Below are 57671 nucleotides of genomic sequence, written 5' to 3'. Positions count from 1 at the left end.
AAAAGTGGAAAGCCAGTAACTATTAATCTCATCCTGCGACTTGATCGCAGGATCTAGTCTTTTTTAAATTTTTTTCTAGATACCGTGGTCAAGCCACGGTATGACAGCGAAAAGGTACTGTATTTCCGCTTTTAGCTAGAGAAATGACATTAGGACTATGCAACGACTCTGTGACTGCTCGCAATGACGTTTAAGGCATACACTCAATAATGCTTACCTTTGTTGATGTCTTTCCTTCCTAGCTTGTAATTTAGAGAATGCGATTCCTTTTACCGTTTCTACTCTTTTTGTTTGGAGTCCTTCTTGCTTCTTCTGTTGTAGTACATTACCAATTTTTATACTTTCTGCTATAAGTTTTTCTGTATTATGAATTTTATTTAAATTCTCAGGAGAAATTTGTTTCATAAAATAATTTGAGATACTAGGTAAACCTATCTTTTCACAAAAATTTCCTACCTTGTAATATATAGTATCTTTAGAATTTAACTTGAAAGATTTAGCATTTAATAAATTGGTCGTGTTTTCGATATTATCCTGATATTTTAAATTTTTCTTTATACCCTCAATATCTTGCTCGGTAAGATATTTTTCTTTTTTTAGCGCTTTCATTATATTGTCGTAGAATTTTGCTACTGCTTTATCGGTTACGTTTTTAGTTGTTGCCTGCTTTGTAAAATCAACAATTAGTGATGCCAATTTTTCGCCTGTAGATTTGTCTTGTATACGCATTGATTTTACAGGATCAGTACTTTGTACTTCTACTTTATCTGTCTTAACCTCAACTTCGTTTTCTTGCCATTTTCCGTCCAAATCTTTGCTCCATTGTTGTTCCTTGATTATTTCTTTTTTCAAGCCTATAGAAATTTTAATTTGGTAATTATTTTCATACGCCCACGCTTTAGCATCTTTACCTTCAATTGTAATGTTATTATCTATTGCATAGAGTACCGGGTCTTTTACAGATGAATTAGCGAAAGCCTCTAACCAACCACCATTATTAAATTCAGGTAAAACATTACTGAATTTTGTTACTATCTCAGCTCCTTTGGCCACTTCTTGCATATTAACAAGATTTTCTTTTATACTGCCTTTATAGTGTTTTCTCAAATCATCAAAATTTTTAATATTAGTGGATAACGCAATATTTTTTGGATCAAACCCAGCTTTTTTTAATTCATCAATTTTTTGATCAACTATTGCTTCCATCTGTTTCTCATCAAATTGACTTATCATTTGATTTAACGATTCGCTATATTTATCGATACTAAATGAGAAATTACCTGCTTTAATAGCAGCACTGTAGCCAACACCAGGATGTGCAAACATTTTAGCTGTTGATTGAATCATACTGTCAAAATTCTTATGAAATGCTAAAAAAGAACGACCATGATCAATTTTGGTTATTGTTTTACCATCCTGTACCATTAAATTACCAGCATGATAATCTACTTCCCCCAGCATATGACAAGCAGCTATGGCTTTTTCAAATCCTTCCAACTTTTTTAAATTTTGATCATTAGCTCTGACTCTAGTTTGACCTGATAAACCGGAAAATTCTGTTAGTGTTACAGCATTATCAAAAAATTTAGAACGTACATAAAGTGAATCAGGGTATTTTTCATCCGCTGTTACCAGCCCTTCTTTTGGTGCGCGATCATGTAATAAAAGTTGATACATGGTAGAGCCTATTAATTCTTGTACTCCGTCTCTTCGGTCAGCAATAGCCTGTTTTTGTGCCTGATTATCTTGTATTTTTTGGCATGCAGCATGAGTTTTATAAAAATGTTTTAAAATAAAAGTATTATCGGCGTTATCTTTAGCAACATAACCGGCCGAGACTCCTGCTGCCTTTTTTCCTTTCCCCTCAAACTCAGCTTGCTGTGCCACCCTCTTATCACGTAGCATAGCATCAATTGCTTTTTTAGGGTCATTAGGATTTCTTATTTCTTCAAGTTTTCTGTAATCTGCGTTATATCGGCTATCATCTAATCCAACCTGTCGTTCAATTGCCTCTGCCATAACTAAATGCTGTAAAAGAGGTGCATCGATTATTTCCCTTAATTCCTTGTTTTTATCTCCTGGAAACGAGTTTTTTATTATTGTTGTAACTTTAGCTAAATCCTTAGTGTTTAAATCGGCTAGGGCCATATAGCTAATATATAGGCTTTCAGCAGTAGGAGATTGGTCATTAGAAAGGTCAATAACAGATTCGGCAATGCCTTCGCAGGCTCTAGATATTTTGGCATTCAATTCTGTATCGTTAGTTTTCAGGGCTGTAAAAAGTTGCTCTTGTAATAATAATTCCTGCTGAGTTTTCTCTTTAGACATAAAAATAACCTGATTAATATTAACTAATAGTGAAAAAGTGTTGTTGCGTGGGCAAAATCCTCATCATTGTGAGGAAACCACGCAGCAATTGACGAAGCAATCCAGTAAACATTCTGATTTACAGAATTTTTTTATTATTTTTTCTGGATTGTCGAGTTCGCTGCGACCGCTTGCAATGATAATCCGGTATCCACGCAACAATGCCACGTGGGAATGACATTGAATAAGCTTTCCAAGCCGTGCAACAAGGCCCCCGCTTTTGCGGGGATATGACATCGAGGTCTTATTCAGTACTATATCGTGATATAACAATGAAAAAACCGAAGCAATGAAATAAAATCATGAACTTTGCAAGAATGATACCAATTAATCTCTTCTATTGCCTAAAAATCTTATTAAATATAGGAAAAGATTTATAAAATCTAAATATAAAGTAAAGGCTGCCATAATAGAAAGCTTTTGTCCTACTTCATCGTTTCCTGCCATGTAATACATAGACTTAATCTTTTGAGTATCCCAAGCAATTAATCCCATAAATATTACTATTCCAATAAGAGAAGTAGCAAAAGAAAGAGCCGAGCTTTTTAGAAACAAGTTGACTAATGACGCAATGATAAGACCTATAAGACCCATTGCAAAAAATGAACCCATAGATGTTAAATCTCTACTTGTACTATAACCGTATAAACTCATTGCTCCAAAAACGGAAGAGCAAATAAAGAAAGTACGAGCTATTGATGCACCGGTATAAATAAGAGCTAAATATGCAAGCGATATACCGGTTAAACCGGCATAAACCCAAAATAATATTTGTGCCGTTTGTAGGTTCATTCGTCCGAAGCCCATAAAGAAATATAAAGCAATACCGAGCGGAGCAAACATTATAATAGTACCGAAACCTGTTTGAAACATTAAATTATAAATAGGCTCAACTGATATAGTCGTTACAGCTGCTACACCGGTTAGTAAAAGTGCTAAAGCCATATAATTATATACTTTAAGCATGTATTTTCTTAAGCCTTCATCAAAAGTTTTATTTTTTGAGGTGGCAGTTAAAGTTTTTGTATAATCGATCATAAGTAACCTTAGGATTATGTTATTTACATAATAAAATATAGCCTCTTAAAGGTATTTTTTCAAGCTATATTAATTATATTTTATAAATATCTTGCATTGAATATAAAGCAGAAGGTTTATCTTGTAGCCAAATAGCGGCTTTAATTGCACCAATAGAAAAAGAATTTTTATTCAGAGCTTCGTGTTTTAAGGTGATTATTTCATCGTCACCTAGGAAAGATATTTCATGTATACCGTGAACATTCCCACCACGAAGCGAGGAAATACCTATTTCTTTTTTGCTTCTTAGTCTATTACCACGATTAAATGTTATATTTAATCCTTTTTTGCTTGCAATTGTTTCAGCAAGCATAACAGCAGTTCCTGAGGGTGAATCTTTTTTATTACGGTGATGTGTTTCTAGAATTTCAACATCGTAATCATCTAGTATTTTTGTTACTTCTTTAGCTAGATAGCTAAGCAAATTAGCTCCTATACTCATATTTGCAGAATATAAAACAGGTAAAGTTTGAGCTGCTTTTTCTAAAAGCTTAAAATGTTGAGGTTGGAGACCTGTGGTTCCGATTACTAATTTTGTATTATGTTTTAATGCATAATTAATTAATTTTTCTAATATTTCAGGGGTAGAAAAATCGATGATCACATCAGAATTTTTACAAAAATTATCTAAATCATCTAAATTATTAGTACTATTAAATTTTGCTGCAATTTTGCAATCTTTAAATTTATCTATTCTCTCTAGAATGGTTTCTCCCATTTTACCGGTAGAACCACTAAGACCGATATTTAACATATTGGCAATGTATACTCCTAATAAATGAACAGTAAGTAGACGAAGTTTAATTTGGACAAGAGCAAGGCGTCTAAAGTTCTTGGATCGCAATGTATACTTAATATAGTTCGAACCGCAGATCTTATTAGACAATGCCAATTTTTCAAATTAAACTAGGTTCTGTGAATATTTCTAATTGATTGGCTATTTTGAGGTGTTTTTTAGCGAAAATTAATAAGGTTTTTGCTGGAATAGTTACTTATATTTCAAAAAATCTTATAATTTGCAGCAAAAAATAACCAAAATTAAATCTTTGTATACGATTTATGAAAATATAATAGAGGCTTTAAATCATTTTTAATGGCAGTATTTATTACTTCACCGATAAATATAACATGATCGCCGGCATCGTAAGAAGCATATTTATTACACTCTATATGATAAGTTGCACCGTTTATTAAAGGGCAATCAGTTTTATTGCCAAGCTCATAATCAATTTTTGTAAATTTATTAGATTGTGATTTAGCAAAATGTTTTGAGATATCAATTTGATTCTCTGCTAAAATACTAATTGCAAACTTATCACTTTTTTGAAAACTGTTTATACTAAAAGAGTTTTTATTAAGGCAAAATAATATTAACGGCGGTTTTAAAGATACGGAAGTAAGAGAACTAGCAGTAAAGCCAAAAAGTTCGTTATTGCAATTTGTTGTTATAATAGTCACTCCCTGAGGGAATCGGCTCATAGCATTTTTAAATTGACTTTCTGTTACTGTCCCAGCCATTTTTTCATAATTTTGTTAATGGTTCCGTCTTTTTTTAATGAATCGATTGCCTCATTAATTTTATTAATTAGTCCTGAGTTTTTAGACATGCCTATAGCAAAATCGGATGACAATTCTTCTAAAGTACTGCTTTCTAAATTTGAATTATTTTCTTTTAATTTTTTGCCTTGAAATTCCTCAGAAATAATAGCATCTATGACTTTGGCTTTTAATTCTTCAACCAACATTAAATGATTTGCTAAAGAATGAACTTTAATATTTATCGTCTGTGATAGATCGTGTGCTTTTTTTTCTAAAACACTACCGAGCTGTACCCCTACTATTTTATTTTCTAGATTTTTGCTATTTTGTATATTATCGCCTGTTCTATATATTATGGCAAATCTTGCAGTAGCATAATTATCGGAAAAGCTGATATATTCGGCACGCTCCGGTGTTACGGAAAGCTCCGCCACCGCAACATCAATATTTTCACTAACCAAAGCTGCAAGTAAACCGTTAAAGTCGAAGTTTTTTATAATAACTTTTTTATTTAGACGTTCGCTTATTGCTTTGATAATATCGATATCAATCCCAACAATCTCTCCGTCTTGGATAAATTCATAAGGAGGATTATCTGCGGCAGTACCGACTATTAAAGTTTTTTCCGTTTCTTTTTTTTCACAAGAGACTAGTAAGCAAGATAGTAAAAATATTTTCAGAAATTTCATAAAAACAATGTTTTAAGTTTGAGTATGTTCTGTGTCATCCTATGAGGCATTGCCCTTGTTGCACGGATATCAAATCCTCATTGCGAGGAAAATTACGTAGTAATTGACAAAGCAATCTCAGGATATTTGGCGAGATTGCCACGTAGCCTACGGCTGCTCGCAATGACGATGAAACCGAGCCATGCCAAAGTCTATGGCTGCTCGCAATGACAGGAAAATCTATCCATACGGGCGGGCAATACCTTCAAAGGAATAGCATCAAGAACTCAATTTCTCCTTTAAAAGCTGATTCACAAGCGTCGGATTAGCCTTACCGCTGGTTTTTTTCATTACCTGCCCTACAAAGAAACCGAATAATTTATCCTTACCACTTCTATAACACTCTACTGATTCAGGATTTTCAGCTATTACCTCGTCAATTACCGTGTTTAGCACGTTATTATCCGAAACTTGTACAAGTCCTTTTTCTTCTACTATTTTATCAGGTGCTTTACCAGTTTCAAACATAATTTCAAAAACGGTTTTTGCAATTTTACCGGAAATAGTATCATTTTCTATTAATTTTACCAGTTTTGCAAAGTTACTAGGGGTAATTTTGCATTCATTTATTCCTATCGATGCTTTATTTAATTGGCCGAACAATTCACTAGTTAGCCAATTAGTAAGCATTTTAGGGTTACATTCATTTGCTGCTTTCTCAAAATACCCAGCAACCGATTCATCGGCTACTATTACTTCGGCATCATATTTACTTAAGCTAAATTCCTTCATATATTTTTCAATCTTTTGATCAGGTAGCTCAGGTAAATTTGCTTTTAGCTCATTTATTAACTCATCAGAAATAACAAGCGGTAATAAATCGGGATCAGGAAAATATCTATAATCAAGTGCTTCTTCTTTTAAACGCATAGTTCTCGTTTCGCCGCTATCGGCATTAAATAGGCGTGTTTCTTGAATTATTTCTTCACCGCTTTCAAGCAAGTCTACTTGTCTTTTAGCTTCAAATTCTATTGCTTTAATGATGTTACGAATTGAATTAATATTTTTAATTTCGCATCTTGTACCGAGTGGTTCGCCGCTACGTCTTACTGAAATATTAGCATCGCAACGCATCGAGCCTTTTTCCATATCACCGTCACAGCTGCCAATATAACGTAACAAATTTCTTAGCTTTTTTACAAATTCAGCTGCTTCTTCCGGTGATGATATATCAGGTTCGGTCACAATTTCCATAAGCCCAATACCGGCACGATTCAAATCGATAAAGCTGTAATGTGGTGATTGATCATGCATAGATTTACCCGCATCTTGCTCTAAATGCAAACGGTTAATACGAATAGTTTTAAGATCGCCGGTACTAGTCAGTATTTCCATAGTGCCGTTTTGTACTATAGGACAGTAAAATTGCGAAATTTGGTAACCTTGCGGCAGATCGGCATAAAAATAATTTTTACGATCAAATACCGAATATTTATTTATTTTAGCTTTAAGCCCAAGCCCTGTTTTAATTGCTTGGTGTACACAATGCTTATTTAATACCGGTAACATCCCGGGCATTGCTGCATCAACATAGGCAACCTGCGAATTTGGACTTGCTGCAAAAATAGTACTACTTCCTGAAAAAAGCTTAGATTTTGAGGAAATTTGAGCATGGATTTCAAGCCCTATTACATATTCCCATTTTCCCGTATTACCTTCAATATATGCCATAATTAAAAACCCTTTGGCTCAAATTTAATATGTTTTACACCTGACTCAATTGTCGATGCTACTTTCAAAACATTATATTCGTCTAATTGTTTACCTATAATCTGTATCCCAAGAGGTAAACCGCGTGCCGATAATTCAGCAGGAACCGATGCACAAGGTAAACCGGCTAAACTTGCAGGAATAGTAAATAAATCGTTTAAATACATAATAGTCGAATCATTTTGTGTTTCACCAATCTTAAAAGCTGCGGTCGGGGCGGCTGGTAATAAAATGGCATCAACTTTTGCAAAAGCATTATTAAAATCGTTTGCAACTAAACGACGTACTTTTTGAGCTTTTAGATAATATGCATCCATACCACTAGATGATAGCACATATGTTCCAATCATAATACGACGTTTTACTTCCTCTCCAAATCCGGCTGATCTAGTCATTTCATACATTTCGTCAAGCGTCATATTTTCACGTTCTACTCGCAGACCGTATCTAACGCCGTCATATCTAGATAAATTTGAAGAAGCTTCAGCCGGTGCTATTACGTAATAAACAGCAACACCGTATTTAGCATGCGGCAAAGTAATATCAACTATTTCAGCACCGGTGTTTTTAAGTAGTTCTATGGTATCCTGCCACATTTTCATAATATCAGGTTCAATAATACTGCCCTCACCAAGGCTAAGAGGTACGCCTATCTTCATATTTTTCATAGAACTTCCGATAGCGGATTGTAGCTCTGGAACTTCTGCTTTAATCGAAGTAGAGTCTTTTTCGTCAAATCCCATCATCGCTTCAAGCATAATGCTACTGTCTAAAACGCTTCTAGTAAATATTCCTGCTTGATCAAGGGAGCTAGCAAACGATATCATTCCGTATCTTGAGCAACGACCATATGTCGGTTTAAAACCGACTAAACCCGTAAAGCTTGCAGGTTGACGTACCGAGCCGCCCGTATCGCTACCAAGAGCAGCGGATGCCATAAATCCGCTAACTGCCGCAGCTGAACCGCCTGAAGAACCGCCTGGAACTAAATCAGCATTATCATCATTTGTTTTCCAAGGGCTAATTACATTTCCAAAACAACTAGTGATATTTGCTGAACCCATAGCAAACTCATCCATATTGGTTTTGCCGAGCATCACACCGCCCTTATCAAAAATATTTTGTGTAACACTTGATTCATAATTAGGTATAAAATTTTTCAGTATATTAGAACATGCCGTAGTTCTAATTCCTTTCGTGCAGAAAAGATCTTTAGCGGCAAACGGGATACCCTCAAGGGTTCTTGCGTTATTTTGAGCATAATTTTGATCGGCTGCTTCAGCCTGTTTTAAAGCTAAGTCAAAAGTTTCGGTAACATAAGCATTTAGGTTTCTATGCTTCTCTATTTGTTTAATATGTGCACCTATTAATTCCGTACTTGTAAAATCTTTATTTTTTAGACCTTTTATACTATCTGCTACTGTTAGTTTGTTTAGTTCCGTCATAATTATTCAACAACCTTTGGAGTGATAAAATATTTTACTTCTTTAGCCAGCTGAGCACTATTTCCACTTACATTATCAAATAACTCACTTGATAAATCAGAACTTGTAACGGCGTCCTCTCGCATTCTAGCATTCATATTAGAAACCGAAGTTAAAGGCTCTATATCTTTGCAATCTATTTCATTTAAAATATCGATCATATCCATAATAGTACTAAGCTGAGTAGAAAATTTTTCTACAGTATCTTCTTCAAATTTTAATCTAGCTAATTTTGCTATTTTCTGTGCTTCTTCTGTTGTTATCATAGTTTTATTATTTTGAGTGGTATAGTCTGATGTTATTCTCGTGAAGGCTTGCCTGTGTGTAATGGTATTTCTGTCATCCCGCGACTTGGTAAGCTAGATCCTGGATACAGCCTGTGATACAAGGTTCTATAGCCGATTTTATTGCATGACTCCTTTATTTTATTAATTAAGGCAAAAAAGCTAATTAGTTATTTTTTCTAAAATTATCTTATTATCAAAACCACCATTAACTTTCTTTTTTTGTTTTTTAATTTTTAATATATCTTTTAGTTTATAGCCATTAATATTACAGATTATTTCAAGTACTTCTAATATATCGGCAACTTCTCCATATACTCATCTTGTAAAAATTCCTCTACTTCTTCTAGTAGTTTATTTTTTAATAATTCTTTATACTCATATGATTCAGCAATATGAGTAACTGGTATCCTGCCTGATTTTAAGATAATTTCTGGAATTAAATCTCTAACTAATTTTGTCATTTTATTTTGTCAGTATAGATTCAATTTATGTCATTCTCGCTTGGCATTGTTGCATGGATCGATTTTTCTGGATTGCCACGTCGCTTCGCTCCTCGCAAGGTATTGTTGCGTGGATCAATTCCACCGCTGTCATTCCGCGACTTGATTGCGGGATCCAGTTAAAAATACTAAAATTATTAGTATTTTTTATTGTTTTTATGGACCCCATGGTCAAGTCATGGGGTGACACAGTGGATTTTACCAGTCCACGCAACAATGCCTCCTTGCAATGACGATTTAGTATCCACGCAACAAATCTAAAGCAGGAATGACATAGAAAATCAAACAGTCATTATTTCTTGTTCTTTTTGTTTTATTACCGAGTCAACCTTACTACTATAATCATCGGTTAGCTTTTGTACTTGTTCAGATAAGCTATGATGCTCATCTTTTGCGATAACGTTATCCTTTTCTAGCTTTTTAAGTTCTTCATTGCCGTCTCTTCTAATATTACGTAATGAAATTTTAGTATCTTCACCGTATTTATGAGCAAGCTTTACCAGTTCTTTACGTCTTTCTTCAGTTAAAGCCGGTATCGGCAGTCTGATTAATTGACCGTCTGTTGCAGGAGTTAAGCCAAGATTTGCTATCGTAATTCCTTTCTCTACCGATGATACCATAGATTTATCCCAAACCTGCACGTTAATTGTTCGTGCATCAGGGGTGGATAGAGAAGCAACTTGTGAAAGCGGCATTTTACTCCCGTAAGCTTCCACGGTTACGCTATCAAGTAAATTAACTGAAGCTCTACCGGTACGTAGTCCTTTAAGCTCATGATCTAAAACTTTTAGAGCTTTCTCCATCTTTTCTTGTAAGTTTTTCTTTAAATGCTCTTGCTCCATCTTTATTGATCCATATATTATTATTAGTACACGAATTGAGACATTGTTATGTGTATTAGGAAATGCCCCCGATGTCATTCCCGCGTAGATTGGTTTTTCTGTCATTGCAAGGAAAAACTATAAGTTTTGACGAAGCAATCTAGTAAGAAATTCTGATTTACAGAATTTTTTATTATTTTTTCTAGATTGCGAGCAGCCTATGGCTGCTCGCAATGACGATTTGGTCTCTACGCAACAACACCTATACGGGAATGACATAAAAATCATACAACAATTCACACTACAATATATTATTCCTCAATTGTCGTATATTCCCCTTTATCTTGTATTACTCTAGCAAAATTTCCCTGTTCTTTTATCGAAAATACCCTTATAGGTAATTTATTTTCTCTTGCAACTGCAATAGCTGCCGTATCCATGACTCGCAGGTTATTAGTTATAACATCTTTATAGCTAATAGTGAAATATTTTTTAGCATCCGGATTTTTTTTAGGGTCGGAATCATATACACCGTCAACCTGAGTTGCTTTTAATAAAATATCGCAATTCATTTCGATTGCACGAAGTACTGCGGCACTATCGGTTGTACAAAACGGGTTACCCGTACCGCCGGCAAAAATTACTACACGCTTTTTTTCTATATGTCTTTTAGCTTTGCGGCGAATATAAGGCTCGCACACGCTCATCATAGGAATAGCCGATAGAACTCTTGTATAGATATTGAGGCTTTCCATAATGTTTTGTAAAGTTAAAGCATTAATCACCGTTGCAAGCATACCTATATAATCCGCTGAAGCTCGGTCCATACCGACAAGTGCTGCATTAATCCCGCGGTAAATATTTCCACCGCCGACTACAATAGCGACTTCTACTCCTAAATCGATAACTTCTTTAATATCGCTGGCAATCTTTTTTATTATGTCATATTCATGCCCAAATTGCTTATCTCCCATTAAAGCTTCCCCTGACACTTTAAGTAAAACTTTTTTATACTTTAGAGCATTTACATCTGATATCATTTTCTGCTTCAAGTTGTTTTTAATATCTGCTTAATTTTTTTAATCATTATACCTCTTTGTAGGTTGGTAATCGATGATTTATTGAGTGCATGCACTAATAACATATTATTATTTATATCAAGTGTTACTGTACCTGGAGTTAGAGTAATCGAATTACCATACATTATTTCGCCTATTTCTTCTAGCCCTTCTGCGTCAATCCATTCAAAAACCGGCTCTATTCCTATCTTTCTTTGCCAAATTATTTTAATAACCGCGGAAGCCGATTTCCATATTTCTAATAATAACCAAGGAAAATATAATATAAATTTAATTTTAGTGAGCATTAACATTTTCGGTTAATTTGATATTTGAAGTAAAAGGTATTAGTAGCATTATAAATACAAATAACAGCCCTATCATATTAAATATATTATTTATTGCAATTACAAAAGCATCATGATTTAATTTTTTTGCTAATAACAAATATGATGCTTTTTCGGGATTCAAAACTTTTCCGCTTAATAATTCAGTATAAGAATCTAGTTGTTCTAATGCCATTATAGAAGTAGACGAGATATTTTCCGATAAATATTGCATAAAGGTTTTAGTATCATTAGTAAGTATAGTACTGATTATTGCAAGCCCTACCACTCCTCCTAAATTACGAGTAAGATTATAAAGCCCGCTAGCGTTGCCTACTCTTTCTTTCGGCATATTGCCAAGAGCTATATTATTAGTTGGTATAAAACAAAACATTAATGAAAGCCCTCTAACAAATTGAGGAAGCACAAATGCAGCAAATTTAGAATCAGGCGTTAGAAAACTATTCAAATGACATCCAAGAGCAAACCCTCCAAGCCCTATAATAAGCATCAGGCGTAAATCTACCCCTAGCCCTAACATTCTACCGGCGAGTGGTGCAGATAAAAATTGTGCTCCGCCCGTCACCATCATAGTAGCTCCGATTTGTAATGTATCATATCCGGCAATAGTAAAGAGAAATAGCGGTAATATATATACTGCCCCGTATAATCCGATACCCATAACGAACGAATAAAGGCAACCAAAAGTAAAGTCTTTATAAAGAAATGTTTTTAAGTCTAAAATTGGATTAATAAAGGTTAGTTCTCTAATGATTAATAAAATAAAACCTAAAACTACTGTAATACTTAAGAATAATATTAAATTATCCTCAAGCCAACCTTTTTTGTTTCCTTCTTCTAACACATACTGTAATAAGCCGAGCGTTAAAGCCATTAATAATATACCGAGAAAATCAAAATTTTTCAGTAATTTATAATTTGGTTTATCAAAATCCCCATATAAAAAAACTACCGTGCATACGAAAATACCGGGTATGACGTTTAATAAAAACATAAAATGCCATGATAAAATCTCTGTAATATATCCACCGAGTGTAGGTCCTAAAGTAGGGGCAACAGTTACGACAAGTCCAATTAAGATAGTAACGATAGGACGTTGCGATGCAGGAAAAAGTATAAAAACGGTACTAAAGACCGTCGGTATCATAGCACCGCCAAAAAAGCCTTGTAATGCTCTAAAGATAATCATGGATTCAATATTAGTTGCAAGCGAACATAATACGCTCATAACCGTAAACCCTAAAGCTGCAATAAAATAAGAAATTCTAGTAGCAAGTAATCTTGCTAAAAAGCCGGTAATAGGAATAATGATAATTTCAGCTATTAAGTACGATGTTTGAACCCAAGAAAGTTCGTCGCTTGAAGCGGCAAGACCGGCAGCTATTACGGATAATGAGCTAGCGACAATTTGAATATCAAGTACCGACATAAACATGCCGACAACCATACCAAAAAAAGCAAATAATTGCTTTTTAGAAAGAGCAGGCGGTTGTAAATTATCATTTGACATAATTTAATTATACAGTTTAAATTAAATAAAGTTAATAAGTGACATATATGTTTAAAATAAAAAATTATTGTACAACTTTTAATTTTTAATTAAACTATTTATTATGATATAAGTAGACAAGACATAATAGATGGTAATCATTTTATTTATATTTAGCAAATAATAAATATGTGATTGATTTATTAAAAATATTTACTATAATATTAATTAACTATAATTGATTTATCAATATGCAAAACCCAGCACAAAAAGTTATATCTTTTTCAGAGCATAAATCTGATATAGAACGCATAAAGAAATCAATAGAAGAGGGGTGGGCGATAGTAAAGCTAGTACCTAATAACGACCGTTTTATCGGACTTTTAGAAAAGATTTCGCATGCTGAAGATGAAACAATCTATATTCCTCCAAGAAAAAAGATAGTAGTTAATTAACACGAATAGCGAATTATTACATAATCTGCTATTCGGCTTAAGAAGTTGAATATAAAAGGTGACAATTGGCTTTCACTTTTTATATAAAGCTAAGTATATATTATTGTTTAGCAAAAACTTATAATTCTTTACAAAATATAATGGAATTACCTAAAAAAGGTAGTTTTGTTTTACACCACTCTTATAATAGACCTTATTGTCATTTCCGTGTAGCATTGGTGTTGTTGCATGGATTAATTCCACCCTGTCATCCTAGCTCATTTGTAGCGAGATCCAGTTTAAAATACTCAGGTGACCTTGCGGTTAATAAAGTGCATTACCGCAGTTGCTGCAATCTTGCCTATATTATGGCTCAGGGAATCACGCATGGCGTCATGTTCTCTTGTGACCGTTCTGCTCTAAACGACTGTAAGCACTTAGCAATATCCCGTTATTAGAATTTAAAGCCGGAGTAACGCTCCCCGCTATTTTATTCTCTATCTTCTGCTCTAAACCAGATAGTGCGTTGTTATTTACAGCATTTACTGCAAGTTCCGTTACTTGCTCTATCGCTATCATCTTCGCCAGCTGTACTCCCGATGCTTTCGCTAGCTCTATGATGGTCTTAAAAAAGTTTCCAACTTCAATCTTTCAAGCATTTTGATAGTTCAATACTCATAGGTCTTATTGGTAAAGGTTTATTTTCTGCTATAGCTTGCTGACGTTCTTTTGTGATTGCTTCCCAGCATCTGTAATCTTCATCTTGTCTTTTCATTAAATCAAATTGGGCAAGGTAGGTATTTAGCTTTTCTTGAGCCTTTGTCACTTCTCCATCTTTAGCGTGTAAAAATTCTATTAAATGCGGGACATCTTCTGGAAGTAGTCTTGGATTACACATTTATATATAATTTACTATCAATAACCAACCTAAATTACGTCTATCCTCTTTAGAATATTTAGGATAATTTATATATTTTTCATCATCCATAAAAACATAATCGGAATATTCTTCTAATATTTCTCCAGTACCATATAATTCGCCTAAATGAAAATGATATTGTTGATAATGTTTTAACATTACTGCTAAAAATTCACCTAAATTTTCTAAGGTTATATCTTCTACTGCTTTAAATTCTACAGAATCAAAGAAATATAAATCTATATATTCTTGAAGTGTTTTTCTGATATATGCATCTTCTTCATTTATTTTTTCATACCATAATTTATCTGTCATTGTTTATTTCATTTTGTTATTTCAGTAATTTATACCGTTGCGAGGTTTCATTAAAGCTTTTATTACCTTATTTGCATGTTTTTGTTGTGATTAGGTTATTTTTCAAAACAGCATCTCTCTCTATTTCTTTATATGTCCTTACATGAGCTACATTACCACCTATCAAATATTATAAACTGGTCATTTTTTATATCAACAGCAATAAGTCTTTCAGTATCATTACTTATTTTATAAGCATTTTTTAAAACCGCTTTAGGTTCTTTAGATGCTGGACTTTTTGACCACTTGGATTGATGGTGATAATAAATGATTAGTATTGTAAGTTATTTTTTTGGATATCGTGGTCAAGCCACGGTATGACACGAATGCGTTTTTCTACACATTATTAGTACCTCAGGTTCTACCACGTCTATCAAAATAGGGCTATAGTTTTATTTAGAAAATGGTGCCAATGTGGGGATTTGAACCCCAGACCTACGCATTACGAATGCGCCGCTCTACCAGCTGAGCTACATCGGCTGAAATATGATTATATTATGCTGAGATATGGATTCCTACGAGACATGTTTCGTCATTGCGAGCGACGACTGACAAGGAGCGTGGCAATCCAATAAAAAAATTTTAAAATGCTAAAGACTAGCATCCTTAATTGGACCCCGTGGTCAAGCTACGGGGTGACAATGAAACATCTTTATAAATGCGTCGAAAATCTTAAATGGAAATGCTGTGTATCGTCATATTTCTTCTTCTTAACCGGGAAACCCCAATCCATTCTGATCGGTGCAAAACGTGTTACCCAAATAAAGCCGAAACCAACGGAAGCTCTAAGAGATTTATCGTTATAAAAACCGTTTGGAGTTTGATATTGTTTCTTATTTAGGCCTACTCCCCAAACGCTTCCTAAATCCATAAAGACTGCACCGGTTAAATTAAATTCCTCAGGTACAGGTGTTGGGAAATTAAGCTCTGTTGAGAATGTGTAATATCGCTCACCGCCAAGTCCTTCGTTAGTGACCTTTTCACGAGGTCCTACACCACCGCTTGCAAAGCCTCTTAAACTATAATCACCTAAATTAAAGCGATCGGAAATTCTAATAATTTTTCCTTCAAGCCCTGCAATATCGCCTCCGGAAGTAGATACTTTTAAAGTAAGCTTGTTATGTATGAAAGATTTATAATATTTACCGTCAACTTCATGCTTTATATATTTGTTATCACCTCCAACGCCGGCAAATTCTTGTGTGCCGCTTACTAAATAACCGTTCTTTGGAACAATTTTATTATCGGTTTGATCATAAATAATAGTATGTCCTATAGCAGAAGTAATGAATCTTCCCATTTGCTCCTTTAAGAATATTGAGCTTGATGGAGCTGGAGCACTTAAAATATCACGTTTGATTAAATAATCTATTTCGTGACCTAAATCCTCTTTAATTTCATAACCAAGAGAAGTTTTGACTCCTATAGAGTGTAACTTATAGCTTTGATCAGTTGTATTTAATACACTAGCACCGCGTCCGGTATAGTTTCTAAATGTGTTTACGCCAAGTGATAAATCACGATCTAAAAAGTGCGGTGCGGTAATACCACCGTAATAGCTTGTAGTGTTTTTACTTACTTGTACACCGGCATTAAGCAGTTTTCCGGTACCGACTAAATTACGCTCTAAGAAAGAGAAACGTCCGAATAAACCGCCGGCAGTATTATATCCTAAATCAAAACCTATAGAGGAAGTAGATTTTTCATCAACTTCAACGTTAACATCATATTTATCTTTAGCTTTAGTCGGAGCTAAGCTCATTGCTACTTTCTCAAAATAATCTAAATTTCTAAGATTACGCTCACCTTTTTCAATATATGAACGATTAATTATATCACCTTCTTCTATTTTAAATTCTCTTCTTATAACAGGGTCTTCGGTTTTAAGGTTATTAATAATATTAATTTTATTAATATAAACCTTGTCGGCTTTTTCAATAATAAATTTAATATCTGCAGTATGGTTAGCATTTTTCATCATATCCGGATAAACATTTACCGCAGGGTAACCGTTCGCTGTAAAATATTCTCCGATTTTTTCAACTATATCATCAACCTTTTTCATATTGAAAACCTTGCCTTGCTTAATATTAACAATTTTATTAAGTGGTGTTATATCTATATTAGTTAATTTATTGTCTATTGTAATATTACCGAAGCTATATTTTTCTCCCTCTTCAATGGAATAGGTAAGGGTGAAATATTCTTTAGTGTTATTGAGTTCTGCCGATGCCGAAATTACTCTAAAATCTGCAAAACCTACAGATTGATAAAACTCTCTCAGTAATTCTTTATCATACTCCACTCTATCAGGATCGTAAGTATCGTTACTTTCTAAAAAACGAAACCAACGAGATTCTTTAGTTAAAATAATAGATTTAAGTTCTGAATCACTATAATTTTCATTACCGCTAAAATAAATATATTTAATACCGGTTTTTGGTCCTTCTGCTATATCAAAAATAACCTTAACTCTGTTGTTTTCTAAATTTTCAATTTTAGGTGTTACCGTAGTAGCAAAACGTCCACTACGTTTATAAATTTCTAATATTTTCTTTACATCTAATTCAATTTTAGCTTGGCTAAGAGATTCGCCCGACATTGTGTAAATTTCTTTAGCGAGCATATTAGTTTTGATTTTAGAATTACCGCTAAATACTACACTACTTATAAAAGGCGTTTCAGTAACATTAACTATTAAATTACCATCATTTGTTATATGCATATTTATATTTCTAAAAAGTGAGGTGGCATATAAACATTTTATTGCCTCATCTTCTTTAGAATTATTATAGGTTTCTCCTACCTTAAGCTTTAAATAGCTCTCAATAGTAGAACGCTCAACCCTGTGGTTACCTTCGATAGTTATTTTACGAATTACAGAATCAGCTAATGAAATATGATAATAAAAAATCGTTAATAATAAAATTGTTAACTTACTAATTGATCTGATTGTCACCTAAAACCTTCTTTAAGATTTAATTTAAATTTCTGTGTTTAAACCCGATGTCATCCTGTGGCTTGACCACGGTAAAAATAATAAATTAGATACCGCGTTCAAGTTGTGGTATGACAAAGAACTGGATTCCCGCTTTTAGCTAAGAATAATACAAAGTTCTCCTAACTAATGCATTCAAACATAATTAATGTACTCCACTATAGTAGATAATATAAACGAGAGCAAGCAAATCTATAATTTAGGAAAACAAATTTTGTATATCGTTGGAAACAGCAATTATAATAAGAAAAATTATGATTATTGCTCCTAATTGTAACAAAATATTTTTAGTCTTAGGATTCGGTAATTTACCTGTAATTGCTTCATATAATATAAATACTAAATGTCCGCCGTCAAGCACCGGTATAGGTAGTAAGTTAAGTAACCCTAAATTAACGGAAAGCATTGCTATAAATAACAGATACATTTGGGTTCCACCAGCTATAGATTTGCCTGACTCTTTAGCAATAGCTATCGGTCCTCCTATCTCATCGAATGAACGTTTCCCTAAAATCATTTGCGATATTGCGTTTAGAGTTAAAGCAGACATATCTATGGTAGTATTAATAGCTTCCCAGAATCCTCCTAAAATTCCTATTTTAGTATGAATAGGTTCATTTTTAGCTATAATACCGATGCGAAGAGTTTTCTTAACTTGCTTTTCTTCGGGAGGTGATATAATTATTTCTTGAGGTATTATATTAATGATAAATTCCTCACTTTTTCTTTCTATAGTTAAAGTAGAAGAGCTAAAACCGTTAATTAATATCTCTCTCTGCACGTCCCCGAAATCGTTAACAGATTTATCGTTAACCTTAACAATTTTATCTCCTGCTCTTAAGTCTGCTCTCTCTGCCGGTGATGAAGCTACTACATCACCTATTATAGGAGGAATCTCTGTTTTTCCAAAGTAACAATAAAAACCTGCAAATATTATTATGGCAAGTAAATAATTAATTAACGGACCTGCTGCAACTATTAAAAAACGTTCTAAACAAGATTTAGCATCAAAAGCTACTTTTTCGTTAACTTCTTTAGTCTTATCCATAAGGCTGCGATCATAGCCGTAAATCTTGACATAACCGCCAAGCGGTATAAGGCAAATCTTCCACCTAACTCCTTTTTTATCGGTAATGCCTATTAGTGCTTTACCGAAACCTATCGAGAACTCCTCAACTTTTACATTAAAATATCTAGCAATACAATAATGCCCAAATTCATGGATAAATACCAAGATACTAATTGTTATAATAAATCCTATTATAGAGAGCATAAAAATTTTATAAGTTTACTAATAAATTATTTTAAGGTATACCTTGCAAGGTTATAGATATCATTTCGTCATTGTGAGTAGACGTTGCTCCTTGGTTTCCGATGTCATCCCCGCTTTCGCGGGAATGATATCACGCCATATCATACTCGCAATGACGAAAATTAAATTTTAAATTTCTTTTCTCTATGAGTTCAAATAAAATTAATAAAAAGTCGATTGCACGTATTGCAGCAGTGCAAGCTATTTATCAAAACATATTGCAAAATAACGACGATATGGATGATATCATGCAAAATGTACTTTCTTTTTATCAAAATAATAATTCTATAACAGATTTACCTGAGAATTTAAAAATATCATTAAGTATAAGTCATTTTAAAATGCTGGTAAAGTCAGTATTTGAAAATATTAATAAACTAGACGAAATTATCGACAATCATTTAACAAATGATAAAGATCCTGCACATATGCCGATCTTACTCCAAGCTTTATTGCGTGTTAGTATATGTGAGCTATTATTTTGCCCTACTACGCCTGCTAAAGTAGTAATCAACGAATATACGGACATAGCAAATGATATGTTAAATGAGCATGAAATTGGTTTTGTTAATTCTGTATTAGATAAAATAGCAAAAGAGCATACTCGTTTAATTTGAAAAATTGGCTACAAGTACTTGTGGTACTCAAGTATTATTAACGGCTTTCGTTCCTCGTCTTATGGATTCCTTGCTCTTTTCCAGATTAAACTTCGTCTACTTATTCTTCATTTATTTATAAGTATAAAAGATTTTATGACAAATAATTTAAGCGGTTATAGAAATAAATTCGTTAGAGTTAAGACTTCTAAAAAACGCACCGTCTCTTCTAGTAATTGGCTTAGACGCCAATTAAACGATCCGTATGTTGCAAAAGCACGTATAGACGGCTTTAGGTCGAGAGCTGCATATAAACTACTTGAAATTCATGAAAAATTTAAACTTTTTACTCCTAACATGAAAATTGTTGATCTAGGAGCAGCTCCTGGGGGATGGAGTCAAGTAGCTTCCAAGCTTATTAAAGCTTCGGATAATAACCTAAATAATAAAATAATCTCTATCGATGTGTTAGAAATCGAACCTGTTGCTGGAGTTGCATTTTGTCAAAAGGACTTTTTTGAAGCAGATACGGAAGAATTAATTATTCAGGCTTTAGATGGTAGAGCTGATATAGTAATGAGTGATATGGCATCAAATACCATAGGTCATAAAGCTACAGACCATATAAGAACCTTACTTTTATGTGAGCAAGCTTTTGAATTTGCTTTAAAAGTACTAAAACCCTCCGGTCATTTTATTGCTAAAATTTTTCGTGGCGGTGCAGAAAATGAATTATTAAATAAAGTAAAGCATGAGTTTAAAACAGTGAAACATTTTAAACCTTCATCCAGCCGCAGTGAATCTACGGAAATCTATTTAGTTGCTCTAAATAAGAAATAATGAATATGAAAGGCAAAAGGTGATTTCTGCCTATAAATGTTATTTTTTTATTTAACATATTAGAGGATATAGATGATAATTACTTATATCTCCTGTTGTTTTGACTTCCTGAGCATATTCTTGACTACAGCTTTGAAAATTATTATACATCCCAACTAAATTAGCTCCGGTTTCAGTTCCAACTATTTGATTATATAAATTATTTTTTAAATTTAGAGTATTTTTAGCATATTTTTGTGTTGCTGCTTCCCAATCATCTACGGTTAAAGTAATATTCTGTTTCAAATCAGAAAAATTAACAAGTCCATGTTTACTGATTCCGGCTATGATTTCTTCAAAGCCTTCGACTATTCCATTAATTCCTAGATATTTTGTAACTTTTTGTTTGGCAAAATTATATAAATATGATGTCCATTCTTCTGATTGTGGTAGTGCTGTTTTTTTATCAGGAAGTACCATTGTTGTTTTGCCAAAATGCTTATTAGTAATATTAATAAGATTATGTTTTGCATTATATATCTTAGAATGGGTAGCTAGCTCTTTTATTGGAGTTGTTACTTTTCCAGTAAATAAATTTTTTTCTATGCCTCTTTCAATTATCGGTTTTGAGCCAGGGCTGTCAAAAGTTGTAGATTTATTAAAATGTAGGTTGCGAGAATGTATTTCTACTAAGGTTAAATCTGCAATTATTGCTCCAAGTGAATGACCGCTAGTATTAAAACTATATTCTGTGGCTTTACTTAAGCCGCCTAATTTGTTAATTATTTCATTAACAAAATCCTGAAGTGGAGTTAGTTTAGTAGGTAAATAGTGCAGAGCGATAAGCAAGTCGTCTAATAAATCATATATATTGAATTTTGTGCCGGCACTAGCAATATGAACTTCTTTAGTTTCTTTATTTATAAATGCGACGGCTTTATAATCATATTTAGCAGTGCTGATATTATCACATGAAGCAGTCAGTATTTCCCAGCCGCTATCTGTTAATTGTTCATTGACCTTTGATGCTTTTAGCTTATAAATATTTAAATCATCTGTTTTATATGCGAGGTCTAACCCTATATAAGCAAGCTTTTTAGTGCTAATATGTTTAGAATTTTTGTACGTAGGCATATCTATACTCTTTTTGATCAATATTACCATAAAATATGGTTTTTTCTAAAAAGTGTCAAGTCAAATATTAATGCTTATTAATTTATTATTAAATAAAGATTGACATTTGATTACTTTTGTTATATAGTGCATTTGCGTTATATTTAACGACCATGAAATATGGTACTTAAAAAAACAAGGAGATAGACTATGTTTAGATTATTAGTACATAACTTATTCAGAAGTAATAAACCGATTACTTACTTATCTTTAATAGAAAAAGCAAAAGCAGATGATAGTTTTTATACTAAATTAGCATTAGGAAGCTTTTTTGCAGGAATAAGTAGTTTTTTTTCATCTAGTAGTTGGTTAAGCAAAATACCTTTAATAACAGGGGCTGTTTTTGGTACTAGTTATGGGGCAAAAGGCATTATGGATAGTAATGAACAAATAAAGCTTTTTACTAAAGCTCATGAAGCAACTAAAGCTGAAGAGTATTTGGCTACTTCGGGGTTAGGAAGTTTTGTATACGGTACTGCTATAGATGAAAACGGTATAGATAAATTTACCGGTAAATATATTGAAGGAATGAATGGTAAGATAATATCTAATGCAATAACTCGCGTACCAACCTTAAGTTTAACGGAAGACGGCGTTGGTTACAAACATAATGGTGGCTATGAAATAGTAGAATCAGCAGATCGTGCGTTATATCAGGAAATACCTGGCGTGAAAGGACAATATACAAATAAATTAGTTCTAGACACTAGTATTCTTCCTTTACATGCTTGTATTATTCAGCAGCTAATACAAAATGGCTATTCAAGTGAAGATATTGAAAAAGCTTTAAGTTTAGGAACTGTTGCAAATAGAGAAAGTTACAAAAATAAGCAATTAGCAGAATACAAGCCAAATTTGACAAGTAAGTTATGGTATGGTACAGAAAAAGCTATGCAAAATAAAGCAGTAGAACTTTCAAAAGAAATACAGAAATATGCTGAAATAAATGAAGCTTATAAAGTATTATTTAATTATCATACTTCTTCCAGTACTAGTGAAGAACAAGAAGAGCAGTTTTATAGCCTTGATTATAATAATCTTAATGATGATCAAACTCAAATCTTAGGAGATGAGGGAGATGAAGGATATATATCTGGTATTGCCTAGTAACTAAATACAAAACTTTCTAGAGAGTAAGGTTATAGATCTATAACCTTACTCTTTTTTATTTAATAACCTCTTTAGCTCTCCTTTCAAAAGCTATAATCATTTTTTCGGTTGCTTTGGTAAAATAAGTGCCGATTAATTTATCCAGTATTACGGAGTTCATTTTAAAATCAATAAAGAATTTTAATTCAGTTCCTGCCGTGCATGGAACAAATTGCCAAGTACTTTTTAAATATTCAAAAGGTCCTGAAATAGCTACCGTATTAATCAAATATATTCCATCATCTGTTATTTTGCTTGTAACTCGTGAGTTATATTTTTCTGAAAAGCCTTTTAACTGAATTACTAATTCAGCAATAACCTCTTGATTATTTTCTGAAATAATTCTAGAAGCAGAACACCAAGGCAAGAATTTAGGATAAGATTTTATATCCCAGACCAAATCAAACAATTCTTGCGGTTTATAGGGTAAAATTTTAGTGTGTTGAAGGCAAGGCATTAGAAATCTGTGACTTTACCTTTATGCTGCCAGTCCCCGTATCTTGTCGGTTCTAGACCTTTAACACCGCCAATTTCTTTTTCTTTTGGTAAATTTTCTTCTTCTGATATATTATTAGACATCTTTACAAACTTCGCTTCTAGAGGTAATTTAGACGTCGATCCGGTACTCGCATCCTCACGTATGTCCATATACGCTGTGGTGTTGCGTTCTGTGTCTCCTGTAAATTCCTCTCTATAAGCTGGTTTGGAAAGATGTCTATCATCTTTTTTATCGTCCATAGTACTAAATATATGAAATATAACCGTATTTATATTAATAGTCGTTTAGCTGAAAATAGCAAGATAGAATTAGCAAGTGATCATGTTCATTATGTTAAAACGGTGCTACGTCTTAAAGTAAATGATGGCTTACGTCTCTTTAACGGTACGGATGGAGAATTTCTAGCACAAATTAACGATATAGGTAAAAATAACCTATCGGTTAGACTTAAAGAACAGTTAAAAAAGCCTTATACAGAATCTACGTTAACTCTTGCTGTTGCTATAATAAAGCAAGATAAATTAATGCTTGCAATAAATATGGCTACGCAGCTCGGTATAACTAAAATTATTCCGTTAATTACTAGGTGGTGTCAATTTAGATCGGTAAATATCGAACGTTTAATGAAATGTGTTATTGAGGCAACAGAGCAATCAGAACGTCTTACTCCCCCGATAATTGAAAAAGCTATCACAATACAAGATTATCTAAAAAAGAATAATAATTTGATGTTATATGCTAATGAACATGAAAAAGAAGAAAATTCTATATTACGAATTTCATCATCACTTAGTAATAGTGATATAACTATTATTGTAGGACCGGAGGGAGGCTTTACTAATGATGAGCTGGAACTTCTTGCCTCATATAAGAATACAAAATCTATAAGTTTAGGAAGTAATATATTACGTGCTGAAACAGCAGCAATAACTGCTATAGCACAAGTGAGGTTGTTAGGTCGTCATTGCGAGGAAATTGCATAGCAATTGACGAAGCAATCTCAGGAGTTTGTTATGATTTCATGAGATTGCCACGCAGCCTACGGCTCGCAATGACGAAAAGGTAGAGTTACTTCACCTTTTCTATTCCGGGTTTACAAAATAACTTACCTAAACAAAGGAAAGAATATACACCACCAAAGCCTATAATTATATAAAGTATTGTAACAATAATTGGAAATGAGCCAAATAAAAGTGTGACTAAATTAAAATTAAATAATCCGACTAAGCCCCAATTTATAGCACCTATAGAAGATAATAAATGTACAGTAGTAATAAGCGGATTATTAGAAGTATTTATTAACATATTTAAGCTCCTTTTAGTTAAACGTAAAAGACCTTGTTGCGTGGCTCATACCTCTGTCATCCCACAATTTGATAGCGGGGTCCAGTTAAAATACTAAAATGACTAGTATTATGGGTTACATTTTTGGATCCCGTGGCGAGGCCTCGGGATGACACTGTATGTGTTTTCCGAGCCATGCAACAAAACTAACGTAAAATAATCATTTCTCATTTTGCGCTATATGTCTACTAAATTTTATTATTCTATAATTTATTAATCCTTCTTAAAAGTTTGATATATTACAGGTATAACAAAAATTGTAAATATAGTACCGATGCTTAATCCTCCAACTATTACCAAGCCTATAGAATTACGAGCAGCAGCACCGGCCCCGTCTGCAAAAACTAGAGGTAAAGCTCCGACTACGGCAGCAAGAGTAGTCATAAGAATTGGACGCAAGCGAAGTTTTGAGGATTCTATTATAGCTTCTTGAACCTTTACCCCTTTTTCTCTTAGCTGATTAGCAAATTCTACTATCATAATAGAATTCTTAGTAATTAATCCAATTAAAGTAATAAGTCCGATATTACTATACATATTAAGGCTATTACCGGCAAGCCAGAGAGCAAGTACACCGCCGGTTATTGAGAAAGGTATGGCGAGTAATATTAATAAAGGGTCAGTAAAGCTTTCAAATTGAGCTGCAAGCACTAAATAGATAAATATAAGAGCAAACACAAATGTTATAAGCATATTACTGTCTGCCTCTCTCATTTGTTTAATTTCTCCGATATATTCAATTATAGTATTACTAGGATCAAGTAACTTAGCGGCTATTTTATTGATTTCATTAATTGCATCATCAATTTTCCCGTCAGGAGTAAGATCGGAAGAAATAGTAACGGATTTCGAATTATTATAATGACTATATGATTTTACTGATATTTTTTCCGTAATATTGGCTATCGATTCAAGCGGTAACATATTATTATTTTTTGCTCTGATTAAAATTTTACTAAAATCGCTAATATCTTTTCGATCTTTTTGATTAAATTGTAATATAACGTCATATAAATCATTACTCATTCTAAAATTTCCGATTTGTTGACCTGCAAGTAAATATTGTACTGTTTTGCCTATATTTGCCAAATCCATTCCGTATAAATAAGCCTTATCACGGTTGACTTCTATACTTATAGTTGGCATTGCCGATTGTAAATTTCTATTGACATTTAAGAAAATAGGATTTGTTTTCATTATATCAATAAATTGTTGTGATATTTTATCTAGATCATCATATTCAAGGTTCGTTTGAATAGTAAACTCGATAGGGCTACTTGCATTTCCGCTAACCATTGAACGTGGATCCATAGCGCAAATCGACATGCCCGGTATTTCAGAAAACTGCTTATTTAACATATTCTTAATAGTTTCTTGGGAACGAGAACGCTCACCCCAATTTCTGAGAGGAATGAATCCAAAAACATTATCGCTACCGCCTGCGCCTATTACCATTAGATAACCTAATATATCTTTATAATTAGCAAGGATTTTTTCGGTTTCTTTCACTACTTTAGTAGAAGATTCTAAACTCGAACCTTCAGGACCTTTAAGAGAAACTTGTAAAAATCCATCATCTTCTTGGGGTACGAAAATTTTTTGAGTAAATTTAAAACTAATAATCAGCACTATAAATGATGATGCAATAATGATGACAAATTTCTTTTTATTATCAAAAGTTAGCTTTAGATAGTAAATATATTTATTTTGAATAAATTGTAGAATGTCGTTAAACTTTACTAAGAATTTCGGTAAGTCCGTATTATGTTTTGTAACCATACGACTTGACATCATAGGAGTTAAAGTTAAAGCAACAAATCCTGAGAACAAAACACAAAATGCTAAAGTCCAAGCAAATTCAATAAATAATTTCCCGATAAAACCCTCTATAAAACCCACGGGTAAAAATACGGCAGCAAGCGTAATAGTCATAGCAATGATTGCAAAGCCGATTTCTTTAGAAGCAAGCATAGCCGCTTCCATGGGTTTATGCCCCATTTCATTATATCTAAAAATGTTTTCAAGCATAACTATCGCATCATCGACCACTAAACCTATAGCAAGTATCATAGCAAGGAGCGTAAATATATTAATAGAAAATCCAAAAGCATACATTACGCTAAAAGTACCGATCAACGATACCGGAATCGTCACAAATGGAATTAAGGTAATTTTAGCAGAAGCAAGAAATAAATAAGTGACTAAAACTACTAATATTAAAGCTTCAAAAATTGTTTGCAATACTGCATAAATTGATGCTTTTACATGCGTTGCTCCATCATATGCGATACCCATGCTTATTCCTTTGGGCATGGATTCTTTAATTCTTTCTAGTGCTTTAGTTACTTCATGTGATAAATCTATGACGTTAGCTTTTGATTCTTTTATAAGACCAAGGGCAATAGAGCTTTTGCCGTTATATCTAAAAATTATGTCCTCATCGGGAGAAGTTAAAGATATTTTTGCTATATCTCGTAATTTTATGATACCTTCGTTTTGTACTTTTAGAATAATATTACCGAAGTCTTCCGGTGTAGATAAAGAACCTTCAAGAGTTACTATAAAATTATTACTTTTTGTTTTAATCGTACCTGCGGGATAATCTTTATTTTGCTCTTTTATTGCGGATTCAATCTCCAATAAAGAAATTTTATGTTGATATAATTTTGTAGAATCGGGTTCTATTCTCATTATATATTCCCGACCGCCGTAAATTTGTGACTGTCCTACGCTTTCAAGTTTATCTAACGGTGTTTGTAGATTATCTTCGATGATCTTTGTTAATTCTAAATCGCTATATTGATCACTTCCAACGCTTATGAAGAGGCTTGGGAAACTATCAGCATCAAGTTTTGCAACTGACGGGGCTTTCATATCTTGCGGGAACATATAAGTGATATCCGATATTTTGGCGCGGACATCGTTTAGTGCTACTTCAATATCGGTAGATAATAGAAACGATAAAGTAATACTACTTTCGCCGGTAGAACTTTGAGAAGTTATATAATCTAAATTTTTAACCGTCTTTAAAGCTTTTTCTATACGTGTCGTTATTTCTTGCTCCATATATAAGGCATCGGCACCTGCATAATGAGCTTCGACATTTATAATAGGAACTGAAATATCCGGAGTGCCTCTAATTTGTAGTTTGGTAAAAAAAATTGTTCCAAGAGCTACGATAACCAAATTCAAAACTGTAGCAAAGACAGGGCGTTTAATACAAATTTCAGACAATAACATTGGATTTAATATATTTTTCTTTAAAAATTTTATTCTAAATTAATGTGAATAGCGAATTATTACATAATCTGCTATTCGGTTAGAAATATTCTATATAAAAGGTGAAAGACGGTTCCCACTTTTTATGTAAATTAAGTATATATTGTTTTTTATTAAAAAACTTATAATTTTTTATAGAGTAGAAAATTAGTTTTTGTAATTTACTACTGACAATAAATTAGGGTTTTAATGATAAATTTTCACTTTAATTACTTGATTAAGCTAGTTTTAACAGTATTACTGATGTAAAATGGCTACATTTTTTTATAAATTAATATAATAACGTATATATTTTAAACTTTGTAAATAACTGGCATTTGCAGTATGTGGGTAGTTTGTTATAATTAACTCACATAAAAAATATATTGATGTATATTATTGCCAGTTGTATATATTGTTTTATAAAAAAACATCAATACACATTAACCTATCAAAGGAGAATTGATTTTATTATGAGTACACATAACAAAAAAGAACCAAAAAAAATGAATAAAACCGAATTTATAGCATTTATGACCGACCATGGTCATAATCATAAACATGCTTCATATAAAACATTAACAAAAGCTGAGGCCGAGAAAGCACTTAATTTAGTTCTTGATAGTGTGATTAGTGCTATAAAGAGCCACCATAATATTAATATAACAGGTTTCGGTTCATTTGAAATACATCATAGAAAAGCACGTGAGGGTCGTAACCCAAAAACCGGAGCAAAAATGAAAATAGATGCTTACAATCAACCTACTTTTAGAGCTGGAAGAAAAATGAAAGAAGCTTGTAATTAAAAGAAGTAACGTATTTACAGTACTAATAATTTCCGAACCCCGTTACAAGCTTGCGGGGTGATACTAGAAAAACCGGCTCATGCAACAATGCTCTGCAAAAGCCGGAATGATACAGAATACTTCTTAAGTACAATTCATAACGATATTACAACCATTGATAATTGAACGCCTAGAGTTTAACTTAAAACATAATAAGCTATACAATAGTTGGCTTATCGAAGCCGAAAATATAGAGCAAGCTTTAAAAGATTTAGAAGAGTTTATATATATTAAGCTTTTTAAGAATAGCATTCCTCTTGAAAACAATCCTGATTATCATTTCATCGCTAGGGAAACTTCAGCTACATCTAATGCTAAAAATATTTCTATTGAACAAATAAGAAAATTACAAGACTTCTTAAGTAAAACTTCTGCAATTTCAGGTTATAAAGTTGCAATAATTTATTCGGCGGATCTTATGAATTTGAATGCAGCGAATTCATGCTTAAAAATTCTTGAAGATGCACCAAAGAATAGTTACATTTTTTTAATTACTTCAAGAGCTGCAAGTATTATTTCTACAATTAGATCAAGATGTTTTAAAATTAATGTTAGATCATCTATCCATCATACTAAAAACGAATTATATTCCGAGTTTATTCAGTCGATAGCAGATAACAAAACGTTAGATTTTATTAATCGCTTTACTACTAAAGACCGAGAATTATGGCTAGATTTTATTGATAATTTATTATTATTAATGAATAGAATCCTTAAAAAATCTGCCAACGTTAATATTGAACTTCTAGATTTAGAAAATAAGATTTTTAATAAACTATCAAATAGACACCCTTCATATTTACTGCAAAAATTTACCGACATAAAAAAGTTAATATATAATACTATTGATTATGATTTGGACTTAAAAACAAGTTATATATTAGTGGTGAATGAGTTTTCTAGTAATTAACACGATATCACTACGTTCCTTTCTATGTTATCCATAAAACAACAAAATATATTGAGAGAAATATACTCCTTTTTTTAAAAAAAATAGTTAATAGATATTTAAGATAGAAAGCGGTTTCCCTCTAGAATATAAATTTAATTTATGTTTTATTTTGACTATTGTTCATTTACTCGTAGTATATATTAGGTTTTAGGAACTTTATAAATTAAATTATTTGCATGTTTAAAACTTTAACACAAAATTTAACGAAGATTTTTGATAGGCTAGTTAGCTCAGGCATTTTGACGGAAGCCCAAATAGATGCTGCTATGCGGGATATAAGAGTGGCTCTTTTAGAGTCAGATGTTGCATTACCGGTGATAAAAGATTTTATAGCGGAAGTTAAACAGAAAGCTTTAGGGCAGGAGGTTATTAAGTCTGTTTCACCTGGACAGATGATAATTAAAATTATCCATGAAGAGATGATCAATCTCTTAGCTTCAAGTAAAAGTGAGACAAAGCTAAATTTAAATTCAAAGCCGCCCGTAAATTTCCTAATGGTAGGGCTGCAAGGGAGCGGTAAAACTACGGCGAGTAGTAAGCTTGCTTTGCGGCTTAGAAATCAAAATAAGAAAGTTTTACTTGTTTCTTTGGATACTTACAGACCGGCCGCACAAGAGCAACTCGCTATACTTGCAAACTCAGTACAGATTAATTCATTACCTATTGTGCAAGGTGAGAAACCCCTCGATATTGTCAAAAGAGCTATTGCCGAGGCTAAAATTTCTGCTTATGATGTCGTAATTTATGATACGGCAGGTCGTACACAAATTGATAAAGCGATGATGGAGGAAGCGTTTGCAATAAAAAAGATAGTGGAGCCTACAGAAACTTTGTTAGTAATCGACAGTATGACAGGGCAGGATGCAGTAGTTACGGCGAGTAGTTTTAATGAAAAGTTAGAAATTTCAGGATTAATTTTATCTAGAATTGACGGTGATTCCAAGGGTGGTGCAGCACTCAGTGTAAAATATATTACTAAAAAGCCGATTAAATTTTTAAGTAGCGGTGAAAACCTAACTGATTTAGAAGAATTCGATGCTGAACGTTTAGCTTCTCGAATACTGGATATGGGTGATATTATCTCTTTTGTTGAAAAAGCAGCTAGTATCGATAGAGAAGAAGCCGAAAAAACGGCAGCTAAATTAAAAAAGGGTAAGTTTGATTTAAATGATTATCTTCAGCAAATGAGAAGTATAAAAAAAATGGGAGGTTTTGGAAGTATACTTAGTATGTTACCGGGTAGCGGTAAAATTATGGATCAAATAGATCAATCAAAATTAAATAGTAAAATAATTGAACATCAAGAAGCAATTATTTTATCTATGACGCCAAAAGAACGTAAAAATCCCGATATAATTAATGCTTCTCGTAGGAAACGTATAGCTGCCGGAGCAGGAACTACGGTACAAAAGGTAAATATTTTGCTAAAGCAATATAAACAAATAAGCGAGATAATGAAAAAAGCCAGTAAAATGAATCCTAAAAATCTATTACGTAGCGGAATTGGAAAATTGTTTTCTTGAATTTTATTATATTTACATTATGTCATTCCTGCTAAAGCAGAAATCCAGTCAAGCATATAAAAACTAAGTGTTTATATGGTTATTTTATCAAGTATGTAACTTCTGTAGCAATATTGAAGTTATTTTTCTGGATTCCCGCCTACGCGGGAATGATATCGAGTAGGTTTTCCGGTCCATGCAACAATGCCGACTCAATCGCGGGATCCAGTTAAAAATACTAAAATTATATGGACCCTGTGGTCAAGCCACGGGGTGACCTTTTCCTTAAGTTAACACCCATGTGTCTTCGCAGGAATGACATCGACGGTTTTTTTTAAACTATCCAGTAGTATAATAAGTAATACATATTGACCTAGTATTAAATTTAATTAATTTTTAATTTCAAAGCATTTGCAAAAAATGTATAAATATTGATCAAATAATTGGCACTATCTTTTAAATCACTACCACTACCATGCCCACTATCTACACTTTCTAGAAAGTAAGTTTTAGTATTTGGGTTTTTCTCAAGCACATACTCAAAAATTCTTCCATGCCATGGGTGTACACGCTGCTCTAATACTGAATCTGTAATTAACACAGCTTGGTATTTTTGCGTTAAAGATAAATTCTCTAGCGGTGCATATTTTTTGATATGTACTAAATCTTCTACTTTTGCTGGATCACCATATTCTGTAACCCATGAATGTCCTGCTCCGAATTCTTTATATCGTATCAAGTATCGGTACTTCCCATGCTATAGCTCCAAATAAATCAGGACGCTGCATCATTGCAACACTTACTAGCAATCCGCCGTTACTTCCTCCTTTAATTCCTAAATACTCAGGGCTAGTAATATTTTGCTTGATTAAATCCTCTGTTACTGCAATAAAATCATTCAAGCCGGTTTGACGTTTTATTCCTTGAGTCGCCTTATGCCACTCAGGACCAAACTCTCCGCCACCTCTAATATTAGCAAGAACACTAACCCCGCCATGTTTAACCCATACTTCATTTTCCATGCGAGAGAAATATGGAGAGTTGATTACTTGAAAATCGCCGTATGCTTCAAGTAATGTTGGATTCTTACCATCAAATTTTGTACCTTTTTTATAGGACAATAAAATATGGTATTTTAACTCCATCTGAGCTTGTAGCTTCCTTTTGATCTACAACATAATTTTTGCTATCAACCGGATACAAAGGCTTTCTAATAACTTTTAATTCATGATTTTTATCCCATAAATAGATAGTTGGAGGAACTATAGAATTTTCTATAGTAATTAATGCATCTTCTTCCTCATCATCAGACAACATACCAAAAATTGTATTTTCATAAGACACTTTTAAAGTTACCGGTTTTGTCCATTCATTATTTTCTAATGTAAATGTTACTACTTTTGAAATAACATTCTCATAGCTAGTTAAAAATACCGTATCTTTAGTCATTCCTACAAAATACAATACTTCCCTCTCTGTTGGGGTAAATAATATTTTTAAGCTAGCTTTATCGCTATCTTCTTTTAGAGGATCAGCGTAGTGTATAGCAACAAGTGAACCTGCTTTATATTACTATCTTTAAATTGCCAATCGGAACGCAGTAGCCAAAATACATATTCTTTAAAAGAACCTTCAGGTGTTGCATCTGATGGCATATTTATTTTTTGTAATTTTAAGCTCTCATCTTTAGTATCTAAAATATAATTATCGTAATTATAAAAATCCTTATCTGCAGATATAAATATTAAAGATGAAGAAATATTATCGGATAAAAGCTTACTGGCTGATACACGTATATAATTCTTTGGTATTTCAAATAGTTTTTTGGCTTTCTCTATAGGTTCTCCTCGCTTCCATATGTAGAGCGAGCTAGGATATAAAGAGTCAGTCACTTCTTCTTGATGCAAAACTGGATTAAATATAATAGTATCTTGATCAACCCAAGTAGGGACAGTAAATTTACCTTCTAGTAATTTCCCGCTACTTGTTTCTGGCTCAAAACCATTTTTTACAAAATCTTTTTTCTCTAAATCCCATGCTCTAAAAAACATCTCATCCTTACCGCCAAATGACATGGTAATTAAGAAATGATTAGGGTTTTGAAAACAATCACTCCCACCTCGATACATTACTTTTTTACCGAGTTTTTTGGATAATTTATCAAAATCGATTAGAACTTCCCAATTTGGTTTATCTTTCGAGTAATGCTCAACCAATGTCCTACGCCATAACCCTTGCGGGTTTTTATAATCCATACAAAAATTATACACGTAACCTTTGCGTATAGCACCAAAAGGAGTTTTTCTTTGATCATAGCAAACAGATTCTATTTCTTTCTTAACTACCTTATAAGTAGGCATAGATTGGCAAGCCTTTTCTGTTTTATCAGTACGCTCTTTTGCCCATTTTAGAGCTTCAGTTTCTTCTAGAAATTTAGTGTCTTTTGGGTTATATATTTGTTCATTATTACTTCCCATAGCTTGAACACAAAAAGTTAATAAAAAAATTATAAAATAGTGGGTAATTTTTTTGCATTATTTTAATAATATCTATTAAATTAAAAGCTTTATTTAAAGTTTTCTTTGAATTAGAATAGTATTTTATCATCCACCTTGGAATAAAATCACAGAAAATGCTAGGTTTTGTGGACATTGCTAATTGATTTGCTATTTTGAGGTCTTTTTTAGCGAAAATTAATAAGATTTTTGTAGAAATAGTTATTTATATTTCAAAAAAATCTTATAATTTGTAGCACAAAATAACCAAAATTAAATCTTTTTAGCAATGTCCACAAAACCTAAGCTAGCACTAGCAAAAATACAAAATATGAGAGTTATGGCTAATGATTTAAGTATTTATATTCATTGGCCTTTTTGTTTGTTAAAATGTCCGTATTGTGATTTTAATTCTCATGTGGCAAGTACTATAGATCATAATCAGTGGCTTAAATCTTATGAAACTGAAATTGAATATTTTAAGGATATTATTCAAGATAAATATATAAAATCTATTTTTTTTGGGGGCGGTACTCCCTCTTTAATGAATCCTGTAATAGTTGAAGGAATAATAAATAAAATCAGTAATCTAGCAATTATTGATAATCAAACCGAGATAACTCTAGAAACTAATCCCACATCCTTTGAAACTGAAAAATTTAAAGCATTCAAAGCCGCCGGAATTAATCGTGTTTCAATAGGAGTGCAATCCTTAAAAGAAGACGATTTAAAAAAATTAGGTAGAACTCATGATTGTATGCAGGCCATTAAAACAATTGAGGCGGCAAATACGATTTTTCTACGAGTGTCATTTGATTTAATATATGCACGTAGCGGTCAGACATTAAAAGACTGGCAAGAAGAATTAAAACAAGCTATTCAGCTCGCTACCTCGCATATTTCTCTTTATCAATTGACTATCGAAAAAGGCACGCCGTATTATAAATTATTTAAGGAGGGTAATCTGATTTTGCCGCATTCAGATGCGGCAGCTGAAATGTATGAATGGACGAATCATTATCTAGAATCTAAAAAGTATTTTAGATATGAAATATCCAATTATGCTATGATAGGGCATGAATGTTTGCATAATTTAACTTATTGGAATTATAATAGCTATTTAGGTATAGGCCCCGGAGCTCATAGTAGAATTATTGAATCCTCAAGTTCAGTATCGGCAATTATGATGTGGCATAAACCTGAAAAATGGTTAGATTCGGTTAAAACAAAAAATGTTGGTATTCAAACTAATACTAAGTTAACTCATCAAGAGATTATTGAAGAAATGCTAATGATGGGTTTACGCCTTAGCAAAGGTATAAATATTTCTACATTAGAGCAGAAATTAAACACGAAATTAGAGAATATTTTAGATATGAATAATCTTAAGCATTATCAAGCGTTAGACTTAATTAGACTAAATGAAAATATCTATCTTACCGACAAAGGTTTAATGCTGTATAGCCACATAGTACCTAGATTGATTATATGAAAATTATTCAAGTAATTTTAAAGTTTATAATTATTTTTATTATTTCTTCTATTCATGTTATGGAATGTAAACTTGAGTTTAAAAAAGATATATGTGAATGGTGTTGAGTATGATCAAAAAGTCGGAAATCCAATTACACCGATAGCAGATGCTATTAAAGCAGATAATATTGATGAAGTAAAAAAATATTAGATGAGGGATATGGAGTAAATCAACCATACTTGGGCTGGACTCCTTTAGATTATGCTATATCGAATAATAATATAAAAATTGCCGATTTTTTATTAAAGTGTGGCATATCCATGAATTTAATCCATATAAATATAGGATTTATGAAGCCGGAAATTGCTGAACTTTTAATTAATCAGGGAATGAGTCCTAATTTAAGATATGAAGACGGTATTACCAGAATGATGCTAGCCGCAGAAAGAAATAATCTTGATTTAATAAAACTTTTGCTTAAGTTAGGTGTTAATCCTAATGTTCAAAATTCTAAAACCGGAATGACTTCCCTTATTATGCATCATCATATCTTAATGTTGAACCTACTCGTATTTTATTAGAATATGGAGCAGATCAAAAAATTAAAGATTTCAAAGGGAAAAGAGCTTTAGATTGGATAGCGGTGGATGCTAATAGACCTTTACATGCTTCTGACGCAGTATACTATACTGCTTTATTTGTTGCTCCATTTATAAAACTAAACTGAAAATTATAAGAGAAAGAAATAGCATAAAGACTCACAACAAAGAAAAGAAATAAAAAAGCTGCTCAATTCTCACCGTTAAATTTTTGTGGCGTTTCTATTTATACTTCACAAGTTAGGATAAAAACCTATCTTAATTTTCTGCCTTATGTTCTGTCTCTGTCATTGCAAGAAAATTGCATAGCAATTGACGAAGTAAGGAAGAGAAAAAATTCTGATTTACAGAATTTTTTTTATTATTTTCTGGGGAGTGCCATGCAGTCTACGACTGCGATGTTGTTGCATGTATCGGACAAACGCATGCGATGTCATACTGTGGTTTGACTATTATATCTATAAAAATAACTTCTGATGCTAATAATTTTAGTATTTTAAGCTGGATACCGCGATCAAGTCGCGGTATGACAACTGAAAAATCGATCCATGCAACAAGATCCTATCTACTGGACAATTACCACTATTCTATGAATGCTTGCACAATGACGTTTTTACGTGATTTACATAAAACCGTCTGGTATAATGGTTATTATACCCATATCCAAGGTTGAGCAGCATTTGCTAATATACCTTGGTTTATGTCTTTCACTGAATATATTCTAATAAAATAACGGTCTTTTCCATCCCATTTAGGACTATAGCTAGCTCTTTTATGTAAAACCGTTTTATTGCTTAATACAACAATATCACCGGATATAATATATAGTTTTGCGTTTGATTTAAAAACCCTGCTACTCTTTGTGTTTCAGGAATAGCATCAATAACCGGTAGCATGTTCTACTAATAAAGGGAGGTTCTTGCTCACTATTTTACATGAAAAAGAATCTGCACTTATTACTGTAAATTCATTACTAAGCCCGATTAAGATATCTTGGTAGCTCAATTGATTTAATATATCTTTAAGGCTAATATATACTATAGGTGGATTCTCATGTCCTTTATGTACAATCCCAAAGATTAAATAGTCAACTATAGGAGATAAGTTATCACTCTTCTTGGTCATTTGGACGGTATGCAGCATCTACATGCCAATCTCAATCATTATACGGCGATTGAGAGCTACATTCATTATGTGAATTACGTCTTGGTGTTACTGCTCTAATAATATTCTTATCTTCCTCTTTATATAATACAGGCAAACTACCAATTATCCCTATTACTCCATACATATGACAAATTAATTCTTCTATTCCGCTAATCCGTACCTCAGTGTCATAGGGAGTCATTATATTATAATTTTTTTGATCGATATTTTTTATATGTATAATTTCTGCATTATTATTTACGGCATCTTTAATTTCTTTTGTATAATTTACATATTTTGTTTCTAAAAAATTTTTAAAAAATACAGTAGATTTATATGGATTTTTAGTTAAATTGTGTTAAACTTCATCACTATTAATATTAAAATTTTTTAGATAAATTTCCTTTCTCATAATTTATCTAAATCTTTTTTATAACTGAGTTCCAATTTTTAGAAGCACTAATAATACCGAAAGGATCTACATATTTTGTATCTACTAAATGTAAATCTTTGTTTTCTTTCAACCAGCTAGTTAATCTAACGATTTTATTGTTTAAATTTTCTAATTTTGCTATACAAGTTTTTTCATCTAAAATTTTCCTCCAAACATCATAGCATGCATTATTATAGTCAATATTAGTATCTTCAATGATGAAATAATCCCCTTCTTCAAAAATATTATTATGAAAATATTCTAAAATACCTATAGTATTAATATGAGCATCTTCTATTCAAAGTATAGGATGTACTAGTTCAGATATTTTTTCTTTTGGGAATATTGCCTCTACTTATATTAGAATCACCTTGTAGAAATGCTATTCTATTATCTTCTTTTACGGCTTGATCAATATTTTCAAAATCGATATCTATACTAATAACTTTACCGTCTTTTACCGATAAACTTTGTATATCTGCTAACCAAAGGGCGGAAGCTCCTTTAAAACTTCCAAATTCAATTATGGTTTTGGGTTTTAATGTTTGAATTAAGCCTTGAGTAGTAACAATCTGAAAAGGACTTTTTTGTAATGGTATATTTCCCCAATTAATATCACAGCTATTTTCAGCGATAGAATACCAAAACGATTCAGGTATATCACTTACTGAAGTTCTATTATTTATAGATACAAACCTTTTTGATTGTACTGTATTATTTAGGAAATTTAACATATATCTTCAACCTTAAGTTAATACAACTATTGTAATACATACTTTAGATTCTAAAATCAATAGTTTTTTAAATTAAAAGTTGAAAATAAGAAAAGAAATTTTGATAACTATATTTTAATTTCGCTGTTCCTTGGATTCCCGCGAAAGCGGGAATGACATAAAACGCTTTTTTCAATTCAGACAACAATGCTTATAGTTGCTCGCAATAACAATGTCTGGTCTTAGTTAGCAATATCATTAAGATAAATATACTTCCTTATCTAAAGTATCTTCGCTGTTGTCTATAATCATAGTAATTGTTGCATCGCCGGTAATATTGATAGTAGTACGTAGCATATCAAGTATTCGGTCAATACCAGCAATAATTGCTACTCCCTCTATAGGTAAGTGAACCGAAGAAAGAACCATAGGAAGCATTATCAAAGAGGCACCGGGAATACCGGCACCACCGATAGATCCAAGTGTTGAGGTGAGAATAATGACTAAATAGTCGTGAGGAGCAAGCGTTACTCCCATCATCTGAGCAAAAAATATGGTGGTAAGAGATAAATTTATAGCAAAGCCGTCCATATTAATTGACGCACCTATCGGAAGTACGAACGAAGTACTAGACTCTGAAATGCCAAGCTTTTCACGACAAACTTGCATAGTAGTTGCAAGAGTTGCCTTACTACTTGAAGTAGAGAAAGCAAGTATCTGATACTCAAAACTTTTCTTATAAAAAGGTATAGGTGAAACACGACAGAATACACATATAAGTAAGCCAAAAACTAAATATTGGAATGTCATCGCCACAACTACCGCTACAACAAGTTTTGATAAACTAATCATTACCGCAACTCCCTGCATGCCTACAATCCAGCCTGTTAAAGCAAAAGCACCGTAAGGGGATAATTGAATAACAAACGATATCATTTTTAATATTAATTTTGACATTACATGAATTAAATCAGTAATAGGTTCACCGATAGATTTCATTTTGTTTAAGGTAATTCCAACAAAAATAGCAAAAAATACAACTTGTAAGACATCACCGTTTGCAAAAGCCCCAACAGCATTATCAGGGACGATATTTACAAAAAAATCAATTATATTAAATGAAGTTCTGCTTGTCGTTCCTGAAGAGGTGAAATCTATATGTACGCCTACTCCTGGCTTTAATACTAAGGCAACAGTGAGTCCAAAAACCGTGGCAAAAAAAGTAGTACCTAAAAAAGCGGCTACCGCTTTCATTCCTACTCTACCAAGGGCAGAATTATCATTCATACTAGTGATACCGGAAACCAAACTGAAGAAAATTAAAGGGGTAATGATCATTTTTATCAAACGTAAGAAAATGTCACCGATAGGTTTAATATAATTAACATATTGTGGTAAGTATATACCATATATAATACCTAAGATTAACCCTAAGGTAACTTTTTGCCATAATTTCATAATTTACTTACTTAATTTTTAAATTTTCTCAACTATAAGTTTATTTATTATTTTGGTTAATCCATTCTAAGTACTTTTGAAAGCCATAGTCAATATTTATTTTTATTATTTGCGGTAATTCATAATTATGAATTTCAAGGAGTTTATTTTCAATTTCGTTATAATTAGAAGATTTTGTTTTAATTACAAGTCTATATTCACTTTCTAAAGTTACTCTACCATCCCATCTAAAGTAACTTTTGACATCGTCAATTTGAATGCAGGCAGTAAGATTTAATTCTAACAAAACAGATGCTATTTTCTCGGCAATTTGCAAATCATTAGTAGTAGTTAAAATTAAACAGCAATCTTGCATGCCTAAACCTCAACAAAACAATTCGGTGTTTCATATAGTTTGAGGCTCGTTACGAAGAAGTTTTGACTTACGAAAAGTTTAGGAAAAATTTCATTCTTTAAATGCGTCGCTATATTTTCTGCAGTCGGGTTATTTTGCATGTAATATATTTTTTGACCGGTACAATTTTCTATTTGCTGCCCCATTTCCTTATCGTCTTGATGTAGGATTAAGCTATGATCAAAATTTTCATCAATCCATTTTTTAGCTAAATCCTTAATTAAACCAAAATCGATTACCATACCAAGCTTATCGGTTTTGTTTGCGGCTATAGCGATCTCAAGAACATAGCGATGACCGTGCAGGAATTGACATTTATTTTGATGTTCTATAATTCTATGTCCTGCATCGAACTCAATACGACGAGTACATTTTATCATTATTATATACTTCCTTTCTTTGAATGATTTTACTTTTTTTTCAAAGAGTAAAAACGGGACCACGTCATTGTGAGGAAAATTACGAAGTAATTGACGAAGCAATCTCAGGCGTTTGGTTATTATTTCATGAGATTGCCACGCAGCCTACGGCTGCTCGCAATGACAATTTTTTACAAATTTAACAATAACTTTTCAGGATTCTCAATAAGCTGCTTAATTTTTACCAAGAACGATACTCCTTCTTTCCCGTCAATTATACGATGATCGTAAGATAAAGCTATATACATCATCGGACGTATTTCAATTTTACTGTCTATAACTACAGCTCTTTCCTCGGTTTTATGTAAGCCTAGAATACCTGATTGAGGAGGATTAATAATCGGTGTAGATAATAATGAGCCATATACGCCTCCGTTAGAAATCGAGAATGTCCCACCTGACAAATCAGCCATAGAAAGCTGACCTTCACGAGCTTTTTTAGCCAAAATTCCTATAGCTTTCTCCACTTCGGCAAATCCCATTTTATCGGTATCCCTAACAACCGGTACAACAAGCCCTTGCTCTGTTCCGACAGCTACACCTATATCATAGTAATTTTTATATACTAAATCATCGCCATCTATTTCAGCATTTACCGATGGAATAAGCTTTAAAGCTTCAATTGTTGCTTTAACAAAGAAAGACATAAACCCAAGTTTCACAGCGTGCTTTTTCTCAAACTCTTCTTTATATTGATTACGCAAAGCAATTACTTTTGACATGTCGATTTCATTAAAAGTCGTCAAAATAGCTGCTGTATTTTGTGAATCTTTTAAACGCTGTGCAATAGTTTTACGCAAGCGCGACATACGAACACGCTGCACTCTTTCTTCATTAGATTTACTTATTGCAGGAGCAGAAGTAGCCGTAGTGTTTATTGTTGTAAGCACGTCACCTTTGGTAATTCTACCGTCTCTACCTGTTCCTTTTATATTATTGGGGTCAAGCTTATTTTCGGTAACTAATTTTTGTACAGAAGGAGCAAGAGTATTATTAGCCACGGCAGGTTTTTCTGAAGTAGGTTGCGTCACTGCTTGAGCTTTTGCAGATTCATTATTAGTACCGGCAGTATTTGCAGCTGCCCCTTCATTTATTTCGCCTATTTCTTCGCCAACTGCTACATTTGCACCGTCAGTTTTCGATATTTTACCTATAGTACCATTGCAAGGAGCATTAACTTCTAAAGTCACTTTTTCGGTTTCGATTTCTAACAGTAATTCATCGGTTTTAACCGAATCGCCTTCTTTCTTATACCATTTGGCAATAGTTGCTTCCGTTACGGACTCCCCAAGCGACGGTACTATAATTTTAACGCTCATAATTTATTTTACTCCTATATTTTTGTATAGCATCGCCCTGTATAGTTTTATCGTCATTGCGAGCAGACGCTATAAGCGTCGACGAAGCAATCTCAGGCAAATTCTTGAGATTGCCACGCTCCTTTTAGTCGCTCGCAATGATGATTATTAGGCAATACCCTAAGAATCATATTCCCAATGCTGCCCTTAATAGCCTCTCTTGCTGTTTATTATGTGCTTGCAGCGAGCCTACTGCCGGAGAGGCTGATTCCTCTCTACCTACATATTTAAATTCATTATTAATTCCTGCTTCTTTTAAAGCATCGTTTAAGTGAGAAACTATATAACACCAAGTTCCCATATTCTTTGGTTCTTCCTGACACCAAATAAATTCCTGCGTCCTATTATATTTTTTTAATAGCGATGCTACAAGTTTTTTTTCAAAAGGGTATAATTGCTCAAGCCTAATAATCGCTATATTACTGTTATTGCCACGCATTTCAAATAGATCGTAATATACCTTACCGCTGCATAAAATTACTTTAGTAATATTGTTTGTATCTACTTTAGTTACTTCATCTAAAACCGGTAAGAAAGTAGTATTTTCACCTAGCTCGTCAAGTTTAGATACGGCATATTTATGACGTAATAATGATTTCGGCGACATTACGATTAACGGTTTACGGGTATCATCAAGTATTTGGCGACGTAGCAGATGGAAAATCGAAGCAGGGGTAGTAGGGTATGTAACATACATATTATTCTCAGCCGCTAGTTGTAAGAACCTCTCAAGTCTTGCCGAACTATGCTCCGGTCCTTGTCCCTCAAATGCATGAGGTAACAAAACCACAAGCCCGCTCATACGAAGCCATTTAGTTTCGCTGCTTGAAATAAATTGGTCAAAAATAATCTGAGCTCCATTAGCAAAATCACCGAATTGTGCTTCCCATAAAACTAAATTTTTTGGGTTTGCGAGTGAATAACCATACTCAAAACCAAGCACCGCATATTCAGATAAATTACTATCGGCTATCTCGTATTTTGCTTGTTCTTTAGATAAATTATTTAGAGGTATATAGGTAGTACCATCAATTTGGCTGTGCAATACTGAATGACGATGCGAGAAAGTACCGCGTCCCGAATCTTGTCCGGTTAGCCTTATATTTGTGCCTGAAGCAAGCAAGCTTGCAAAAGCTAGCTGCTCTGCCGTCGCCCAATCAATAGGTTGATCAGCTGTTAGAGTGGCTTTTCGAGCTTCAAATAGTTTTACAAGTTTTGGATTAACGGCAAAATCTTTCGGTATTTCGCATAGTTTAGTTCCTAAATCGTGTAATGTTTTTTTACTGATACCCGTTATTGTAGCTTGTGTACGAGTACGAGAAATACCTTGCCATAATCCGCCTAAGAAATGTGCTTCTTGCTTATAACTTTTTGCCTGCTCATATGCCTTATCTAGTTTTGCTTTAAATTCTTCTTTTAACTTAGCAAAATAATTATTGTCGATTACACCGCTTTTTACTAACTCATTTGCGTAAATATTTCCAGGGGTCAGTTTGTTTTTAATAATGTTATACATCTTGCCTTGAGTATACATTGGCTCATCGCCCTCATTATGCCCATATTTACGATAACAAATAATCTCTACTACAACATCCTTACCGAATTTCTGCCTGTATTCTACTGCAATATTGGTGGCTTTTAACACTGCTTCTATATCGTCACCGTTAACGTGTAAAATCGGGGCAGCTATGATTTTAGCAAACTCCGTAGAATATCTACTAGCTCTAGTATTTGCAGCATTAGCCGTAAAACCTAACTGATTATTAATAACGAAATGCAATATCCCGCCGATATCATAAGCAGCTAAAGGTGACATTGATAGACTCTCGGCAACCACGCCCTGACCGCAAAAAGCAGCATCGCCATGCACTAAAATAGTTTTGACTTTACTGCGTTTAGTATCTCCAAGAATATCTTGCTTCGCTCTTACTTTTCCTGCAACTATAGGATTGACCGCTTCTAAATGTGAAGGGTTATCGGCTAGCGACAAGTGTATTTTCTTATCCTCTAGAGTTCTATCGGACGAATAGCCTAAATGGTATTTTACATCGCCTGAAACATTTAGCTCATCAGGAAATACGCTGCCGCTTATGAAGCCCGCAATAACGGCTTTATATGGCTTACCTACTACTTTAGTTAGAGTGTTTAATCTCCCTCGATGTGCCATACCGATAACGATTTCTGAGACGCCCTGATGCATGGATAAATCTATAGCTTTACTCATAGCAACTATAGAAGCCTCACCACCCTCAACGGAAAAACGCTTAGCTCCGGGAAATTTTGTATGTAAATACTGCTCAAACCCTTCTACTTCTACTAAATCATTTAAGATAGTTTTTTTGTCTTCAGAAGAAAACGTAACTTCGCTTTCTAGCTTATTATATAACCAGTTTTTTTCTACTACATTTTCTATTTGCTCAAACTCTACACCTATAGAACCTGTATAAACTTTATCGAACTTGGTCACTAATTCAGATAATTTACAGTTCCAAGTACCGACAAATTCATCCGTAATATTGATATTTTCTTCTAGCTGACCGCTATCAAGACCAAAAGTTTCTATATTAAGCTTTAAATCATTTTTTGTTTTACGTAGCTCAAGACCAAGCGGATCAAGATTCGCTAAATAGTGAGCATGCTTGCGATAAGCATTGATCATTTCCTTAGCTTTTAAACTATTTAAGTCTTCAGAAGATAAATTATTATTTAACGATTCTTTTTTTATTTCATCAGGGATAATTATTTTTGCCGTACTTTTATTGAGTAAAGTATTATTATCCTTAATGCCAGCAAAAAATTCTTGCCAAGTTTGATCAACCGAGGCAGGGTTGGCTAGATATTGCTTATATAGCTCTTCAACAAAAACAGCATTCCCGCCAAATAAATAACCTGTTTTTTTAAAGTCTTCTTCCATATTATTGTTTGTATTGTTTAGTTTTTGTCATAAGCCGTCATTGCGAAGATACCTAATCGTCATTGCGAGCGACGGCAAGGAGCGTGGCAATCTCAGCAATTCTCCCGAGATTGCTTCGTCAATTACTTCGTAATTTCCTCGCAATAACGATTTTATTACTATAAATACTTCCCTTCTAAATATCTTATATACACCTCAGGGCTAATTTTTTCCTCACCGCTAGCACTTTTTAATAAATCGGCTGAATTTTTTAACGAACCGAGATTTCTAAAATTCTTATTTAGATAATTATTTAGATTACTAAAATCACCCTTTAATATATCATCTTTTATATTTGAATGCATCTCTTTTACTTTTTTCATCACCATTGATGCGATAATTGCGCCGTTTGTATAGGCGGGAAAGTAACCGAAATTTCCGTGTGACCAATGAATATCTTGAAGACAGCCGTTACTAAAACTTACCGGTTTAACGCCTAAATATTCCTGCATCTTACTATCCCAACAGCTTGGTAACTCATCGAGATTCAAGTCGCCATTGATAAGCATTTCCTCTATCTCAAAACGTAATATTACATGCATCGGATAAGTTACTTCATCTGCATCTACTCTTATAAAATCAGGCGTAACTCTTGTAATTTTTCTATATAAACTTGCCGCTGAATATTCTTCGCTTTTAAAAGCAAATTCGTCTCTAAGTAATTTAGCTAAAAATTCGGTAAATTCTCTTGATCTACCTACTTGCATTTCCATAAATAAAGATTGGCTTTCATGAAAAGCCATACCTTTAGCAAGCCCAACCGGCTGCCCTTTATACATTTCCGGTAGATTCTGCTCATATAAAGCATGTCCTGTTTCGTGAATAATCCCCATTAAACCGCTTATGAAATTATCTTTATCATACCTAGTAGTTAAACGTATATCGTTTGGCGTTCCACCGCAAAAAGGATGAGTCGATTCGTCTAATCGTCCTTTTGTTAAATCAAACTGCATAATTCCCATAATGCGTTTTCCGATACGCTTTTGCATTTCAGGAGCTAGTTCGCTGTGCTTTACTAGTTCTTTCTCGGTTTTCTGTTTTTCTAAAACTTTATTTATGAGCTGCGGGAGTTCTTTTTTAAGTACTGCAAAAACTTGTTTGATCTCGCTACTTTTTCTGCTTGGATCAAACATATCTATTAATGAATCGTATAATCCGCAATTAAAAGCATCTACTCGTACTTTAGCAACTTCTTTCGTATAATCTAAGACTTTTTGTAAGTGTGATTTGAATAAATTATAGTCGTTATGTTTTCTTGCTTCTCGCCAAACAAGTGCGGCTTTAGTAGTAGCTGCTACCAATTTCTTTTGTAGCTGCTCGTCAATACAATTTGCATCTGTTACTTTTCTCTCAATCTCTCTAATATTACCATTCTGCCATTCATCAAGGTTCTTTGATTCTTCTTTTGCCTTGCTAAGTAGCTCCTTTAGAATAGGAGATTTGAGCATAGAATGAACTAGCGAAGTTAAAGTTACTATTTCATTTGTCCTACTCTCACCTGAACCCATAGGCATATTTACGGCAACATCCCAGTATAATATGCTCAAGATATTATTAAAATGTGAGATGGTTGCAAATTCGTTTTCTAATTTTGTGTAGTTGTTGTTCATATGTTCCCTATTATGTCATTCCCGCTTTCGCAGGAATGACATAAAAACCGTACCGCTAGTGCCTATTACAAATGCAACAACTCCTTCGCTGCTTTTAAACTTGCTTTGGTGATTGTTTTACCTGAAATCATGCGGGCGAGTTCCTCCTGTCTTTCAGCTAAATTTAAAGCTTTTACCGTTACTTTCGTTTCTTTCTCTAGCTGTGTTTTCTCGATTTTTATATGCAAGTCCGCTTTACCTGCTACTTGCGGCTGGTGCGTAATAACTATTACTTGAGTAACGCTACTAAGTTTTTTTAATCGCTCACCTACTTTATCTGCGACCTCTCCGCCAATCCCGACATCTATTTCATCAAATATAATAGATGGTTTTACCATTTTATCAAACAAAGAAGTTTTTAAAGCTAACATGAATCTTGATAATTCACCGCCGGAAGCGATTTTATTAATTGCTGCAGCTGCCGTTCCCGGGTTAGTAGACGCTTTAAACACAATATCGTTATTACCGTCGGCTGTTGGTTCTTTAGCATTTATCTCAATCTCAAAAATTGCTTTCGCCATTTTAAGCTGCTTTAGCTCCTGATGCAACGATTCTTCTAGATGTTTTGCAACAATAAGACGTTTTGCAGATAAATTACTCGCTAGTTCATAATATTTTTTCTGCAGTAGTACTTCTTGAGCTTTCAACTCATTACTATTTGCTATTTTGTTTTGTAATATACTGAGCTGCTCTAAAGATTTATCTAAAAATACACCTAACTCATCAGCAGGAACATTATATTTACGGCTAATAGCTTTTATTAAAAATAATCTTTCTTCTGTTTCTTCAAGATTATATTCCTCATAATTAAAACTATCTAACAGATTTGATAATTCTTGGCGTGCTTCTTCTAGATTATTATAGGCTTCCTCTAAACTTGTAACGATAGCTTCAAAACGCTCATTATTGCCTTGCCTTGCTAATAATTTCTCTGCTCTATTAATCGATGTATTTATTTCAGGGTTATTAATCTGTTCTAGAATATCTTTTATTAGCTGTGAATCCTTATCTTTATTTTGCAAATCTTTTCGTAGATTTGCTAATTTTTCTTCTTCACCTGTTTGAATGTTCAGTTTAGTTAATTCTTCCGTTGCAAAGCTCAAATAATCAATTTCTTGTTCTATAGAATTTTGCTTAAGTGTTATTTCGGCCATTTCTTTCCGAGTATTTTGCCAAGTCTGATAGCATTTGGAAAGCTCCGCTCGAAAGTCCAAAAGATTCCCATAACTATCTAAAATATCACGCTGCGTATTTGCTTCTAGAAGAGAAATATTATTATTTTGTCCATGAAGCTCGAATAAATAAGTAGCTAATTGCTGCATGAGAGCTTTAGTAACCACTTGATTATTAATGAAAAAATTTTTTCGTCCTTCGGCTTTTTGCAGATACTTTACAAACAATAACTCTTCAGGTTCAATAAAATTTTGAATCAGAAAATTTTTTATTTCTTCATTTAAAGCGAATATTATATTAACAACAGCGTAATCTTTTCCACGCTTTATTATATTATTTGAAGTTTTATAACCTAAGCAAAATAAAATAGCATCAAGTAAAATAGATTTACCAGCTCCCGTTTCACCGGTAATAACACATAAACCTTTATTAAACTCAATTTCCAGCTCGTCTATCAGAATGAAGTTTTTAACTGAGAGACTGCAGAACATATGCCGCTTAATTTTGGTGGTTCTGAACTAGCCTGTACGCATAACTATACCATTGACTATCAGGATAGTTGTAACCTAGCACTGAGGCATATTTTTTTGCTTCATCCGGAAGTCCGAGCATCATATAACTCTCGGCTAAACGGTAAAGAGCTTCTACCGAGTGAGAAGTAGTTTGATAATTATCAATTACCTCTTCAAATCTATTTATAGCTGCCATCGGATTCTTTTTCTTTAAGTAAAACCGACCTACCATCATCTCTTTACCTGCTAAATGATCGTTTACTAGGTCAATTTTTAAAGATGAATCAATAGCATATTTAGTATTTGGGAATTTTGCTATTACGTCTTCAAAACTATCTTTAGCTAGGAAAGTTCTAGATTGATCATGATTTACGTCTGAAATTAACATATAATATGATAATGCTTTAAGGTAATATGCATAAGCAATGTCAACATTTGCAGGGTGCAAATTAATGAACATATCAAGCACATCAACCGCTTCTTCATATTGAGCGGTGAGAAATAAAGAATAAGCTTGCATCAATTCAGCTTGCGACGTCATTTCATTACCTGGATGCTGGTAAAATACTCTTCCGAATTCTTCTGCAGCTTTCTTATATTTTTTCTTTTCCAATAAGGTAATACCTTCATTATAAAGGGTAGGGATAGGGACTACTATGTCATCACTGGTTTTTTTGTTTTTGCACCCGCCTAAAACTAACCCTATAACTAAAAGGGTACTCAATAATTTTGTTAATTTCATAAGAACTTAAATTCAGTTAATAACTAAATATACATATAGGCTTACAGAATTTCAAGGATTCAATTTAAAATCTCACAAACTTATAAATTAGACCTATTCAGAAACTCGTTTATAGGGAGGAATTTGAAGGAAACACAGAACGCAGAACCGCAGCGACTTGTACGTAAGGATTCAAGTACCGGATCGACGTACAAATTACCCCTAGAAGTAGAGTTTCTGAATAGGTCTATATTCTTAGACTTATTTCTCTACCCAATGTCCTTTATCATTTTTATGGTATTTTTTTTCTACGGCCGGACCATGCTACTTTATGTGCAACTGTCTCTCTAGAGTCATTTCCACGTCTTTTATCGGCATCCTTATATGGTTCAAATGCCATGATTAAAAGCTTCGCGATAAATATCCTTAGCATGGCTCGGAAAATGATTTTTAACTGAATCAGGTAAATCGTTATTATTTTTATAAGGCATAAAAACCTCCGGTAATATACAAATAATATTTTATAATATTGGAGGTTTCATTTCTATAGGAAAGGTAAATAAAATTTACGACCACAGACTTTTCATTTTATTAAAAAAGCTGCCGTCATTTTCTTTTTCATTTATGGATTCTTTTTTGAATTCTTCTAGTAATTCACGTTGTCTTTTAGATAAATTTTTAGGTACTTCGACATGAATATGCGTAAGCATATCACCCCTAATAGTTGATCTCATTTTAGACATACCTTTGCTGCGTAGCCTTAATTGATCACCGTTTTGTGTGCCTGCAGGAATTGTTAAGTTCACTTTTCCGCCTTCAATTACCGGTACTTCTATCTCTCCTCCAAGAGCAGCATTCACAAAACTAATAGGTAGTTTACAATGTAGATGTGCTCCGTCTACTTTATAAATATCATGTGGTTTTATTGCTATATCAACGTATAAATCACCGCTATTACCGCCTCTAATACCTGCTTCCCCTTCTCCGGTATGTCTTATTCTAGTACCGTTTTCAACACCGGCAGGAATATTTACCGATAAATTTCGTTGTTTATGGTAACGTCCCATACCATGACATTTCTTGCAAGGATTTTTTATAATGTGTCCGTTACCTTGGCATTTATGACAAGCTTGTTCGATCGTAAAGAATCCTTGCTGCATTCTAGTCGCTCCAACACCGCTGCAAGCATCGCAAGTAGTTACGGTTTCACCTTTTTCAGAACCGCTACCGTGACAAGTATCGCATTTTACTGCGCTAGAAAAGCTAATATTTTTTTCTATACCGTGAAATGCTTCCTCTAGGTTAATTGTCAGATTATATTTTAAATCTGAGCCTCTAACTTTAGCTGAAGTTGGGCGTGATGATCTTCTGCTGCCTCCCATAAAGTCGCTAAAGAAGTCACCGAATATGTCGTTAATATCAGGGTGAAAACCGCCATGATTTCCTCCTCCCCCTCGTGATTGTTGATTTTGAAAAGCATCATGTCCCAAACGGTCATAAGCAGCTCTTTTTTGCTCATCTTTTAGAACATCATAAGCGGCATTGATTTCTTTAAATTTCTTTTCAGCATCTTTAGCATCAGTAGTATCAGGGTGATATTGCTTGGCTAGCTTGAGGTAGGCTTTTTTAAGGTCAGCTTGGCTAGCTGTTTTACTAACCCCTAGTATTTGGTAATAATTTTGTGACATAATTTAATTTATAAAATGAGATTGTAACGTCATTACGAGGAAAATTACATAGTAATTTGACGAAGCAATCTCAGGATATTTAACGAGATTGCCACGCAGCTTACCGCTGCTCGCAATGACGAAATTACTTCTACTTCTTCTCTACATCTTGAAAGTTGGCATCTACTATTTTTTCATCATTAGCGGCACTTTCTTCAGCAGGTTGGCTCTCGCTTTGTGCTTTATACATCGCTTCACCGATTTTCATGCTAGCTGCAGTTAAACTTTTGGTCTTTTCTTTAATCAAAGCAGCATCTTCCGACTCAAGCACGGCTTTTAAAGCGGCTAGTGCTTCTTCAACAGCTCCTTTATCGTCTGATGATAATTTATCGCCATATTCTGTAAGAGTTTTTTCAGTAGAATAAACTAAACTATCGGCAGCATTTTTTGCTTCAATAAGTTCCTTACGCTTTTTGTCTTCATCAGCATTTTGTTCGGCATCTTTAACCATTTGTTCAATTTCTGCATCGCTAAGACCACCGGAAGCTTGAATAGTTACTTTCTGCTCTTTACCGCTTGCTTTATCTTTAGCTGAAACATGCACTATTCCGTTAGCATCAATGTCAAACGTTACTTCTATTTGCGGCAAACCTCTTGGTGCAAGAGGTATACCTTCGAGATTAAACTGACCAAGTAATTTATTATCTTTTGCCATTTCACGTTCACCTTGGAATACTCTAATAGTTACGGCATGCTGGTTATCATCAGCAGTTGAGAATACCTGACTTTTCTTAGTAGGTATAGTAGTATTACGATCGATTAATCTTGTAAATACGCCGCCAAGAGTTTCAATGCCAAGGGATAGAGGTGTAACGTCTAATAATAATATATCCGTTACTTCTTTATTAAGTACTCCGCCTTGAATAGCAGCACCGAGAGCTACAACCTCATCGGGATTTACGCCTTTATGCGGCTCACGTCCGAAGAATTTTTTTACGGCTTCTTGTACTTTAGGCATTCTAGTCATACCGCCTACTAATACTACTTCTTGAATATCAGAAGCTTTAAAACCTGCATCCTGTAATGCTTTACGGCAAGGCTCAATTGTTTTTTCAATTAAATCATCTACTAATTTTTCTAGTTCAGCTCTAGTAAATTTAATATTTAAGTGTTTTGGACCGCTACTATCAGCCGTAATATAAGGTAAATTAATATCGGTAGTTACTGCAGAAGATAGCTCTTTCTTAGCTTTTTCCGCAGCTTCTTTCAAACGTTGAAGTGCTAAAGGATCTTTACTTAAATCTATACCGTTTTCTTTTTTGAATACATCTATTAAATGGTTTAATATTCTTGTATCGAAATCTTCACCGCCAAGGAATGTATCGCCGTTTGTTGATTTCACTTCAAAAACACCGTCAGCGATCTCAAGAATTGAAACATCGAATGTTCCGCCGCCAAGATCGTATACTGCAATAGTTTTACTTGCCGATTTCTCAAAACCGTAAGCAAGAGCTGCAGCAGTCGGCTCGTTGATTATTCTAAGGACCTCAAGACCTGCTATTTTACCGGCATCTTTCGTTGCTTGACGCTGTGCATCATTAAAATAAGCAGGTACAGTAATTACTGCTTGTGTTACTTTGTCCCCTAAATAATTCTCAGCAGTTTCTTTCATTTTTTGTAAAATGAATGCACTAATTTGACTTGGTGAATTTGTATTATTATCCGCTTCGACCCATGCATCCCCGTGATCGGCTTTAACTATATTATACGGTACAATACCTTGGTCTTTCCGAACCATAGGATCGATAAAATTTCTACCGATTAATCGCTTTACCGCATATATAGTATTGCGAGGGTTAGTTACTGCTTGCCTCTTAGCAGATTGCCCGACTAATTTTTCGCCGTTTGCAAAAGCTATTATTGATGGCGTAGTTCTTTCACCTTCTGCATTTTCTATTACCTTTGGTTCTTTACCTTCCATGACCGCAACACAAGAGTTGGTAGTCCCAAGGTCGATACCTATTACTTTTCCCATAAGATTCCTCGTTTTCTTTTTTTTATTTTATTATGACTTTTGATTTGATATAGTGTGGCTTAAATGATTTTACAAGAGGTGACAATGAAAAAACTACCGATTTTACTAAAACTTTTATGTATTATTAATTTAGTTTTCCTAAATAATATAGTTTTAGCATCTAGCGAAACAAGCACTATTATATTTGAAAAAGCAAAGAAAGCAATCGTAACGATCGATACTAGAATTGCCGTATCGGCATATGACGATACAAGTAGTTGGACTGGAACGGGATTTATCAACGATAAGAACAACGGTTATATAATTACTAATACTCATGTTGTCGGCGGTGCGTCTATCGGAACTTATTTTGTTACTTTTTATAACGGTGAGCAGGTAGAAGCAAAACTTATCTATTACGATATTTGGCAAGATTATGCCGTTTTAAAAGTAGAGAGTAAAGATATACCGGCATCAGCAACGCAAATATCTTTTGCAAGCGAACTTCCAAAATTAAATCAAAAGGTTTTTGTAGTCGGTAACACAGAAGCAAAAGGTTTTTCTTTCCATACCGGTTATTTGTCCGATCTTTATAATATTGAAGGTTTAATGCCGCAATGTACTTATGTTATTAATTTAAATACTACAGGAGGTGCTAGCGGTTCACCGGTATTAAACGATAAGATTGAGGCTATAGGAGTATTATATGGTGGCGGTAAAACTCATTCTCTAGCGTTGCACGGTGATTATGTAGCTCGCACTTTAGAAAGTTTAAAGAATAATAAACAACCAGGCAGAAAACATATAGGAATAATAAGCGAGTTATATTCTTTAAATAAAGCAGTTAGACATCACAATTTCCCTAAAGAAGAAATGGATAAATATATAAAGAAATTTCCTGATAGTAGAAATAGAGTGATAAGCGTTAAGGCAGTTCTGGCCGGATCACCTGCCGAAAAATCTTTAAAAGCCGGTGATATTATTTGGGCAGTTAATGATAAGGAACTCGGCGGCAATCTAGCATTATTTGATAGAGAAATGGATAATTTCAAAGGAATAGCTATTAAACTTACTATATTTCGTGACGGAAAAAAGCTAGAACAAGCAGTAGATTTATATGATGTGAACAATAATAAAATCGCTAAAATGATAAATTTCGGCGGTGCAGTATTTTTTGAAGCCGATGATTATTTTAGTAATAAATCAGGTATTCCGCTTAAAGCTCTAAGTATAGCTTCCGTTCAATCCGGTAGTAGCTTTAGCTCTATACCAACATTTTTTACTAAAGATTATAAAAATGTTTATAGATTACAAATTTTTGAGATGAAAGATTTAGCTTTAAGTAATCTTGATGATTTGATGAAATTCTTACCTGCTATTACTAAAGAGAAGTTTATAACGGTTAGATTTAGAAATTATCAACCTTATTATGCTAATTTCGGTTATAATGAACTTATCTCGTCGCATGATGATATGATTGCTGATGTAACTCTAGATTCTATAGATACTAAGCCTTATATATTAAAGTATAATACTATTTCTCATGATTGGGATATGGGAAATATAAAACTTCAGTAACTAATGACATTGTGATAAATTAACAATTCTTAATCAATGAAGTAATATATAATTCAACTTGGTTTGTTGCGTTATTATTCTTAAATTTGTAATCTTATATTTTAGGAGAATTACAAATTAGCTCAGAGTAGTTCGCCAACTAGGTCATTTTTGTGTGGATTGATAAATATTCTTTATGTTATTTCTGCAAAAGCGAGATAGCATTGTTGCGTGGATACATACTAAAACCGTCATTGCGAGCAGCCGTAGGCTGCGTGGCAATCTCATGAAATAATAACAAACTCCTGAGATTGCTTCGTCAATTGCTATGCAATTTCCTCGCAATGACAGAAAAACGCCCCTTACTCACCACCTAAGAAACATAGCTAATTAACAATTCCTCCTAAAATAATTAATAAATTTAGGAGAATTAATGACTAAAGAACAAATACCTACAGTAGATAAAACAAAAAACATCTTTTTTTAAGTTTTTTACAAAAAATAGTAATAACTCTAATACTCAGGATTCACTAACATCACCACGTTCAGATGATGATGATATAGAGAGGGATGTTTCTAAAAAAGAAGCTTCTTAAGAAAATTCAAAGCATTAATAGACAAGAATGATGAAGCTGCACTAAAAGCATTTCGATTTGATAAAAATAATAAGTATATCTTACATGATGTGGTTGAGGATAAAGAACAAACATTAGTTGAAAAAATATTAGAATTAGCTAAATACGTAACAGAGATAACCTATAACGATTCAACAGTGTTACATTCAGCAGTTACAGGAATTGCTAACAAAGAGATTATCAAAGCTTTATTAGCAAAAAATCCTTATTTAGTAATGATCAAAGATGCTTCAGGTCTTACCCCATCATATTATAATACTAGTAAAGAAATATTAGAAATATTGCAAAATTGTGAACGAGATATTATAGACCGGCTTAATATAGATAGAACCATGGCACGGTTGGGCAGAAGATATGCACAAATATTTAGAAGATGATATGTCTATAATCGGAAAAAATAAGCATACAATAATGGAGCTTGTATACAAAATTTGTAAATTATCGGACAAGCCTCTTCCTTGTAAATTGAACATAGAGTATTAGATTTGCAAGGAAGATATAGAGAGCTCTTTAATAAAAAACGGTAAGTATGTAAAACCTACCGATTAAATTTAAAGCTTAAAAAATTATAATTCAGTAATAGGGATATACTTGGTACTTCCATCTTCTCCTATCAATGGGTAATACTCTGTTCGAGGGTTATAAGCATCATAACTAATTGATGTTTGTGATGATAGTTTTTGTGCTAATATTATCAACTTTTCTTCATATAACTCAAAAGATTTTGCTAAATCCTCTTTTGTAATCTTTACAGTTTTAGCTTCATCTGTATTTACTTTGAGTGTTTCAATATTTTCTGTTGAGCTATATTTTGTTAAAGTTACTTTTTCTAGTAGGGGAAAATATATTCTTATTTTTACCAATGCTTTTACCAATGCTGTTTGTATTTGTATTTGAATACTTAGAACGAGTCTTAATAACATCTAATACCTATAAAAATTTTGAAGCGGCAGTATACAAGCCTCACTTATTAATGTCAACATAAATTAACATATTATTACTATAAATATTAATAAATGCTAATTATTATAATTTTCTTTACACAAAATCGAAATAAACTGTTATTAATATAAAAAACCAATCTTATCTAATATATGCGTTCTTTATTTGTAATAATTATATTCTTTCTAATGAGCAGTTGTAATTTAAAACCGGTATATAGTGAAAAATACAGTAGAAATAATGATTTAGAAGCTATTGAAGTTGAACCAATTCGAACAATTGAAGGAGCTGAGTTTTATCATCGTTTAACTAGTATTTTACCTCAGAAAGCACAAGCAAAATACCTACTTAAAGTAAAGCTTATTGCAACAACTATGCCTGCTACTATTGAAAAAAACTCCAATGTTCTAAGGGAATATATTAATCAATTGGTTAGATATAAATTAATTGATATAGAAAGCCAAAAGGTTTTAATTGAAGAGAAGTTTCACCAAAACACGTCATATAATGCTATTTTTACACCATATGCAACAAATGTTGAAAGAGATGAAACAGGAATAGACTTGGCATATCAAGCAGCAGAAGAAATTCGTAGCAGATTAATTTTATATTTTACACGGAAATAGTTAAGCTATGAAATTTTATTTTTCACAAATAGGTAGATTATTTGAACTAATAACATCCGGAAAGATTAGAGCTCTTTTACTATATGGTCCTGATAAGGGTTATATAGAAAAAATTTGTAAGCATTTAGTAAAAAGCTTAAATATGCTACAAACTTCTATAGAATACGCAGATCTTAATATTTCATCTTTAGAAATATTACTTAATTCGTCTAATTTTTTTGGTCAAAAAGAATTAATTAAAATTAGATCAGTTGGGAATGCAATCGATAAGAATTTAAAAACAATTCTAAACAGTGATTATATAAATTTTCCTGTATTTATAGGTGAAGAAATGACTTCTAGTGGGAGCATTAGAAAGTTTTTTGAAACGGAAGAATATTTAGCGGCAGTTGCTTGTTATCATGACGATGAAGCAAAAATTGAACGAATTATTTTAGGTAAAGTAGAAAAAACTAATAAAGTTATAAGTAAAGAAGCTATCACTTATTTAAAAGCTCATTTAAAAGGTGATCATGATTTAATTTGTAGCGAAATAAATAAATTAATATATTTTGTTCACGACGCACGCGAAATTACTTTAAACGACGTTCTAGAAGTTATAAGTAGCGAAATTACGGCAAACGGCAGTGATTTAGCAATGTATTTTTCAAAAAAAGATTATAGTAATTTTCTGCAAGAGCTTGATATATTAAAAAAACAAAATATCAATGAAGTTTTAATTATTAGAGCCTTAATAAGGCATTATTTAAATTTATATATAGTTTTGTCGAAAGTAAAAAACGGTGAGCGTTTGGAACTCGCAATAAAATCATTATCACCACCGATTTTCTATCAGTATATTAATGATTTTACGAAGATAGCAAACGGTCTTAGCCTCACTGAATGTCTAAAGACTTTAAAAGTGCTACAACAGGCAGAAGTGGATTATAAGTTAAATCCTACTAGTTTCGATTTATTCCAAAGTATACTCCAAAGTAAATGAAGAGTAGACGAAGTTTAATTTGGAAAAGAGCAAGGAGACTATAAGGCGAGGAGCGTATACGCTCTTATTATATTTACTTACGCTTTTAACTTGAGATTACACGATGCATACAGAATTAATTTCACAATTATTTTCAGCATCTACTCACGATATAAATTTAATACGTGAGCACCGTAGCTCTTATAAGATG

Annotated in this window: 49 protein-coding genes, 1 tRNA gene and 5 pseudogenes; 16 read left to right on the top strand and 39 right to left on the bottom strand. The window is 33.1% G+C overall.

Going from position 1 to position 57671, the window contains the following annotated elements:
- Window positions 1-213: 213 nt before the first annotated feature.
- The 13 genes from risK1 to O6R16_RS01200 form a co-directional block, all read right to left on the bottom strand.
- Window positions 214-2328, bottom strand: a complete 2115-nt coding sequence (gene risK1 / locus O6R16_RS01260) for a T4SS effector phosphatidylinositol 3-Kinase RisK1 (protein ID WP_499679670.1) — start codon at window positions 2326-2328, stop codon at window positions 214-216.
- A gap of 366 nt (window positions 2329-2694) precedes the next feature.
- The gene (locus tag O6R16_RS01255) at window positions 2695-3405 is read right to left on the bottom strand and encodes a Bax inhibitor-1/YccA family protein (RefSeq protein ID WP_499679669.1); all 711 of its coding nucleotides are present in this window, start codon (window positions 3403-3405) and stop codon (window positions 2695-2697) included.
- Between the two features lie 73 nt (window positions 3406-3478).
- Window positions 3479-4198 (bottom strand): 4-hydroxy-tetrahydrodipicolinate reductase, encoded by a 720-nt coding sequence (gene dapB / locus O6R16_RS01250; RefSeq protein ID WP_499679668.1) that lies wholly within the window; start codon window positions 4196-4198, stop codon window positions 3479-3481.
- A gap of 284 nt (window positions 4199-4482) precedes the next feature.
- Complete coding sequence (locus tag O6R16_RS01245) at window positions 4483-4962, bottom strand: flavin reductase family protein (RefSeq protein WP_499679667.1); 480 nt, start codon at window positions 4960-4962, stop codon at window positions 4483-4485.
- On the bottom strand, window positions 4947-5672 hold the full coding sequence (locus tag O6R16_RS01240; protein ID WP_499679666.1) for an ABC transporter substrate-binding protein: 726 nt from the start codon (window positions 5670-5672) through the stop codon (window positions 4947-4949). The genes O6R16_RS01245 and O6R16_RS01240 overlap by 16 nt, the downstream gene beginning before the upstream one ends.
- A 258-nt stretch (window positions 5673-5930) precedes the next feature.
- Window positions 5931-7382, bottom strand: a complete 1452-nt coding sequence (gatB, locus tag O6R16_RS01235; protein WP_499679665.1) for an Asp-tRNA(Asn)/Glu-tRNA(Gln) amidotransferase subunit GatB — start codon at window positions 7380-7382, stop codon at window positions 5931-5933.
- A gap of 2 nt (window positions 7383-7384) precedes the next feature.
- A complete protein-coding gene (gatA, locus tag O6R16_RS01230; RefSeq protein WP_499679664.1) occupies window positions 7385-8866 on the bottom strand; it encodes an Asp-tRNA(Asn)/Glu-tRNA(Gln) amidotransferase subunit GatA in 1482 nt (493 codons plus the stop codon).
- A 2-nt stretch (window positions 8867-8868) separates the two neighbouring features.
- Complete coding sequence (gene gatC / locus O6R16_RS01225) at window positions 8869-9171, bottom strand: Asp-tRNA(Asn)/Glu-tRNA(Gln) amidotransferase subunit GatC (protein WP_499679663.1); 303 nt, start codon at window positions 9169-9171, stop codon at window positions 8869-8871.
- Between the two features lie 308 nt (window positions 9172-9479).
- A complete protein-coding gene (locus tag O6R16_RS01220; RefSeq protein WP_014365275.1) occupies window positions 9480-9653 on the bottom strand; it encodes a nucleoside triphosphate pyrophosphohydrolase family protein in 174 nt (57 codons plus the stop codon).
- 320 nt (window positions 9654-9973) lie between these two features.
- Window positions 9974-10534: a ribosome recycling factor gene (frr, locus tag O6R16_RS01215; protein WP_499679692.1), complete on the bottom strand. Its 561-nt coding sequence runs from the start codon at window positions 10532-10534 to the stop codon at window positions 9974-9976.
- Between the two features lie 290 nt (window positions 10535-10824).
- Window positions 10825-11553 (bottom strand): UMP kinase, encoded by a 729-nt coding sequence (gene pyrH / locus O6R16_RS01210; protein ID WP_499679662.1) that lies wholly within the window; start codon window positions 11551-11553, stop codon window positions 10825-10827.
- An 8-nt stretch (window positions 11554-11561) separates the two neighbouring features.
- The gene (locus O6R16_RS01205) at window positions 11562-11885 is read right to left on the bottom strand and encodes a monovalent cation/H+ antiporter subunit E (RefSeq protein WP_499679661.1); all 324 of its coding nucleotides are present in this window, start codon (window positions 11883-11885) and stop codon (window positions 11562-11564) included.
- Complete coding sequence (locus tag O6R16_RS01200; RefSeq protein WP_499679660.1) at window positions 11869-13428, bottom strand: DHA2 family efflux MFS transporter permease subunit; 1560 nt, start codon at window positions 13426-13428, stop codon at window positions 11869-11871. Before O6R16_RS01200 ends, O6R16_RS01205 begins: the two co-directional genes overlap by 17 nt.
- Before the next feature lie 230 nt (window positions 13429-13658).
- Between O6R16_RS01200 and O6R16_RS01195 the strand changes: the two genes are divergently transcribed.
- Complete coding sequence (locus tag O6R16_RS01195) at window positions 13659-13862, top strand: DUF2674 domain-containing protein (protein WP_499679659.1); 204 nt, start codon at window positions 13659-13661, stop codon at window positions 13860-13862.
- A gap of 372 nt (window positions 13863-14234) precedes the next feature.
- Here O6R16_RS01195 and O6R16_RS01190 read toward each other — a convergent pair whose 3' ends face one another.
- The 5 genes and pseudogenes from O6R16_RS01190 to rseP all read right to left on the bottom strand — a co-directional run bounded on the left by O6R16_RS01190 (window position 14235) and on the right by rseP (window position 19385).
- Complete coding sequence (locus O6R16_RS01190) at window positions 14235-14420, bottom strand: hypothetical protein (RefSeq protein ID WP_499679658.1); 186 nt, start codon at window positions 14418-14420, stop codon at window positions 14235-14237.
- 64 nt (window positions 14421-14484) lie between these two features.
- Window positions 14485-15075, bottom strand: a pseudogene (locus O6R16_RS01185) (hypothetical protein).
- A gap of 443 nt (window positions 15076-15518) precedes the next feature.
- Window positions 15519-15594, bottom strand: a tRNA-Thr gene (locus tag O6R16_RS01180).
- 172 nt (window positions 15595-15766) lie between these two features.
- Complete coding sequence (bamA, locus tag O6R16_RS01175; RefSeq protein WP_499679657.1) at window positions 15767-18073, bottom strand: outer membrane protein assembly factor BamA; 2307 nt, start codon at window positions 18071-18073, stop codon at window positions 15767-15769.
- A gap of 238 nt (window positions 18074-18311) precedes the next feature.
- Window positions 18312-19385 (bottom strand): RIP metalloprotease RseP, encoded by a 1074-nt coding sequence (gene rseP, locus O6R16_RS01170; RefSeq protein WP_499679656.1) that lies wholly within the window; start codon window positions 19383-19385, stop codon window positions 18312-18314.
- 185 nt (window positions 19386-19570) lie between these two features.
- Here rseP and nusB point away from each other — a divergent pair, with 185 nt between their 5' ends.
- On the top strand, window positions 19571-20041 hold the full coding sequence (gene nusB / locus O6R16_RS01165; RefSeq protein WP_499679655.1) for a transcription antitermination factor NusB: 471 nt from the start codon (window positions 19571-19573) through the stop codon (window positions 20039-20041).
- Window positions 20042-20176: 135 nt separating this feature from the next.
- The gene (locus tag O6R16_RS01160) at window positions 20177-20860 is read left to right on the top strand and encodes an RlmE family RNA methyltransferase (RefSeq protein WP_499679654.1); all 684 of its coding nucleotides are present in this window, start codon (window positions 20177-20179) and stop codon (window positions 20858-20860) included.
- A gap of 51 nt (window positions 20861-20911) precedes the next feature.
- On the opposite strand, the gene rlip is transcribed toward O6R16_RS01160, so the two are convergent.
- Window positions 20912-21973, bottom strand: a complete 1062-nt coding sequence (rlip, locus tag O6R16_RS01155) for a secreted effector lipase Rlip (protein WP_499679653.1) — start codon at window positions 21971-21973, stop codon at window positions 20912-20914.
- 189 nt (window positions 21974-22162) lie between these two features.
- Between rlip and O6R16_RS01150 the strand changes: the two genes are divergently transcribed.
- On the top strand, window positions 22163-23119 hold the full coding sequence (locus tag O6R16_RS01150; protein WP_499679652.1) for a hypothetical protein: 957 nt from the start codon (window positions 22163-22165) through the stop codon (window positions 23117-23119).
- A 58-nt stretch (window positions 23120-23177) separates the two neighbouring features.
- Here O6R16_RS01150 and O6R16_RS01145 read toward each other — a convergent pair whose 3' ends face one another.
- Both O6R16_RS01145 and O6R16_RS01140 read right to left on the bottom strand, forming a co-directional pair.
- Window positions 23178-23618: a type II toxin-antitoxin system RatA family toxin gene (locus O6R16_RS01145; protein WP_499679651.1), complete on the bottom strand. Its 441-nt coding sequence runs from the start codon at window positions 23616-23618 to the stop codon at window positions 23178-23180.
- Entirely contained in the window at window positions 23618-23899 is a 282-nt protein-coding gene (locus tag O6R16_RS01140; RefSeq protein ID WP_499679650.1) for a DUF1674 domain-containing protein, read from the bottom strand. The genes O6R16_RS01145 and O6R16_RS01140 overlap by 1 nt, the downstream gene beginning before the upstream one ends.
- A gap of 12 nt (window positions 23900-23911) precedes the next feature.
- Here O6R16_RS01140 and O6R16_RS01135 point away from each other — a divergent pair, with 12 nt between their 5' ends.
- Window positions 23912-24643, top strand: coding sequence for a 16S rRNA (uracil(1498)-N(3))-methyltransferase (locus O6R16_RS01135; RefSeq protein WP_499679649.1), 732 nt, complete (start codon window positions 23912-23914; stop codon window positions 24641-24643).
- Window positions 24644-24728: 85 nt separating this feature from the next.
- Here the strand turns inward: O6R16_RS01135 and O6R16_RS01130 are convergent, their stop codons facing one another.
- Together O6R16_RS01130 and O6R16_RS01125 are read right to left on the bottom strand one after the other, a co-directional pair.
- Window positions 24729-24965 (bottom strand): DUF378 domain-containing protein, encoded by a 237-nt coding sequence (locus O6R16_RS01130; RefSeq protein ID WP_499679648.1) that lies wholly within the window; start codon window positions 24963-24965, stop codon window positions 24729-24731.
- A 252-nt stretch (window positions 24966-25217) separates the two neighbouring features.
- Entirely contained in the window at window positions 25218-28244 is a 3027-nt protein-coding gene (locus O6R16_RS01125; protein WP_499679647.1) for an efflux RND transporter permease subunit, read from the bottom strand.
- 491 nt (window positions 28245-28735) lie between these two features.
- Between O6R16_RS01125 and O6R16_RS01120 the strand changes: the two genes are divergently transcribed.
- The 3 genes from O6R16_RS01120 to ffh all read left to right on the top strand — a co-directional run bounded on the left by O6R16_RS01120 (window position 28736) and on the right by ffh (window position 31582).
- Window positions 28736-29068 (top strand): HU family DNA-binding protein, encoded by a 333-nt coding sequence (locus O6R16_RS01120; protein ID WP_499679646.1) that lies wholly within the window; start codon window positions 28736-28738, stop codon window positions 29066-29068.
- Window positions 29069-29222: 154 nt separating this feature from the next.
- A complete protein-coding gene (locus tag O6R16_RS01115) occupies window positions 29223-30017 on the top strand; it encodes a DNA polymerase III delta subunit-related protein (RefSeq protein WP_014409944.1) in 795 nt (264 codons plus the stop codon).
- Window positions 30018-30235: 218 nt separating this feature from the next.
- The gene (ffh, locus tag O6R16_RS01110; RefSeq protein ID WP_499679645.1) at window positions 30236-31582 is read left to right on the top strand and encodes a signal recognition particle protein; all 1347 of its coding nucleotides are present in this window, start codon (window positions 30236-30238) and stop codon (window positions 31580-31582) included.
- 364 nt (window positions 31583-31946) lie between these two features.
- Here ffh and O6R16_RS01105 read toward each other — a convergent pair.
- A pseudogene (locus O6R16_RS01105) lies at window positions 31947-34038 on the bottom strand (prolyl oligopeptidase family serine peptidase).
- 307 nt (window positions 34039-34345) lie between these two features.
- Between O6R16_RS01105 and hemW the strand changes: the two are divergent.
- Together hemW and O6R16_RS01095 are read left to right on the top strand one after the other, a co-directional pair.
- Window positions 34346-35548: a radical SAM family heme chaperone HemW gene (hemW, locus tag O6R16_RS01100; RefSeq protein ID WP_499679644.1), complete on the top strand. Its 1203-nt coding sequence runs from the start codon at window positions 34346-34348 to the stop codon at window positions 35546-35548.
- A 221-nt stretch (window positions 35549-35769) separates the two neighbouring features.
- On the top strand, window positions 35770-36111 hold the full coding sequence (locus O6R16_RS01095) for an ankyrin repeat domain-containing protein (RefSeq protein ID WP_499679643.1): 342 nt from the start codon (window positions 35770-35772) through the stop codon (window positions 36109-36111).
- 897 nt (window positions 36112-37008) lie between these two features.
- Here O6R16_RS01095 and O6R16_RS01090 read toward each other — a convergent pair.
- The 6 genes and pseudogenes from O6R16_RS01090 to O6R16_RS01065 form a co-directional block, all read right to left on the bottom strand.
- A complete protein-coding gene (locus O6R16_RS01090) occupies window positions 37009-37254 on the bottom strand; it encodes a hypothetical protein (protein ID WP_499679642.1) in 246 nt (81 codons plus the stop codon).
- A 31-nt stretch (window positions 37255-37285) separates the two neighbouring features.
- Window positions 37286-37477, bottom strand: coding sequence for a hypothetical protein (locus O6R16_RS01085; RefSeq protein ID WP_499679641.1), 192 nt, complete (start codon window positions 37475-37477; stop codon window positions 37286-37288).
- Window positions 37478-38130: 653 nt separating this feature from the next.
- Window positions 38131-38442, bottom strand: a pseudogene (locus tag O6R16_RS01080) (CmcI family methyltransferase); the annotation flags it as partial.
- Window positions 38443-38679: 237 nt separating this feature from the next.
- Window positions 38680-39879, bottom strand: coding sequence for a dicarboxylate/amino acid:cation symporter (locus O6R16_RS01075; RefSeq protein WP_499679640.1), 1200 nt, complete (start codon window positions 39877-39879; stop codon window positions 38680-38682).
- 40 nt (window positions 39880-39919) lie between these two features.
- The gene (gene cutA, locus O6R16_RS01070; protein WP_499679639.1) at window positions 39920-40234 is read right to left on the bottom strand and encodes a divalent-cation tolerance protein CutA; all 315 of its coding nucleotides are present in this window, start codon (window positions 40232-40234) and stop codon (window positions 39920-39922) included.
- Between the two features lie 2 nt (window positions 40235-40236).
- Window positions 40237-40653, bottom strand: a complete 417-nt coding sequence (locus O6R16_RS01065) for a 6-pyruvoyl trahydropterin synthase family protein (protein ID WP_004996555.1) — start codon at window positions 40651-40653, stop codon at window positions 40237-40239.
- A gap of 23 nt (window positions 40654-40676) precedes the next feature.
- On the opposite strand from O6R16_RS01065, the gene O6R16_RS01060 reads away from it, so the two are divergent.
- Entirely contained in the window at window positions 40677-40835 is a 159-nt protein-coding gene (locus tag O6R16_RS01060; protein WP_499679638.1) for a hypothetical protein, read from the top strand.
- On the opposite strand, the gene odhB is transcribed toward O6R16_RS01060, so the two are convergent.
- From odhB to O6R16_RS01035, 5 genes are all read right to left on the bottom strand, one after another.
- Window positions 40824-42011 carry a 2-oxoglutarate dehydrogenase complex dihydrolipoyllysine-residue succinyltransferase gene (gene odhB / locus O6R16_RS01055; protein WP_499679637.1) on the bottom strand — a complete coding sequence of 396 codons (1188 nt, stop codon included), beginning with the start codon at window positions 42009-42011 and terminating at the stop codon, window positions 40824-40826. The genes O6R16_RS01060 and odhB overlap by 12 nt on opposite strands.
- Window positions 42012-42177: 166 nt before the next feature.
- Window positions 42178-44964 (bottom strand): 2-oxoglutarate dehydrogenase E1 component, encoded by a 2787-nt coding sequence (locus O6R16_RS01050; RefSeq protein WP_499679636.1) that lies wholly within the window; start codon window positions 44962-44964, stop codon window positions 42178-42180.
- A gap of 158 nt (window positions 44965-45122) precedes the next feature.
- Complete coding sequence (locus O6R16_RS01045; RefSeq protein ID WP_499679635.1) at window positions 45123-46613, bottom strand: carboxypeptidase M32; 1491 nt, start codon at window positions 46611-46613, stop codon at window positions 45123-45125.
- A 65-nt stretch (window positions 46614-46678) separates the two neighbouring features.
- Window positions 46679-48316, bottom strand: a complete 1638-nt coding sequence (recN, locus tag O6R16_RS01040; RefSeq protein WP_499679634.1) for a DNA repair protein RecN — start codon at window positions 48314-48316, stop codon at window positions 46679-46681.
- A 7-nt stretch (window positions 48317-48323) separates the two neighbouring features.
- Window positions 48324-49079 (bottom strand): outer membrane protein assembly factor BamD, encoded by a 756-nt coding sequence (locus O6R16_RS01035; RefSeq protein ID WP_499679633.1) that lies wholly within the window; start codon window positions 49077-49079, stop codon window positions 48324-48326.
- Between the two features lie 101 nt (window positions 49080-49180).
- Here O6R16_RS01035 and O6R16_RS01030 point away from each other — a divergent pair.
- Window positions 49181-49295 (top strand): annotated as a pseudogene (locus O6R16_RS01030) (palindromic element RPE1 domain-containing protein); the annotation flags it as partial.
- A gap of 152 nt (window positions 49296-49447) precedes the next feature.
- Here O6R16_RS01030 and O6R16_RS01025 read toward each other — a convergent pair.
- The 3 genes from O6R16_RS01025 to dnaK all read right to left on the bottom strand — a co-directional run bounded on the left by O6R16_RS01025 (window position 49448) and on the right by dnaK (window position 52760).
- Window positions 49448-49549: a ChaB family protein gene (locus O6R16_RS01025; protein ID WP_499679632.1), complete on the bottom strand. Its 102-nt coding sequence runs from the start codon at window positions 49547-49549 to the stop codon at window positions 49448-49450.
- 75 nt (window positions 49550-49624) lie between these two features.
- On the bottom strand, window positions 49625-50746 hold the full coding sequence (dnaJ, locus tag O6R16_RS01020; protein WP_499679631.1) for a molecular chaperone DnaJ: 1122 nt from the start codon (window positions 50744-50746) through the stop codon (window positions 49625-49627).
- A 130-nt stretch (window positions 50747-50876) separates the two neighbouring features.
- Window positions 50877-52760 (bottom strand): molecular chaperone DnaK, encoded by a 1884-nt coding sequence (gene dnaK / locus O6R16_RS01015; protein ID WP_499679630.1) that lies wholly within the window; start codon window positions 52758-52760, stop codon window positions 50877-50879.
- 63 nt (window positions 52761-52823) lie between these two features.
- On the opposite strand from dnaK, the gene O6R16_RS01010 reads away from it, so the two are divergent.
- Together O6R16_RS01010 and O6R16_RS01005 are read left to right on the top strand one after the other, a co-directional pair.
- Window positions 52824-54317, top strand: a complete 1494-nt coding sequence (locus O6R16_RS01010; RefSeq protein ID WP_499679629.1) for a S1C family serine protease — start codon at window positions 52824-52826, stop codon at window positions 54315-54317.
- Between the two features lie 751 nt (window positions 54318-55068).
- Window positions 55069-55354 (top strand): annotated as a pseudogene (locus tag O6R16_RS01005) (hypothetical protein); the annotation flags it as partial.
- Window positions 55355-55497: 143 nt separating this feature from the next.
- Here the strand turns inward: O6R16_RS01005 and O6R16_RS01000 are convergent.
- Window positions 55498-55854, bottom strand: coding sequence for a hypothetical protein (locus O6R16_RS01000; RefSeq protein WP_499679628.1), 357 nt, complete (start codon window positions 55852-55854; stop codon window positions 55498-55500).
- Window positions 55855-56025: 171 nt separating this feature from the next.
- Between O6R16_RS01000 and O6R16_RS00995 the strand changes: the two genes are divergently transcribed.
- Together O6R16_RS00995 and holA are read left to right on the top strand one after the other, a co-directional pair.
- Window positions 56026-56499: a hypothetical protein gene (locus O6R16_RS00995; RefSeq protein ID WP_499679627.1), complete on the top strand. Its 474-nt coding sequence runs from the start codon at window positions 56026-56028 to the stop codon at window positions 56497-56499.
- A gap of 7 nt (window positions 56500-56506) precedes the next feature.
- Entirely contained in the window at window positions 56507-57481 is a 975-nt protein-coding gene (gene holA / locus O6R16_RS00990; protein WP_499679626.1) for a DNA polymerase III subunit delta, read from the top strand.
- The last annotated feature ends 190 nt before the right edge of the window (window positions 57482-57671 follow it).

This window comes from Candidatus Rickettsia tasmaniensis, from assembly GCF_036857515.1.
Classification (GTDB): Bacteria; Pseudomonadota; Alphaproteobacteria; order Rickettsiales; family Rickettsiaceae; genus Rickettsia; species Rickettsia rickettsii.
This window is presented reverse-complemented; position numbering and strand designations above follow the sequence as displayed.

What these genes read in the sequence shown, in the direction of transcription:
- risK1 (WP_499679670.1), bottom strand. Translation starts at nt 2,328, where the DNA reads ATGTCTAAAGAGAAAACTCAGCAGGAATTATTATTACAAGAGCAACTT.
- O6R16_RS01255 (WP_499679669.1), bottom strand. Translation starts at nt 3,405, where the DNA reads ATGATCGATTATACAAAAACTTTAACTGCCACCTCAAAAAATAAAACT.
- dapB (WP_499679668.1), bottom strand. Translation starts at nt 4,198, where the DNA reads ATGTTAAATATCGGTCTTAGTGGTTCTACCGGTAAAATGGGAGAAACC.
- O6R16_RS01245 (WP_499679667.1), bottom strand. Translation starts at nt 4,962, where the DNA reads ATGGCTGGGACAGTAACAGAAAGTCAATTTAAAAATGCTATGAGCCGA.
- O6R16_RS01240 (WP_499679666.1), bottom strand. Translation starts at nt 5,672, where the DNA reads ATGAAATTTCTGAAAATATTTTTACTATCTTGCTTACTAGTCTCTTGT.
- gatB (WP_499679665.1), bottom strand. Translation starts at nt 7,382, where the DNA reads ATGGCATATATTGAAGGTAATACGGGAAAATGGGAATATGTAATAGGG.
- gatA (WP_499679664.1), bottom strand. Translation starts at nt 8,866, where the DNA reads ATGACGGAACTAAACAAACTAACAGTAGCAGATAGTATAAAAGGTCTA.
- gatC (WP_499679663.1), bottom strand. Translation starts at nt 9,171, where the DNA reads ATGATAACAACAGAAGAAGCACAGAAAATAGCAAAATTAGCTAGATTA.
- O6R16_RS01220 (WP_014365275.1), bottom strand. Translation starts at nt 9,653, where the DNA reads ATGACAAAATTAGTTAGAGATTTAATTCCAGAAATTATCTTAAAATCA.
- frr (WP_499679692.1), bottom strand. Translation starts at nt 10,534, where the DNA reads ATGGAGCAAGAGCATTTAAAGAAAAACTTACAAGAAAAGATGGAGAAA.
- pyrH (WP_499679662.1), bottom strand. Translation starts at nt 11,553, where the DNA reads ATGATATCAGATGTAAATGCTCTAAAGTATAAAAAAGTTTTACTTAAA.
- O6R16_RS01205 (WP_499679661.1), bottom strand. Translation starts at nt 11,885, where the DNA reads ATGTTAATGCTCACTAAAATTAAATTTATATTATATTTTCCTTGGTTA.
- O6R16_RS01200 (WP_499679660.1), bottom strand. Translation starts at nt 13,428, where the DNA reads ATGTCAAATGATAATTTACAACCGCCTGCTCTTTCTAAAAAGCAATTA.
- O6R16_RS01195 (WP_499679659.1), top strand. Translation starts at nt 13,659, where the DNA reads ATGCAAAACCCAGCACAAAAAGTTATATCTTTTTCAGAGCATAAATCT.
- O6R16_RS01190 (WP_499679658.1), bottom strand. Translation starts at nt 14,420, where the DNA reads ATGATAGCGATAGAGCAAGTAACGGAACTTGCAGTAAATGCTGTAAAT.
- rseP (WP_499679656.1), bottom strand. Translation starts at nt 19,385, where the DNA reads ATGCTCTCTATAATAGGATTTATTATAACAATTAGTATCTTGGTATTT.
- nusB (WP_499679655.1), top strand. Translation starts at nt 19,571, where the DNA reads ATGAGTTCAAATAAAATTAATAAAAAGTCGATTGCACGTATTGCAGCA.
- O6R16_RS01160 (WP_499679654.1), top strand. Translation starts at nt 20,177, where the DNA reads ATGACAAATAATTTAAGCGGTTATAGAAATAAATTCGTTAGAGTTAAG.
- rlip (WP_499679653.1), bottom strand. Translation starts at nt 21,973, where the DNA reads ATGCCTACGTACAAAAATTCTAAACATATTAGCACTAAAAAGCTTGCT.
- O6R16_RS01150 (WP_499679652.1), top strand. Translation starts at nt 22,163, where the DNA reads ATGTTTAGATTATTAGTACATAACTTATTCAGAAGTAATAAACCGATT.
- O6R16_RS01145 (WP_499679651.1), bottom strand. Translation starts at nt 23,618, where the DNA reads ATGCCTTGCCTTCAACACACTAAAATTTTACCCTATAAACCGCAAGAA.
- O6R16_RS01140 (WP_499679650.1), bottom strand. Translation starts at nt 23,899, where the DNA reads ATGGACGATAAAAAAGATGATAGACATCTTTCCAAACCAGCTTATAGA.
- O6R16_RS01135 (WP_499679649.1), top strand. Translation starts at nt 23,912, where the DNA reads ATGAAATATAACCGTATTTATATTAATAGTCGTTTAGCTGAAAATAGC.
- O6R16_RS01130 (WP_499679648.1), bottom strand. Translation starts at nt 24,965, where the DNA reads ATGTTAATAAATACTTCTAATAATCCGCTTATTACTACTGTACATTTA.
- O6R16_RS01125 (WP_499679647.1), bottom strand. Translation starts at nt 28,244, where the DNA reads ATGTTATTGTCTGAAATTTGTATTAAACGCCCTGTCTTTGCTACAGTT.
- O6R16_RS01120 (WP_499679646.1), top strand. Translation starts at nt 28,736, where the DNA reads ATGAGTACACATAACAAAAAAGAACCAAAAAAAATGAATAAAACCGAA.
- ffh (WP_499679645.1), top strand. Translation starts at nt 30,236, where the DNA reads ATGTTTAAAACTTTAACACAAAATTTAACGAAGATTTTTGATAGGCTA.
- hemW (WP_499679644.1), top strand. Translation starts at nt 34,346, where the DNA reads ATGTCCACAAAACCTAAGCTAGCACTAGCAAAAATACAAAATATGAGA.
- O6R16_RS01090 (WP_499679642.1), bottom strand. Translation starts at nt 37,254, where the DNA reads ATGACCAAGAAGAGTGATAACTTATCTCCTATAGTTGACTATTTAATC.
- O6R16_RS01085 (WP_499679641.1), bottom strand. Translation starts at nt 37,477, where the DNA reads ATGACTCCCTATGACACTGAGGTACGGATTAGCGGAATAGAAGAATTA.
- O6R16_RS01075 (WP_499679640.1), bottom strand. Translation starts at nt 39,879, where the DNA reads ATGAAATTATGGCAAAAAGTTACCTTAGGGTTAATCTTAGGTATTATA.
- cutA (WP_499679639.1), bottom strand. Translation starts at nt 40,234, where the DNA reads ATGCAAGATTGCTGTTTAATTTTAACTACTACTAATGATTTGCAAATT.
- O6R16_RS01065 (WP_004996555.1), bottom strand. Translation starts at nt 40,653, where the DNA reads ATGATAAAATGTACTCGTCGTATTGAGTTCGATGCAGGACATAGAATT.
- O6R16_RS01060 (WP_499679638.1), top strand. Translation starts at nt 40,677, where the DNA reads ATGATTTTACTTTTTTTTCAAAGAGTAAAAACGGGACCACGTCATTGT.
- odhB (WP_499679637.1), bottom strand. Translation starts at nt 42,011, where the DNA reads ATGAGCGTTAAAATTATAGTACCGTCGCTTGGGGAGTCCGTAACGGAA.
- O6R16_RS01050 (WP_499679636.1), bottom strand. Translation starts at nt 44,964, where the DNA reads ATGGAAGAAGACTTTAAAAAAACAGGTTATTTATTTGGCGGGAATGCT.
- O6R16_RS01045 (WP_499679635.1), bottom strand. Translation starts at nt 46,613, where the DNA reads ATGAACAACAACTACACAAAATTAGAAAACGAATTTGCAACCATCTCA.
- recN (WP_499679634.1), bottom strand. Translation starts at nt 48,316, where the DNA reads ATGTTCTGCAGTCTCTCAGTTAAAAACTTCATTCTGATAGACGAGCTG.
- O6R16_RS01035 (WP_499679633.1), bottom strand. Translation starts at nt 49,079, where the DNA reads ATGAAATTAACAAAATTATTGAGTACCCTTTTAGTTATAGGGTTAGTT.
- O6R16_RS01025 (WP_499679632.1), bottom strand. Translation starts at nt 49,549, where the DNA reads ATGCCTTATAAAAATAATAACGATTTACCTGATTCAGTTAAAAATCAT.
- dnaJ (WP_499679631.1), bottom strand. Translation starts at nt 50,746, where the DNA reads ATGTCACAAAATTATTACCAAATACTAGGGGTTAGTAAAACAGCTAGC.
- dnaK (WP_499679630.1), bottom strand. Translation starts at nt 52,760, where the DNA reads ATGGGAAAAGTAATAGGTATCGACCTTGGGACTACCAACTCTTGTGTT.
- O6R16_RS01010 (WP_499679629.1), top strand. Translation starts at nt 52,824, where the DNA reads ATGATTTTACAAGAGGTGACAATGAAAAAACTACCGATTTTACTAAAA.
- O6R16_RS01000 (WP_499679628.1), bottom strand. Translation starts at nt 55,854, where the DNA reads ATGTTATTAAGACTCGTTCTAAGTATTCAAATACAAATACAAACAGCA.
- O6R16_RS00995 (WP_499679627.1), top strand. Translation starts at nt 56,026, where the DNA reads ATGCGTTCTTTATTTGTAATAATTATATTCTTTCTAATGAGCAGTTGT.
- holA (WP_499679626.1), top strand. Translation starts at nt 56,507, where the DNA reads ATGAAATTTTATTTTTCACAAATAGGTAGATTATTTGAACTAATAACA.